This is a genomic window from Pseudoalteromonas sp. TAE56 (genome assembly GCF_000497955.1).
In the GTDB taxonomy this organism is placed as follows: Bacteria; Pseudomonadota; Gammaproteobacteria; order Enterobacterales; family Alteromonadaceae; genus Pseudoalteromonas.
In genome coordinates, this window is sequence record NZ_AUTN01000143.1 from 1 (window position 1) to 57,671 (window position 57,671).

The 57,671-nt window shown below is 39.5% G+C and carries 51 protein-coding genes and 4 pseudogenes; 32 read left to right on the forward strand and 23 right to left on the reverse strand.

The window, feature by feature from the left end; translation table 11 throughout:
* The 5 genes from L656_RS0117305 to ampD all read right to left on the reverse strand — a co-directional run.
* The coding region (locus L656_RS0117305; RefSeq protein WP_024600129.1) for a biotin/lipoyl-containing protein at positions 1 to 805 on the reverse strand (805 nt) is incomplete at its 3' end.
* Positions 806 to 815: 10 nt separating this feature from the next.
* Positions 816 to 3,482 carry a pyruvate dehydrogenase (acetyl-transferring), homodimeric type gene (gene aceE, locus L656_RS0117310; RefSeq protein WP_024600130.1) on the reverse strand — a complete coding sequence of 889 codons (2,667 nt, stop codon included), beginning with the start codon at positions 3,480 to 3,482 and terminating at the stop codon, positions 816 to 818.
* A gap of 90 nt (positions 3,483 to 3,572) precedes the next feature.
* A complete protein-coding gene (gene pdhR / locus L656_RS0117315) occupies positions 3,573 to 4,322 on the reverse strand; it encodes a pyruvate dehydrogenase complex transcriptional repressor PdhR (RefSeq protein ID WP_008170672.1) in 750 nt (249 codons plus the stop codon).
* A gap of 352 nt (positions 4,323 to 4,674) precedes the next feature.
* Positions 4,675 to 5,526, reverse strand: a complete 852-nt coding sequence (gene ampE, locus L656_RS0117320; RefSeq protein ID WP_024600131.1) for a beta-lactamase regulator AmpE — start codon at positions 5,524 to 5,526, stop codon at positions 4,675 to 4,677.
* Positions 5,527 to 5,539: 13 nt separating this feature from the next.
* The gene (ampD, locus tag L656_RS0117325; protein WP_024600132.1) at positions 5,540 to 6,094 is read right to left on the reverse strand and encodes a 1,6-anhydro-N-acetylmuramyl-L-alanine amidase AmpD; all 555 of its coding nucleotides are present in this window, start codon (positions 6,092 to 6,094) and stop codon (positions 5,540 to 5,542) included.
* A gap of 327 nt (positions 6,095 to 6,421) precedes the next feature.
* Here ampD and nadC point away from each other — a divergent pair, with 327 nt between their 5' ends.
* The 8 genes from nadC (at position 6,422) to yacG (ending at position 14,650) form a co-directional block, all read left to right on the forward strand.
* Positions 6,422 to 7,273 carry a carboxylating nicotinate-nucleotide diphosphorylase gene (gene nadC, locus L656_RS0117330; protein WP_024600133.1) on the forward strand — a complete coding sequence of 284 codons (852 nt, stop codon included), beginning with the start codon at positions 6,422 to 6,424 and terminating at the stop codon, positions 7,271 to 7,273.
* 482 nt (positions 7,274 to 7,755) lie between these two features.
* Positions 7,756 to 8,190 carry a pilin gene (locus L656_RS0117335; RefSeq protein ID WP_029750935.1) on the forward strand — a complete coding sequence of 145 codons (435 nt, stop codon included), beginning with the start codon at positions 7,756 to 7,758 and terminating at the stop codon, positions 8,188 to 8,190.
* Positions 8,191 to 8,388: 198 nt separating this feature from the next.
* Entirely contained in the window at positions 8,389 to 9,597 is a 1,209-nt protein-coding gene (locus L656_RS0117340; RefSeq protein ID WP_024600135.1) for an O-antigen ligase family protein, read from the forward strand.
* A gap of 87 nt (positions 9,598 to 9,684) precedes the next feature.
* Positions 9,685 to 10,914, forward strand: coding sequence for a type II secretion system F family protein (locus L656_RS0117345; RefSeq protein ID WP_024600136.1), 1,230 nt, complete (start codon positions 9,685 to 9,687; stop codon positions 10,912 to 10,914).
* A gap of 51 nt (positions 10,915 to 10,965) precedes the next feature.
* Positions 10,966 to 11,859 (forward strand): prepilin peptidase, encoded by an 894-nt coding sequence (locus tag L656_RS0117350; RefSeq protein ID WP_024600137.1) that lies wholly within the window; start codon positions 10,966 to 10,968, stop codon positions 11,857 to 11,859.
* Position 11,860: 1 nt separating this feature from the next.
* The gene (coaE, locus tag L656_RS0117355; RefSeq protein ID WP_024600138.1) at positions 11,861 to 12,502 is read left to right on the forward strand and encodes a dephospho-CoA kinase; all 642 of its coding nucleotides are present in this window, start codon (positions 11,861 to 11,863) and stop codon (positions 12,500 to 12,502) included.
* A gap of 126 nt (positions 12,503 to 12,628) precedes the next feature.
* Complete coding sequence (gene pilB / locus L656_RS0117360; RefSeq protein ID WP_024600139.1) at positions 12,629 to 14,305, forward strand: type IV-A pilus assembly ATPase PilB; 1,677 nt, start codon at positions 12,629 to 12,631, stop codon at positions 14,303 to 14,305.
* A gap of 114 nt (positions 14,306 to 14,419) precedes the next feature.
* Positions 14,420 to 14,650, forward strand: a complete 231-nt coding sequence (yacG, locus tag L656_RS0117365; RefSeq protein WP_024600140.1) for a DNA gyrase inhibitor YacG — start codon at positions 14,420 to 14,422, stop codon at positions 14,648 to 14,650.
* Between the two features lie 74 nt (positions 14,651 to 14,724).
* Here yacG and L656_RS0117370 read toward each other — a convergent pair whose 3' ends face one another.
* Positions 14,725 to 15,213, reverse strand: a complete 489-nt coding sequence (locus L656_RS0117370) for a Spy/CpxP family protein refolding chaperone (protein ID WP_024600141.1) — start codon at positions 15,211 to 15,213, stop codon at positions 14,725 to 14,727.
* Positions 15,214 to 15,390: 177 nt separating this feature from the next.
* Here L656_RS0117370 and L656_RS0117375 point away from each other — a divergent pair, with 177 nt between their 5' ends.
* From L656_RS0117375 to L656_RS0117385, 3 genes and pseudogenes are all read left to right on the forward strand, one after another.
* The gene (locus tag L656_RS0117375) at positions 15,391 to 16,080 is read left to right on the forward strand and encodes a response regulator (protein WP_024600142.1); all 690 of its coding nucleotides are present in this window, start codon (positions 15,391 to 15,393) and stop codon (positions 16,078 to 16,080) included.
* A pseudogene (locus L656_RS01000000122395) lies at positions 16,058 to 17,444 on the forward strand (ATP-binding protein). Before L656_RS0117375 ends, L656_RS01000000122395 begins: the two are co-directional and overlap by 23 nt.
* 3 nt (positions 17,445 to 17,447) lie before the next feature.
* The gene (locus tag L656_RS0117385; protein WP_024600143.1) at positions 17,448 to 18,395 is read left to right on the forward strand and encodes an alpha/beta fold hydrolase; all 948 of its coding nucleotides are present in this window, start codon (positions 17,448 to 17,450) and stop codon (positions 18,393 to 18,395) included.
* On the opposite strand, the pseudogene L656_RS01000000122400 reads toward L656_RS0117385, so the two are convergent.
* Positions 18,355 to 19,151: pseudogene (locus L656_RS01000000122400) on the reverse strand (cation diffusion facilitator family transporter). The gene L656_RS0117385 and the pseudogene L656_RS01000000122400 overlap by 41 nt on opposite strands.
* 177 nt (positions 19,152 to 19,328) lie before the next feature.
* On the opposite strand from L656_RS01000000122400, the gene trmL reads away from it, so the two are divergent.
* Positions 19,329 to 19,793 (forward strand): tRNA (uridine(34)/cytosine(34)/5-carboxymethylaminomethyluridine(34)-2'-O)-methyltransferase TrmL, encoded by a 465-nt coding sequence (trmL, locus tag L656_RS0117395; protein WP_024600144.1) that lies wholly within the window; start codon positions 19,329 to 19,331, stop codon positions 19,791 to 19,793.
* A 68-nt stretch (positions 19,794 to 19,861) separates the two neighbouring features.
* Here the strand turns inward: trmL and gpsA are convergent, their stop codons facing one another.
* The 4 genes from gpsA to L656_RS0117415 are packed head-to-tail and all read right to left on the reverse strand — an operon-like array spanning position 19,862 to position 22,113.
* The gene (gene gpsA, locus L656_RS0117400) at positions 19,862 to 20,869 is read right to left on the reverse strand and encodes an NAD(P)H-dependent glycerol-3-phosphate dehydrogenase (RefSeq protein WP_024600145.1); all 1,008 of its coding nucleotides are present in this window, start codon (positions 20,867 to 20,869) and stop codon (positions 19,862 to 19,864) included.
* A gap of 3 nt (positions 20,870 to 20,872) precedes the next feature.
* Positions 20,873 to 21,358 carry a protein-export chaperone SecB gene (gene secB, locus L656_RS0117405; protein ID WP_024600146.1) on the reverse strand — a complete coding sequence of 162 codons (486 nt, stop codon included), beginning with the start codon at positions 21,356 to 21,358 and terminating at the stop codon, positions 20,873 to 20,875.
* Positions 21,359 to 21,392: 34 nt separating this feature from the next.
* Positions 21,393 to 21,650, reverse strand: coding sequence for a glutaredoxin 3 (gene grxC / locus L656_RS0117410; RefSeq protein WP_024600147.1), 258 nt, complete (start codon positions 21,648 to 21,650; stop codon positions 21,393 to 21,395).
* Positions 21,651 to 21,681: 31 nt separating this feature from the next.
* Positions 21,682 to 22,113 (reverse strand): rhodanese-like domain-containing protein, encoded by a 432-nt coding sequence (locus L656_RS0117415; protein WP_002957784.1) that lies wholly within the window; start codon positions 22,111 to 22,113, stop codon positions 21,682 to 21,684.
* A 546-nt stretch (positions 22,114 to 22,659) separates the two neighbouring features.
* On the opposite strand from L656_RS0117415, the gene gpmM reads away from it, so the two are divergent.
* From gpmM to L656_RS0117435, 4 genes are read left to right on the forward strand one after another with little or no spacing between them, the layout of a single operon-like run.
* Positions 22,660 to 24,204 (forward strand): 2,3-bisphosphoglycerate-independent phosphoglycerate mutase, encoded by a 1,545-nt coding sequence (gene gpmM / locus L656_RS0117420; protein ID WP_024600148.1) that lies wholly within the window; start codon positions 22,660 to 22,662, stop codon positions 24,202 to 24,204.
* A gap of 3 nt (positions 24,205 to 24,207) precedes the next feature.
* Entirely contained in the window at positions 24,208 to 25,347 is a 1,140-nt protein-coding gene (locus L656_RS0117425; RefSeq protein ID WP_024600149.1) for a murein hydrolase activator EnvC family protein, read from the forward strand.
* A 34-nt stretch (positions 25,348 to 25,381) separates the two neighbouring features.
* Positions 25,382 to 26,647: a S41 family peptidase gene (locus tag L656_RS0117430; RefSeq protein WP_024600150.1), complete on the forward strand. Its 1,266-nt coding sequence runs from the start codon at positions 25,382 to 25,384 to the stop codon at positions 26,645 to 26,647.
* Positions 26,648 to 26,697: 50 nt separating this feature from the next.
* Positions 26,698 to 27,459, forward strand: a complete 762-nt coding sequence (locus L656_RS0117435; protein WP_024600151.1) for a divergent polysaccharide deacetylase family protein — start codon at positions 26,698 to 26,700, stop codon at positions 27,457 to 27,459.
* Positions 27,460 to 27,617: 158 nt separating this feature from the next.
* Here L656_RS0117435 and rpoH read toward each other — a convergent pair whose 3' ends face one another.
* From rpoH to ftsY, 4 genes are all read right to left on the reverse strand, one after another.
* Entirely contained in the window at positions 27,618 to 28,481 is an 864-nt protein-coding gene (gene rpoH / locus L656_RS0117440; RefSeq protein WP_024600152.1) for an RNA polymerase sigma factor RpoH, read from the reverse strand.
* A gap of 296 nt (positions 28,482 to 28,777) precedes the next feature.
* Positions 28,778 to 29,764: a permease-like cell division protein FtsX gene (ftsX, locus tag L656_RS0117445; RefSeq protein WP_007582840.1), complete on the reverse strand. Its 987-nt coding sequence runs from the start codon at positions 29,762 to 29,764 to the stop codon at positions 28,778 to 28,780.
* Positions 29,761 to 30,438, reverse strand: coding sequence for a cell division ATP-binding protein FtsE (gene ftsE / locus L656_RS0117450; protein WP_007582842.1), 678 nt, complete (start codon positions 30,436 to 30,438; stop codon positions 29,761 to 29,763). Before ftsE ends, ftsX begins: the two co-directional genes overlap by 4 nt.
* Positions 30,439 to 30,525: 87 nt before the next feature.
* A complete protein-coding gene (gene ftsY / locus L656_RS1000000122860) occupies positions 30,526 to 32,715 on the reverse strand; it encodes a signal recognition particle-docking protein FtsY (protein WP_076915779.1) in 2,190 nt (729 codons plus the stop codon).
* Positions 32,716 to 32,922: 207 nt separating this feature from the next.
* On the opposite strand from ftsY, the gene rsmD reads away from it, so the two are divergent.
* From rsmD to L656_RS0117530, 14 genes and pseudogenes are all read left to right on the forward strand, one after another.
* On the forward strand, positions 32,923 to 33,528 hold the full coding sequence (gene rsmD, locus L656_RS0117460) for a 16S rRNA (guanine(966)-N(2))-methyltransferase RsmD (protein ID WP_024600154.1): 606 nt from the start codon (positions 32,923 to 32,925) through the stop codon (positions 33,526 to 33,528).
* A 145-nt stretch (positions 33,529 to 33,673) separates the two neighbouring features.
* A complete protein-coding gene (rpsU, locus tag L656_RS0117465; protein WP_002957797.1) occupies positions 33,674 to 33,889 on the forward strand; it encodes a 30S ribosomal protein S21 in 216 nt (71 codons plus the stop codon).
* 19 nt (positions 33,890 to 33,908) lie between these two features.
* Positions 33,909 to 34,355 carry a GatB/YqeY domain-containing protein gene (locus tag L656_RS0117470; RefSeq protein WP_007586535.1) on the forward strand — a complete coding sequence of 149 codons (447 nt, stop codon included), beginning with the start codon at positions 33,909 to 33,911 and terminating at the stop codon, positions 34,353 to 34,355.
* Positions 34,356 to 34,599: 244 nt separating this feature from the next.
* Positions 34,600 to 36,351, forward strand: coding sequence for a DNA primase (dnaG, locus tag L656_RS0117475; RefSeq protein ID WP_024600155.1), 1,752 nt, complete (start codon positions 34,600 to 34,602; stop codon positions 36,349 to 36,351).
* Between the two features lie 390 nt (positions 36,352 to 36,741).
* Complete coding sequence (gene rpoD / locus L656_RS0117480; protein WP_024600156.1) at positions 36,742 to 38,592, forward strand: RNA polymerase sigma factor RpoD; 1,851 nt, start codon at positions 36,742 to 36,744, stop codon at positions 38,590 to 38,592.
* A 67-nt stretch (positions 38,593 to 38,659) separates the two neighbouring features.
* Entirely contained in the window at positions 38,660 to 39,541 is an 882-nt protein-coding gene (prmA, locus tag L656_RS0117485; protein WP_024600157.1) for a 50S ribosomal protein L11 methyltransferase, read from the forward strand.
* Between the two features lie 281 nt (positions 39,542 to 39,822).
* Complete coding sequence (gene dusB, locus L656_RS0117495) at positions 39,823 to 40,794, forward strand: tRNA dihydrouridine synthase DusB (protein WP_010553368.1); 972 nt, start codon at positions 39,823 to 39,825, stop codon at positions 40,792 to 40,794.
* A 19-nt stretch (positions 40,795 to 40,813) separates the two neighbouring features.
* The gene (gene fis, locus L656_RS0117500) at positions 40,814 to 41,104 is read left to right on the forward strand and encodes a DNA-binding transcriptional regulator Fis (protein WP_002957804.1); all 291 of its coding nucleotides are present in this window, start codon (positions 40,814 to 40,816) and stop codon (positions 41,102 to 41,104) included.
* A 191-nt stretch (positions 41,105 to 41,295) separates the two neighbouring features.
* Positions 41,296 to 42,877: pseudogene (gene purH / locus L656_RS01000000122405) on the forward strand (bifunctional phosphoribosylaminoimidazolecarboxamide formyltransferase/IMP cyclohydrolase).
* Positions 42,878 to 42,983: 106 nt separating this feature from the next.
* Positions 42,984 to 43,805 carry a class I SAM-dependent methyltransferase gene (locus L656_RS0117510; protein WP_024600158.1) on the forward strand — a complete coding sequence of 274 codons (822 nt, stop codon included), beginning with the start codon at positions 42,984 to 42,986 and terminating at the stop codon, positions 43,803 to 43,805.
* Positions 43,806 to 43,820: 15 nt separating this feature from the next.
* Positions 43,821 to 45,109, forward strand: a pseudogene (gene purD / locus L656_RS01000000122410) (phosphoribosylamine--glycine ligase).
* Between the two features lie 112 nt (positions 45,110 to 45,221).
* Positions 45,222 to 47,762 carry an EAL domain-containing protein gene (locus L656_RS0117520; protein ID WP_024600159.1) on the forward strand — a complete coding sequence of 847 codons (2,541 nt, stop codon included), beginning with the start codon at positions 45,222 to 45,224 and terminating at the stop codon, positions 47,760 to 47,762.
* A 22-nt stretch (positions 47,763 to 47,784) separates the two neighbouring features.
* On the forward strand, positions 47,785 to 48,594 hold the full coding sequence (locus L656_RS0117525) for a DUF2797 domain-containing protein (RefSeq protein WP_024600160.1): 810 nt from the start codon (positions 47,785 to 47,787) through the stop codon (positions 48,592 to 48,594).
* A 6-nt stretch (positions 48,595 to 48,600) separates the two neighbouring features.
* Positions 48,601 to 48,894: a hypothetical protein gene (locus L656_RS0117530; RefSeq protein WP_024600161.1), complete on the forward strand. Its 294-nt coding sequence runs from the start codon at positions 48,601 to 48,603 to the stop codon at positions 48,892 to 48,894.
* Positions 48,895 to 48,907: 13 nt separating this feature from the next.
* Here L656_RS0117530 and L656_RS0117535 read toward each other — a convergent pair whose 3' ends face one another.
* The 6 genes from L656_RS0117535 to L656_RS0117560 all read right to left on the reverse strand — a co-directional run bounded on the left by L656_RS0117535 (position 48,908) and on the right by L656_RS0117560 (position 53,934).
* Positions 48,908 to 49,825, reverse strand: coding sequence for a histone deacetylase family protein (locus tag L656_RS0117535; RefSeq protein ID WP_024600162.1), 918 nt, complete (start codon positions 49,823 to 49,825; stop codon positions 48,908 to 48,910).
* Positions 49,826 to 49,928: 103 nt separating this feature from the next.
* Positions 49,929 to 51,470, reverse strand: a complete 1,542-nt coding sequence (locus L656_RS0117540) for a serine hydrolase (RefSeq protein ID WP_024600163.1) — start codon at positions 51,468 to 51,470, stop codon at positions 49,929 to 49,931.
* Positions 51,471 to 51,477: 7 nt separating this feature from the next.
* The gene (locus L656_RS0117545; RefSeq protein ID WP_024600164.1) at positions 51,478 to 51,981 is read right to left on the reverse strand and encodes a gamma-glutamylcyclotransferase family protein; all 504 of its coding nucleotides are present in this window, start codon (positions 51,979 to 51,981) and stop codon (positions 51,478 to 51,480) included.
* A 26-nt stretch (positions 51,982 to 52,007) separates the two neighbouring features.
* Positions 52,008 to 52,634 carry a LysE family translocator gene (locus L656_RS0117550; RefSeq protein ID WP_024600165.1) on the reverse strand — a complete coding sequence of 209 codons (627 nt, stop codon included), beginning with the start codon at positions 52,632 to 52,634 and terminating at the stop codon, positions 52,008 to 52,010.
* Positions 52,635 to 52,645: 11 nt separating this feature from the next.
* On the reverse strand, positions 52,646 to 53,419 hold the full coding sequence (locus L656_RS0117555) for a hypothetical protein (protein ID WP_024600166.1): 774 nt from the start codon (positions 53,417 to 53,419) through the stop codon (positions 52,646 to 52,648).
* Between the two features lie 29 nt (positions 53,420 to 53,448).
* Positions 53,449 to 53,934: a CreA family protein gene (locus L656_RS0117560; RefSeq protein WP_024600167.1), complete on the reverse strand. Its 486-nt coding sequence runs from the start codon at positions 53,932 to 53,934 to the stop codon at positions 53,449 to 53,451.
* Between the two features lie 207 nt (positions 53,935 to 54,141).
* On the opposite strand from L656_RS0117560, the gene L656_RS0117565 reads away from it, so the two are divergent.
* Entirely contained in the window at positions 54,142 to 54,471 is a 330-nt protein-coding gene (locus L656_RS0117565; RefSeq protein WP_024590599.1) for a 5-carboxymethyl-2-hydroxymuconate Delta-isomerase, read from the forward strand.
* A 491-nt stretch (positions 54,472 to 54,962) separates the two neighbouring features.
* On the opposite strand, the gene L656_RS0117570 is transcribed toward L656_RS0117565, so the two are convergent.
* The gene (locus tag L656_RS0117570) at positions 54,963 to 55,364 is read right to left on the reverse strand and encodes a hypothetical protein (RefSeq protein WP_024600168.1); all 402 of its coding nucleotides are present in this window, start codon (positions 55,362 to 55,364) and stop codon (positions 54,963 to 54,965) included.
* On the reverse strand, positions 55,361 to 55,885 hold the full coding sequence (locus tag L656_RS0117575) for a hypothetical protein (protein WP_024600169.1): 525 nt from the start codon (positions 55,883 to 55,885) through the stop codon (positions 55,361 to 55,363). The genes L656_RS0117570 and L656_RS0117575 overlap by 4 nt, the downstream gene beginning before the upstream one ends.
* A 355-nt stretch (positions 55,886 to 56,240) precedes the next feature.
* Here L656_RS0117575 and L656_RS0117580 point away from each other — a divergent pair, with 355 nt between their 5' ends.
* Positions 56,241 to 57,557, forward strand: a complete 1,317-nt coding sequence (locus tag L656_RS0117580) for a tyrosine-type recombinase/integrase (RefSeq protein WP_024600170.1) — start codon at positions 56,241 to 56,243, stop codon at positions 57,555 to 57,557.
* Positions 57,558 to 57,671: the final 114 nt, after the last annotated feature.

A 57,671-nucleotide genomic window follows, 5' to 3' on the forward strand; every position in this document is an offset into this window, starting at 1 on the left:
CTACTTTAATTTCTTTAACTGTACCTGCAAATGGAGCGGGTACTTCCATTGCAGCTTTGTCGCCTTCAACGTTTAAGATTGATTGATCTTCTGAAACCTCGTCGCCAACGGCAACCATAATTTCAGTTACTTCAACTTCATCGCCACCAATATCAGGTACATTCACTTCTTTAGTACTTGGTGCTGTGTTTACTGTTGAGCTAGCTGCTGGCGCTTCTGCAGGAGCCGACTCTTTAGCCGGTGCTGCAGATTCACTGCCTGCTACTTCAAAAACAAACACTAATGAGCCAGTTTTAACTGTATCGCCAGCGGCGACTTTAATTTCTTTAACTATACCAGCAAATGGAGCAGGTACTTCCATTGCCGCTTTGTCGCCTTCAACGTTTAAGATAGATTGCTCTTCTGAAACGGTATCGCCAACAGCAACCATGATTTCAGTTACTTCAACTTCATCATCGCCAATATCTGGTACGGTTACTTCTTTAGTTGAAGAACCTGTAGAAGCAGCAGGTGCTGCCTCTTCAGATTTAGCTGGAGCAGCGGCTGATGTATCTTCTTCATCAGTGCTTTCACTCTCGCCTTCAAACAAAAATACTAAAGAGCCTGTTGTAACGGTGTCGCCAACGTTTACTTTAATCTCTTTCACTGTACCCGCTTGCGAAGCAGGTATTTCCATTGATGCTTTGTCGCCTTCAACATTTAATAATGATTGGTCAACATCTACTTTGTCGCCAACGCTTACTAAAATTTCGGTTACTTCTACTTCGTCGTCACCAATATCAGGTACTTTAATTTCAATACTCATTGCAAACCTCTTATGCGTACAGTGGGTTAAGTTTGTTAGTGTCGATGTTGAACTTTTTAAGTGCTTCAACAACTACTGACTTCTCAACTTCACCGCGTTTAGCAAGTTCAGATAACGTAGCAACAACAACGTAGCCCGCGTTAACTTCAAAGTGACGACGTAGGTTTTCACGGCTATCAGAACGGCCGTAACCATCTGTGCCTAACACTTTGTAGTTGCTGCTTGGAATGAATGAACGCGCTTGTTCTGCGTAGTTTTTCATGTAATCCGTTGCTGCAACAGTCACAGAGTCGTTTAACACACTTGTGATGAATGCTGTTTTTTGCTCGCCTTCAGGGTTAAGCATGTTGAAACGTTCAACATCTTGACCTTCACGCGTTAATTCGTTGAAAGACGTTACAGAGAACACGTCAGACGCAATGCCATACTCTTCACTTAGAATCGCAGCTGCTTTACGTACTTCAGTCATAATAGTACCTGAGCTTAATAGCTGTACGTTGGCTTTTTTACCTTCGTAACTTTCAAGTTTGTAAATACCTTTACGAATACCTTCTTCAGCGCCTTCTGGCATAGCTGGCTGATGGTAGTTCTCGTTCATAAGCGTTAGGTAGTAGTAAATATTTTCTTGGTCATCACCGTACATACGACGAATACCGTCTTGTACAATAACCGCTACTTCAAACGCGTAAGTTGGGTCATATGAAATACAGTTAGGAACGGTATTAGCAAGAATATGACTGTGACCATCTTCGTGTTGTAAGCCTTCACCATTTAGTGTTGTACGACCCGCAGTAGCACCTAATAAGAAACCACGTGCTTGTTGATCGCCCGCCATCCATGCCATGTCGCCAACGCGTTGGAAACCAAACATTGAGTAGTAAATGTAGAATGGGATCATCGGTAAATCGTTAGTGCTGTATGAAGTTGCAGCAGCAACCCAAGACGACATTGCACCTAACTCATTAATACCTTCTTGGAGCACTTGCCCTGATACAGTTTCTTTATAGTAAGAAACAATATCACGATCCTGTGGTGTATAGTTTTGGCCATGCGGATTGTAAATGCCTATTTGACGGAATAAACCTTCCATACCAAATGTACGCGCTTCATCGGCAATAATTGGTACGATGTTTTTACCAATGCCTTTATCTTTTAATAAGATATTAAGTGCACGAACAAAGCCCATAGTGGTAGAAATATCACGTTTTTGCTCTTCAAGTAGCGGCTTAAATGCTTCTACTTCTGGCAACGCTAATTTTTCACTAAAACGTGGAATACGCTTAGGTGTATAACCTTTAAGTTCATCACGACGAGCATGTAGGTATTTATACTCAGGTGAACCTTCTTCAAGTTCTAAATAAGGAAGCTCTTTTAATTGTTCTTCAGATACTAAATCATCAAGACCAAGGCGTGAACGTAAATGTGCAACATGCGACATGTCCATTTTTTTCACTTGGTGCGCAATGTTTTTACCTTCAGCTGCTTCACCCATGCCGTAACCTTTTACAGTTTTAGCAAGAATTACAGTTGGACGGCCTTTAGTGTCTTCTGCCTTTTTAAATGCAGCAAATAATTTTGATGACTCATGACCACCACGCTTAAGCGCGAAAATTTCGTCATCTGTCATATCAGCAACAAGTGCCGCTGTTTCTGGGTAACGACCAAAGAAGTTTTCACGTACGTACGCGCCATCTTTCGCTTTATATGTTTGGTAATCGCCATCAACAGTTTCGTTCATTAACTGTAGTAATTTACCCGTTGTGTCTTTAGCTAAGAGAATATCCCAACCACTGCCCCACACAAGTTTAATTACGTTCCAGCCAGCGCCTTTAAACAAGCCTTCTAGCTCTTGAATAATTTTACCGTTACCCATAACTGGGCCGTCTAAACGCTGTAAGTTACAGTTAACTAAGTAACAAAGGTTGTCTAGTTTTTCACGTGCAGCAAAAGAAATAGCACCGCGTGATTCTGGCTCATCCATTTCACCGTCACCTAAAAACGCGTATACACGTTGGTTTTTAGTGTCTTTTAAGCCACGACCATCTAAGTATTTTAAGAAGCGAGCTTGGTAAATTGATGAAATAGGACCTAAGCCCATTGATACCGTAGGGAACTGCCAAAATTCAGGCATTAACTTAGGATGTGGGTACGATGGTAAGCCTTCACCATCAACTTCTTGGCGGAAGTTATCTAGCTGTGCAGCCGACAAACGTCCTTCAACAAACGCACGAGCATAAATACCAGGAGAAATATGACCTTGGTAATAAACTAAGTCACCACCGTCCACATCATTTGGCGCTTTAAAGAAGTGGTTAAAACACACTTCATAAAATGCAGCAGATGATTGGTAAGACGCCATATGGCCGCCTAAGTCGAGATCTTTTTTAGATGCACGTAGAACGATCATAATCGCGTTCCAACGTATAATTGAACGAATACGACGCTCAAGATTTACATCACCCGGGTAAGCAGGTTCTTGATCTACAGGAATAGTATTAACGTAGTTCGTGGTAATACCCGTTGGCATATCAACGCCATCTAAACGGGCTTGCTCTAATACTTGCTCAAGTAAAAACTGAGCTCGTTCAACACCTTCTTCGCGCACAACTGATTCAAGAGCTTGTAACCACTCTTGTGTTTCTAGCGCGTCTACGTCAATTTTATTGACTTCAGACATATGGAGGTTTCCTTATGTTTAAAATACGAATATTGTTAATTTAATATCACAGCTACTTAATTTGTGTGTTCAAAGTAGTTATGTACTAACTTAATTTTGTTTAGTGCGTCTTAAACTACGTTCAATTCGCGAATGTTCTTTGCCTGCTTCAAGTAGTGCTTCTTCAATAAACGCTAAGTGCGCATTACTTGCTAAACGGGCTTGTTCTGGATTACCGTCAATAACGGCATCCATTAATAAACGCCTGTGCTCGGCTAACTGACTGCTAATATCTGACTTTTTTAATAAAACAGTTAAATTTTGCAATACATTTTGCTCAAGCAGCGCTTTCATGCCTCTTACTAAATGCAGTAACACCACATTATGCGAAGCTTCTGCCACGCTAAAGTGAAATGCATTAATTGCTTTTGCTTTTTGCTGTAAATCATCATTAACGAGGGCAATTTTATCAAAGCTTTCTTTCACTTTACTAAAATCGTTGCTGGTCCCGCGTAGTGCCGCGTAGTAAGCAGCAATCCCTTCTAATGCATGACGAAATTCAAGTAAATCAAACTGCGACTCAGGGTGTTTACTAATCAAATCAAAAAGTGGATCAGTAAGCCCTTCTTCGAGCTGATTTTTTACAAACGTGCCACCACCTTGGCGACGCGTAACTAAACCTTTCGCTTCTAATTTTTGAATTGCCTCACGCAGTGACGGGCGAGACACTTCAAATTGCTTTGCTAGTTCACGCTCTGGTGGCAACTTTTCACCTGGTGCTAACGAGCCTTCAAGAATCATATTCTCGAGTTGCTGTAAAATAACATCAGATAACTTTGCTGCTTTGATCTTTAAAGACATGAATCAACGTCCGCGTTGTATAAATACCAAGAGCCCATAAAGCGGGGCTTTGAGTAGTATGATTTACCCAAAAGGTAAATTGGTCATACCAAAATTTTTCAATACGGTATCAAAAACCTTATTAGCTGTCAATTTACAGGTAATTTGAGCAATTAAAGTAGCGTAACGCATTTTGAACGAAGATTAAACAATGCGCAATTTACAAAAATTGTTATAACGTTAATAGGATGAAAACAATTGGTCTGACCAGAAGAGATTAGAATATTAGCTCTATTTTATTGTGTTCAAAAATTGCAGGAAGAGATTAAAGCACCTTACCTTGCATAAGGTACTTTATTAAAAAGGTATTAACCTAAGACAGTCCACCAAATAATGTAAGTAGCGCTATAAGTACTAAGTAAAATAATATATTGCGCTTAACAAGCTTAATCATACAAGTGGCTTCGTAGGTACAGCCGTAATAACGCTTTTCAACTTGCTCTGCAGCAAGTGCAGTACATGTTACTACTTCTCGGTTTGGAGATTTAAAGTTAAGTACGTAACGTAACCAACAGCTCGTGCCTTTATTAAAGTTACCTATTACTAAATAACCAAAGCTGGTAATACGTGCAGGTAACCAGTCGAGCCAAAACAATAGTTTATGTATAAGTTTAAAACGCTTAGCAAATATTACTTTATGATCTTCTCGTACTAAATCAGCTAAAGTACGTACCAGTGCATATAAAACCGCACCTGGCGCACCTAAAACAACAAACCAAAAAATAACCGCACAGTAAAATCTAAAGTTTACCCACGCCAATGTTTGCCCAAAGGTTTCACCACTATCGTAGCCTTCAGTACGCTTTTGACCTATTTGCAATGCATATAATGATGCAGCGGTCCCGTCATCTCGCGTTAACGCATTTAAGTACGACTTATATAAAGCACGCTGCTTAGCACAACCAAAGCAAACCAAAAGCACCGCGATATTAATGCCCAACTGCCACAAAACAAAATCAGATAAACAATAAATTAGTGCTATCGCAATCACTGGAAGTAAAAGCCAAATAAAAAAGCCTGGTGCTGAGCTAAATAAGCCCTTATCACCAAGTAATTTATTAGAGCGATTTAAATAACCATTTGCGTAATAACTTATCTGCCAGTAATTAGACCGAGCTCCTAAGCGCTCTAGTATTAATGCAATTATTATAGAAACTAAAATCATGGGAATAACTCTCTTAACTTAGCTGTTCAAGCATATTAAAAAACAATGGCCAATTAAAGCTACTACCAGGATCGGTTTTACGCCCTGGAGCAATATCGCAATGTCCAACAATACGCGAAGGGGTAATTTTTGGATAGCGTTGCATTATAGATTTACTAATAATAGTTAATGTTTTGTACTGTTCTAAAGAATATGGTGCGATGTCGGTACCTTCAAGTTCAATGCCAATGCTAAAGTTATTACAAGCAGATACGTCCTCAAACTCAGATTGGCCTGCATGCCAAGCACGCCTTTCAAAAGGCACGTATTGTATAGCCTCACCGGTGCGCTTTATAAAACAATGGGCTGATACACGTAAATTCTTTAAGTCACTAAAACTTGGATGAGCATTACAGTCAATGCTACCCATAAATAAGTCATCAACGAAAGGTGTACCAAACTGCCCTGCTGGCAATGATATATTGTGAATCACCAATAAAGAAATATCAGCCTCATCAGGGCGCTCATCAAAATGCGAACAAGGCCGCTGCGCTACCGTACTTAAAACACCGTTTAAATCTATTTTCATGATACGTTTATTATATAAATATCAAGAGATACATAGTACTGATGCTAAAGGATTTATTAGAAAAATGATAGTAACAAGCGAGGTATAAAACCTCACATACAAATAATTCAAACCCACCCGTAGGTACGAATTTACGTCCGCCCATGTAACGTAACTTTCGAAATTAAAAGCGAGGTATAAAACCTCACCTACAGATAATACAAACCCACACGTAGATACTAATTTACTATACGCGCTTATCTTTATATTGGCGAAAAGGCAATCGCTTCTCTTTCTTTTATAAACATAGTAAAATTTGCTTAATTTATTAACGCTTATGAGCATCCTATGTCTATTTCGCACTCCCTCATTACTCAACTAGTCACTCTTGCACTTGACGAAGATTTAAATTATCAAACCGCGCAAGAAGGCGATATTACCGCGCAATTGATCCCCAAAAATGAGCAAGCAAGCGCTAAAGTAATCACTCGCGAAGACTGCATTTTTTGCGGAAAAGACATCATCCTTGAAGTATTCAAACAGGTAGACCCAAGCGTTAATGTTAATGTACTTATAAATGATGGCGACGCAGTTAAAGCAAACAGCACATTATTTACCGCTATTGGTTCAGCTCGTTCAATATTAACTGCCGAACGTACTGCACTTAACTTTGTACAAACGTTATCGGGTACAGCCACTACTACTGCGCATTATGTAAAAGAGCTGAGCGGTACAACTACACAGCTACTCGACACACGCAAAACCATACCTGGTTTGCGAGCACTTCAAAAATACGCGGTAAAATGTGGTGGGGGTGCAAACCATCGCATTGGCTTATTTGATGCTTTTTTAATTAAAGAAAATCATATATCGGCTTGTGGCACAATAAACAAAGCCGTAGCTCAAGCTAAACAAAACCACCCAAACAAACCTGTCGAAGTAGAAGTAGAATCACTCCCTGAACTTAAGCAAGCTATTGATGCCGGCGCCGACATAATTATGCTAGACAATTTTAGCGTAGAGCAAATTAAACAAGCCGTAATTTTGGCCAACAAACGCGCCAAACTAGAGGTTTCAGGCAATATGACCCTAGAAACGCTCAAAACTTATTCACAAGCAGGCGTTGATTTCATATCCAGCGGGGCGTTAACAAAAAACTTACAATCAATCGATTTATCGATGCGTTTTGAACAATTTTAAAGCAACAACTGCCAATTAATACCGCTAATCGATTGACAAGTTAAGTAAAAAAGCATTAAATAACCCGAAAGGCTTACTTTGTAACATTTTGTTAAATAAAATCGCTTTTTTATAAGAAGATACGTGCTAAATACCAAAATAAAATGGTAGACTAATTCTGTTGTACTATTTTATTTTAAAAGGTAGTCATAAATAACTAGTGCCTTTAGTTTTTAAAGACATAATTGAAAACTAAAGCAACTAAACTACTTACTTTATGCCTATACTATTTGTTGCTACGACATGTAGTGCTCTTAGTAAACTTTTATAGCTAGTACTAAACATAATGAATTCACATACGGCTTTTGTGTTTCATACTCTAAAGCTAAAGTGTAATAAAATTAATTTTAAGTAAAACTGTAAAGTAAATCAGTTAAATTAAGTGAGGCATTTGCCGCTTAAGTGATTTAAGTTACAAAAATCTATCCTTTAGGAGAGGAAACATGAAAACAATGACTCAAAAACAACAGGGTTTCACCCTAATTGAATTAATGATTGTAGTAGCAATCATCGGTATTCTTGCTGCAGTAGCACTGCCTGCATATTCGAATTACCAAGCATCATCTAAGTTAACTGCTGGTTTAGCTGAGATCTCAGGTGCAAAAACAGAGATGGAAATTCAAGCAAACAGTGGAGATGTTATTGGATCAATAACAGACCTTTCAGCAATAAAAAATGCAACTACTCAAAACTGTAATATCACAGCAAGCCTTGCTAATACAGGCGTGGGTACAATAGCTTGTGCGATACAAAATGCGCCATCTCAAGTAAATAAAGCAGTAGTAACATGGTCACGAGCTGCTAATGGTGTTTGGACTTGTGCAACTACTTTAGCTGATGATAAAACTCTAGCTCCGAAAAGCTGTCCACAATCTTAATCATTTATTGATTACTAAAAGCGCCTAATTTGGCGCTTTTTTAATGCGTAAGAATCAGCATTCATGAATATAATAAATATAATAAAACCATCGCTTATCAGCTTGTTTTTTCTGTGTACGTTAATACCTTTAATACCCATATTTTCCTACGATTACCATAATCACCAACGCATAATTCAAATAGCTTTGTTACTTATTATGAGCCTTATAGCGCTTACAGCTTTTTTAAGTAATAAAGAGCCTACTTTTAAGCTGGCACTAAACAAAAAAAATGGAATATTATTTTCGGTTTTTATCTTTTGTGGTTATTTATCTGCATTAATGAGTGCAGAGCAAAGTTTTAGCTTACTTTACACATTTCATATAAGTCTACTTATTTTAACTATGTGTTATGTAGGTACTATAAATAATAAAAAATCTATTTTATTTATTATTTATGCATTACTGATAACTCATACAAGCCTCATTTTAATATGCCTACTTAATATAATTTTTACGCTATCTGAACAACAGCCCTTAAACCCCTACATAATCTACTCCGGTTTTATTAACATTCGTTTTTTTAACCAAGTACAGGTATTTATTCTTCCCTTTTTGGTGCTACTCCTAAAGTTTAAAAGTATTCAGCGTGTTGTATTTATTATTTTGTTTTTAAACTTATTGCTTATATTTATTGGGCAAGCTCGTGGGGCTTTACTCTCATTTTTAGCTTTCTCTATTTTTGCTCTTGCTTTAAAAACCACATTAAAAAAACAAGTTTTTATCGGGTTACTCTGCTTTGTTTTAAGTTGTATTACTTTTTATGTTTTGGATTCATTAAATAGAGGAGGTGCTGAAATACTACGCACATCCTCCTCAGGCCGTATCGACCTATGGTTTAATACTCTTTCGGGCCTATCTTTAAAGCATTTATTTATAGGTAATGGTCCTGGAGTGTTTGAAATGTCACTTGGCAGCTCAGCTCCTTTTAGCCATCCTCATAATTCGTTAATTGAAATTTTAAATGAGTGGGGCTTAATCGCCCTTATGTGTATTTTACCAGTTTTTTTTACAACCTTTAAAAAAGCTATAGCACATTTAAAAAAGTATAAAAAAGATATCATTACTGAAAGCCTCTTTTATTCTTTTGCTATAGGAATTACATATTCACTATTTTCTGGTGTGCATGTAATGCCGGTTTCGCAAACACTCTTATTTATAATGTGGGGATTGCTACTTGGAAGAATTAATAAAAAAAGCAACAAAAGCATTCCCATAAATAAGTACTTAAAAGCTTTAATAGCCATTTTATTTATTTTTGCATGGTACCTTTACTTACAAAAAGCGATAAGTATTTATAATAATATTGACCCAGATAAGGGCTATATTTACGGACCTAGGTTTTGGTCCGTTGGGCAACGATTTTAAAGCGCCCAACTTTTCTACCAAGAATCATTAGTTTAAGTTATGCTTATAATAGTGAAGTTTTAAACCAAATTCAGCTGGGTACTCTTAATGGCAAAAAAACAACAAGATAAAGGCCTCGATACTTTTCAGTGGGTAGGTGTAAGTGCACGAGGGAAAAAACTTGAAGGCGAGCTTACAGGTAATAGTATTGCATTAGTAAAGGCTCAGCTTCGCAAGCAAGGTATTACGCCCTCAAAAGTCAAACGTAAAGCAAAACCGTTATTTGGCATTCAGAGCGTTCAAAAAATAACGCCAAAAGATATCGCACTAGTTACTCGCCAAATTGCCACTATGCTAATGGCGGGCGTTCCGCTAATACAATCAATTGAAATGATTGGCAGCGGTTCGACTAATAAAAGCATCGGTAAATTAATGGAGACTATTGCTGATGAAGTAAAAGCGGGTCAGCCATTATCTACAGCGCTTAGAAAACACCCTCGCTATTTTGATGATTTATATTGCGACCTAGTAGCATCGGGCGAACAATCAGGTGCGCTTGATAGAATATTTGATCGTGTCGCTATTTATAAAGAAAAGTCTGAAGCACTAAAGTCAAAAATAAAAAAAGCAATGTTTTACCCTATTTCGGTACTGGTGATTGCAGGTATTGTTACCTCAATACTATTAATATTTGTAGTACCGCAGTTTCAAGAAATTTTTGCTGGTTTTGGAGCTGAACTTCCCGCTTTTACATTATTCGTAATTGGTATATCTAACTTTATGCAAGCATATTGGTGGATGATTCTTATTGGGATGCTTGCTTTTGGATACGCATTTAAAGAAGCAAAATTAAGAAGTTTAAAACTCAGAGATGCAACCGACCGAGCAATACTAAAACTGCCTGTTATTGGCATGATTTTAAATAAAGCTGCAGTTGCTCGCTATGCACGAACTCTTTCGACCACTTTTGCTGCTGGTGTGCCGCTGGTTGATGCGCTTGACTCTGCCGCGGGAGCTTCCGGCAATGCAGTATATCGTTATGCTATTTTAGATATAAAAGTTGAGGTAAGCTCTGGTAATCAGATGAACTGGGCAATGCGTAACTCAAAAATATTCCCTGATATGGTAATACAAATGGTTGCGATTGGTGAAGAATCTGGCTCACTAGACGGCATGCTTGCTAAAGTAGCGACTATTTACGAGCAAGAAGTTGATGATGCAGTAGATGGGTTATCAAGCCTGCTTGAGCCACTTATTATGGCTGTACTAGGTGTACTTGTTGGTGGTTTGATTGTTGCAATGTACTTGCCTATTTTCCAACTAGGCGCTGTTGTTTAATTTTTATTTAACTTTTTATCTTAATACGCTATTTAATTATTTGGTCGTTATATGCAAAGTATTATTGAAGTAATGCAAAGCCAACTATGGTTTTATTTAACCACCGTTGGCTTAATTAGTTTATGTATTGGTAGCTTTTTAAATGTAGTTATTTATCGCTTACCGTTGATGATGCAACGTGAGTGGCAAAGCGAATGCAGACTACTGTTAGAAGATGAACTTACAGCTAATAAATCTAAACAAGCCAATATCAATGAGCCTTTTAACTTAGTAAAACCCAATTCTACCTGCCCTAAATGTAAAACTGCCATTAAGCCTTGGCAGAATATTCCTATTATTAGTTGGTTAATGCTTAAAGGTAAATGCGCAAGTTGTAGTAACCCTATTTCGGCTCGATACCCTGCTGTAGAATTAATTACTGCCCTATTAAGTTTAGTTGTTGCCTATAGTTTTGGTGCGACCGAGCAAGCCCTTTTATATATTTTTGTAACGTGGATATTGGTAGCACTAACCTTTATTGATATTGACCATATGTTACTGCCAGATCAACTTACACTTCCGCTTGTTTGGCTTGCCCTTATTGCCTCTGTAATGGGTTACACAATTACACCTACTGATGCCATTATTGGTGCTGCTTGCGGTTATTTAAGCTTATGGAGCGTGTTTTGGTTATTTAAGTTATTAACCGGTAAAGAAGGCATGGGCTATGGCGATTTTAAATTGCTTGCTGTATTTGGTGCTTTACTGGGCTGGCAGTCATTACTTACTATTATTCTGCTTTCGAGCGTAGTGGGTGCCATTATAGGTATTGCGCTGTTGAGCATACAAGGTAAAGACAAAGCGACCCCTATCCCTTTTGGGCCTTATTTAGCGATAGCTGGCTGGATTGCAATGCTTTGGGGCAACCAAATTCAAGGCGCTTATTTTAATTTAATTGGTTATTAAAATGAGTGAACAAATAACTAAAGTAAATAGCTGGGTATTAGGTTTAACAGGTGGTATTGGCTGTGGTAAAACAGCCGTAAGCAATATGTTTGAAGAACTTGGTATTACAATAGTTGATGCCGATATAATTGCGCGTGAAGTAGTACTCCCAAATAGCAAAGGGCTAAAAGCGATTACCCAACACTTTGGTGAGGATATTTTATTGCCTGATGGCACATTAAATAGAGCAGAGCTGCGTGCAAAAATATTTACTAACAACAATGAAAAAGAATGGCTTAATGCGTTACTGCACCCTCTTATACGGATAAAAATACTTAAAGATTTAAATAATGCAACTAGCCCTTATGTTGTTTTAGTAGCGCCTTTATTGTTTGAAAACAACCTTGATAAATATTGCGCCCACACCCTACTTATTGACGTACCAACCTCTGTACAGATAGCGCGTACAGCAAAACGCGACAGCACAAGTATTGAGCAAGTTAAAAGTATTATTGCCTCGCAAATGTCACGTGCCGATAAGCAGCAAAAAGCGGATGATATTTTAAATAATGACCGAAGTTTAAACCTAGTGCATATAGAACTTGTTGATCTTCATAAAAAGTACCTACAATATGCATTACACAACAAAACTAACTCACATTAACACTGTCCTAACTCACACAAACTCGTATTTTAGTTAGTAAAATCACAACAAAGAATGAAAGGTGATGTAATCACCTTCTTTTTTCTGATAAATTGCTAACTATTGAAGGAATAAAACAGGTGCGCAATGAATATTAACTCACCGTTATTGAGAAAATTTATAACCCTTGGCCGCATAGATGCCGACACGGTTAAAAACAAACAAAATGAATTTGCCTCAACAGCTGAGCTTATTTCTAAATGTGGAAAAATCGATAGTAAAGATTTAGCTGAACAATGTATTGATTTGTTTCGCGTACCTTATTTTGATTTAAAAGACTTTGACCCAACAAAAATCCCGGCAGATCTCGTAAAAGAAAAACTCATACGTAAACATCACATTTTGCCGCTTGTTCAAAAAGATCGAAAAGTTTATATAGCCGCATCAGACCCAACAGATTACGGCGCATTCGAAAACTTTGAATTTAGTACCGGTCTCTCATGTGAAATTGTTGTTGTTGATTATATTCAACTCGATAACAAAATTGAGCAGTTGCTAGATGCCACTGGTAGCTTAAATCTAACTGATGACGAGTTTCAGGAATTTGCTGATTTAGACTCAGAAAGCCAAAGAGATACAGCACCACAAGATGACGATAAAGATGATGCGCCTATCATCGTTTACATCAACAAAATTTTAATGGATGCCATTAAAAAAGGCGCCTCTGATTTACACTTTGAACCGTATGAGCACAAGTACCGTATTCGTTTTCGTATTGACGGCATTTTGCATGAAGTGGCAAGCCCACCTAATACATTAGCAACCAAGCTTTCTGCGCGTATTAAGGTTATGTCGCGACTCGATATTGCCGAAAAACGCAAACCACAAGATGGTCGTATAAAACTAAAAATTACTGAACGCAAAAGTATCGACTTTCGTGTAAGTACCATGCCTACCTTGTGGGGTGAAAAAATAGTAATGCGTATCCTTGATTCATCAAGCGCTATGTTAGGCATTGATGTATTAGGCTATGAGCCTGAGCAGAAAAAGCTCTACATGGATGCACTTGCCCAGCCTCAAGGGATGATATTGGTAACAGGGCCAACGGGTTCTGGTAAAACAGTATCGCTATACACAGGTTTAAATATATTAAATCAGCCAGAGCGCAATATTAGTACTGCGGAAGATCCGGTTGAGATTAACCTTGAAGGTGTAAACCAAGTACAAATTAATATTAAAGCCGATATGACTTTTGCCAACGCACTGCGTGCATTTTTACGTCAAGATCCTGATGTAGTTATGGTAGGTGAAATACGTGACTTAGAAACCGCAGAAATATCAATAAAAGCGGCGCAAACAGGTCACTTGGTTTTATCAACATTGCATACAAACTCAGCACCAGAAACAATCACCCGTTTATTAAATATGGGTGTGCCCGCTTATAACGTAGCAAGCTCAATAAGCTTAATTATAGCCCAGCGTTTAGCACGTCGTTTGTGCCCCAAGTGTAAAACGCCGGAACAACTTCCGAGTGAAGAACTGACTCGCCAGGGGTTTAGTGCCGATCAAATTGAAGAAATGACATTATATACGCCTAAAGGGTGTGATAGCTGTACCGATGGTTATAAAGGGCGTGTGGGTATTTACGAAGTAATGCAAATTACCCCTGAAATTGCCCAAATTATTATGCGCGGTGGTAACTCGCTTGAAATAGCAGATGTATCACTTAAAGCCGGATTTAATAATTTACGTTTATCGGGTTTACGCAAAGCAGCCGATGGTCTTACATCCCTTGCTGAAATTAATCGCGTGACTAATTTTTAAAGGTCCATAGTAAAAGTGACAAGGTTCTGAAAACTAAACTCAGAGCCTTACTTATACCTAGAGACTCATATCTAAGTAATGTAAAATGCAGAAAAAGATTGTAAAGAGTAAATTATGCCTACTGTTGTAAACTGCCCGTCCTGCAAAACTAAAGTTGAATGGTCAGAGCAAAGCCCATTTCGCCCTTTTTGCTCCAAGCGCTGTCAGCTAATTGATTTGGGTGAATGGTCGTTTGAAAATAATAAAATTTCTGCGCCAATCACCTCAGCAGAAGAGTTTAGCCAAGACATGATTGAAGATATTGAAGCTATGCTGGCTAAAAATGAAGATGACTTTTTTAAGTAAACGCTGAATTTTTCATTTAAAAGCACAAAAGCCAGCGCGATGCTGGCTTTTTAGTGTTCAATATAATTGAACGATTAGTCTTTTTGCTTACGATGCTTTTTATTCATACGCTTTTGTATTTTAGCAAACTTCTCTTTTTGCTCAGCGTTAAGAACTTGCATTACTTGGTGCTGCGTTTTTAGTTTGATTAAACCAAATTGCTCACCTTTTTCGCGGCGTTCGCTTAATAGCTCTTTAGCTGCATTTTCGTCAAATGTTGCCGCCGAAAGTAACGCATCCATTTTTGCTTTGTGCGTTTCACGCATTGCTTTACGGGCTTCTTTATCGTCGCCGCGTAATGCTTTCATTTGTGTTTTTTGTGCTTCAAAAATAGCTTTTAGCTTAGTTTGCTGTTCATCTGTTAGGCTTAATTTTTCAACGCCGCGATCAGAAAGTAAAAAACGAGCTTGAGAATGGCCTTGCTTATGCCCGTCGCCTTTAGCTAATACGCTACCAGCGCCAAGAGTTGCTGTTGCTAAGCCACAAATAAGTACTAATTTTGATAGTGTGCTTACTTTAGTCATAATCATTACCTTAATATTGAATTGGTTGGTTGAGCGATTGTGGCTGCTAAGCCAGTGAGTTAACTATACCTAACTCAACGCAAAGTAACGCAAAGCAGTGTAAAGGTTGTGTAAAGATTCACCTTTGCACTATTTAGCGGGTAAAATAACGCTATAAACAACTCTAAGGGTTTGTAAATGAAACTATTAATGATTGATGACGATACGGGCCTTTGTGAGCTATTAAGTGAATATTTAACTGCTCAAGGCTTTGAAATACAAAGCGTACACGACGGTGAGCAGGGCCTTAAACTAGCACAAGCAAACGACTACGCACTTATACTGCTTGATGTAATGCTACCAACGCTTGATGGCTTTGAAGTACTCAAACAACTTAGGCAAACAAAGCTCACCCCTGTAATAATGCTTACTGCAAAAGGTGAAGACTTTGACCGTATTTTTGGTTTAGAGCTAGGCGCTGACGATTATATTCCAAAGCCTTTTAATCATCGTGAATTACTAGCCCGCGTAAAAGCGATAACACGCCGTATAGAGCACATTAATAGCTTAAATGCAGCTACAACGAGTAAGTTACTCGTTAATGGTATTACTGTTAACCTTGCAGCGCGAGAGGCCTCAATAGACAGCTCTACACTAACCCTTACCGGTACAGAGTACGAAATACTCACGCTATTGTGTAAAAATGCAGGCGAAGTTGTTAGTAAAGAGCAAATTAGCGAAGAAGTGCTAGGCAGGCGTTTAGCTTCTTTTGATCGCTCCATTGATATGCATGTAAGTAATATCCGTAAAAAAATTGCGGAGCATATTCCAGGCGAGCGAATTAAAACAATGCGAGGTACAGGTTATGTCTTTATCCAAGGCGAATAAAAGCACTTACTTTGCTTGGTTAAAGCACCCTGGGCACTACCTATTTTTTAAAATATTTATTTGGTTTTGGTTAACTATAATCGGCACCGTAGCAGCGCTTATATTTTTAAGTAATATTACCGCTATTAATGCGGTATCTAACGAGCCACTTTATGGGCCGATGAAAAAAAACCTGATATATACCGCTAAAAGCATTGAGCGATCTGCTGTTAAACATAAGCGCACCCTAAGCGAAGTATTAGTTCACCCTCGCCTATCAAAGCGTAAACTTTTATATTTAAGCGCAGCACAATCCGATGACTCACTTAGTAATAAAGAAGTGCCAGAGAGCATCGACTTAAGTTTATTAAACTTTACTCAAAACATGTCACCGCAAATTATTTTCACTGAAAAATACCAAGCCTTCGGCCCTGTTAATATAAAAGTGCCTGAAGGGAGTTTTTATCTTTATGAAATAGATATTAACCATCAACCGCCGCTAATAATGCGCTTTAAGCTAATGCCTAATTGGATGAAAATAGTCATCGCAATTGTTGCATCTCTCATTTTAAGTTTTGTATTTAGCCGTAACTTAATAGCCCCTATAAATAGCCTTAAAAAAGCAGCTATTAAATTATCTGCGGGTAACTTAAGTGCAAGGGCCGATATTTCTGTAAACCGTAAAGATGAACTCGGAATACTTGGGCGAGATTTTAACAGCATGGCTAATCAGTTAGAGCTTTTAATTAGCTCACAAAAACGCTTATTAGCCGACATATCACATGAATTACGATCGCCTCTTACACGTTTAAAAATGGCTACNTAGCCAATCGTATTTATTACGCATAGAAAAAGAAGCAAACCAGCTCGATAAAATGATTGCAGACGTGCTGCAAGTTTCTCGCTTAGAAGCAAAAAGCCAAGCGCTTTCACTGCAAAAACAATCATTACAAATAATTGTAGATCACGTTATTAACGATGCGCAGTTTGAAGCAAAACAAAATAATAAGCAGCTAAATATAGTGGGCGCTGTAGACGTAAATATTAATTGCGACGAAAGCCTTATTGCCAGCGCACTTGAAAACCTATTACGCAACGCTATTAAATACGCAAATAATACTATTAGCATTACTCTAAAGCATGCTGATGCCATTTATATAGAAATATGTGATGATGGCTCTGGTGTGCCAAATGAGCAACTGGGCAAGCTTTGCGAGCCCTTTTTTAGGCAATCAGATGCGCGCGACCGCGTAAGTGGTGGCACGGGTTTAGGTCTCGCGATTGCTAAAAATGCTATTACTGCGCATGGCGGCAGTTTAGTATTATCAAATAAAGAACAAGGTGGTTTGTGTGCTAATATAACCTTGCCATTAATAAAAGAGTAAAGCATGTTTTATAGTAGTGAGCGTGAGCTTAAAAGTAATCAAATAACAATTAATAACTTTTATAAAAACACGCTAATTAAAGCTTATTTAGATACGCCTAACGGGCAATTATTTTATGCTTATGCCATACCTGATAAAGCTAAAACTGCCATTGTAATAAGCTCGGGACGCCTTGAAGGGTTAGATAAATATAAAGAGCTGTTATGGGAGCTTTATAATAATAATTTTGCCATATTCATAGTCGACCACCAAGGACAAGGCCGCTCTTATCGCCATCTACTAAATAAGCATAAAGGCCATGTTAATGAATTTAAAGATTACAGTGCCGATCTAAACTTATTTAATACACAAATTGTCGATACTTATTGGCCGGGTAAAAAAGTATTAGTGAGTCATTCAATGGGCGGCGCTATTGCTTTTGATTACCTTGCGCATTTTGAACACAATTTTAGTGGCGCGTTTTTATCAGCGCCTATGCTTGATATTTACACAAAAAACACACCAAAACCTTTAGCTAAATTGATAGCCAGTACCGCGACCCTTTTGGGCCAAAAAGACAACTACGCACTAGGTCAAACCGATTATACACCGGATGAATTTGCTACAAATGTATTAACCAGTAGTCCAGTGCGTTACGAGCTATTTAGGCAAACATATCAAGAAGAGCCATTACTACAGCTCGGCGGTGTTACTTACGGCTGGCTAAATGCGACGTTTGCATTTATAACTTCTGTGGATAACTTGAGCGTGACTATTCCACTTTATATTGCCAGTGCGCAAAACGACGAAGTGGTTGATAACAATGCCCAATACAAATTAGCAAACAGACATGCAAATACAGTGCTTAAAAGCTTTGAAGGCGCTAAACACGAGCTGTTTTTTGAACGTGATGAAATACGCCAGCCATTGCTTAAGAGCTTGTATCAGTTTTGTGAGTCGGTGACGGCTTAACAAGTACCGACAAAGGGTCGAGGTGGATCAGTATATCTACCTCAGACTCAAAGCGTTCGCTAAGCATTGCCTCTACTTCATCAGCCACATTGTGCGCGCGAATCAAACTTAAATGGTCATCAAGCTCTAAGTGCATTTGGATAAACTTAACTTTCCCGCCTTGGCGCGTACGAATATCATGCACACCATATACATCTGCATGGGCTCTGGCTATATCAAATATGCTTTGTTTTTCATCGTCTGGCAGTTCTTTATCCATTAAATGATCGGCACTATCGCGAGCAATATCCCAGCTGTTATAAAGTAAGTAACCCGCTACACCTATCGCAAAAACAGGATCGGCATACAACACGCCATAATAAGCTAACAAAATAGCTAATAGCACAGCGGCATTTAATATTAAATCACCTTTGTAATGTACTGAGTCGGCTTTTATAGCAATTGAATCGGTATACTTAACCACCTTGTTTTGTACAAATACAATGACCAGCGTACACGCAATAGCAAAAATACTTACCCACACACCTAATAAAGAATGGCTTAACTGTATAGGGTTAAATAATCGCTCAATACCATGAAAAGCAAGTAGGCAACCTGAGCCCGCAATAAAAGCGGCTTGCCCAAGTCCAGCAAGTGCTTCGGCTTTACCGTGCCCAAACCTATGGTCATCATCTGCTGGGCGCAGTGCATAACCTAACACTAAAAAACTCATGGCGGNCCAGAAGCCAGCCACGCCCATGTTTTTGCGCCAATCATTAAACTAACCATTACCATGGTAACAATGCTGGAAGTTTTAACCCAAAATTCGTAGCTACGATTATGCACGTTTTAATCCGATAATTAGGAGTACTCAATAGTGTGAGTATATCATTTTTTTGAAGGGTTTCGTGTATACTGAAAATCGTTAAACTACAGATTATTTAAAGGTTCACTATGCTGGATATTGTTTTATACCAACCTGAAATACCGCCAAACACTGGTAATATTATTCGCCTATGTGCCAATACCGGCTATGCACTACATTTAATTGAGCCGTTAGGTTTTGAATGGGACGACAAACGAGTAAAGCGTGCGGGCCTTGATTACCACGAATTTAGCCATGTTCAACGCCATGCTTCTTTTGAAGATTATCTTGAGAAGTGCAAGCCTAAAAAAGTATATGCATGTACAACCAAAGGTAGCCAATTCCATCATGAAGCTAACTACGAAGCCGGCGACTGCTTAGTATTTGGACCTGAAACCCGCGGTCTACCTGATGATATGATCCAAGCACTGCCAAAAGAGCAACGTGTACGCATTCCTATGCAAGCCAATAGCCGCAGCATGAACTTATCAAACGCAGTAGCCGTGTTTGTTTACGAGTCGTGGCGCCAGTTGGGCTTTCCTAACGCACAATAAACACCTTGTACCAAACAACAAAAAACCGACGTAACGTCGGTTTTTTAGTTTTATAAACGCTTATAAAGTTATTCAGAACGTTGCTCTCGACCTAACAGCGCCATTGCAGCTTCTTTCATATCTTTATTTTCATAAAGCACTTTATAAATTTGCTCGGTAATCGGCATTTCTACACCGCTACGTTGTGCTAATAAATACACTTCTTTGGTATTTCTAAAGCCTTCAACTACTTGACCAATTGACTCAATAGCAGCATCGACGCTTTCGCCTTTACCCAGCGCTAAACCAAATCGACGATTACGTGATTGGTTATCTGTACACGTTAGTATTAAATCGCCAAGGCCTGCCATTCCCATAAAGGTTTCTGGCTTAGCACCAAGAGCGCAACCTAAACGAGTAAGCTCTGCAAGGCCTCGGGTTATAAGCGCGGTACGCGCATTAGCGCCAAAACCAACACCGTCCGAAATACCGGCACCAATGGCAATTACATTCTTAACCGCACCACCGAGCTGTATACCAATAAAATCATCATTGTTATACACACGGAATGAGCGACCACAATGAAGTAAATCAGCGAGTTGCTGAGCAAATTCAGGTGACGTAGAAGACACAGAAATAGCTGTAGGTGAACCCATCGCCATTTCTTTTGCAAACGTAGGACCCGACAGTACTGCAAGTGGAATATCATCACCTAATTCTTGCAAAGCAACTTCTTGTAATAAACGGCCTGTATTAGGCTCAAGGCCTTTTGTGGCCCAAGCAACTTTAGCGCCTTCTTGCAGTGCAGGTTTTATCTGGGCAAGTGTGTCGCCAAAAGCATGACTTGGCACAACAACAAGTACAATAGCGCTGCTAGCAACGGCATGTTGTAAGTTAGCGTCAAGAGTCAGAGTGTCTGGGAAAGGAGCATCAGGTAAGTAACGTTGATTTTTCCGCTCAGCTGCAAGCGTGGCAACGTCGTCGCTATTTCGTCCCCAAAGTGTCACGTTGTGACCATTTCGGGCTAAACAAATAGCAAGGGCGGTGCCGTAAGACCCCGCCCCTAATACAGTAACAGCTGTAGTTGCTGTACTCATAGGTTATGCGTCTGCTGTAACCTGGTCAGCTTGCGCAGTACGTTGTTGCATGTATTGTGCAAACAATGCGTCAAAATTAACTGGCGCAAGGTTAAGCTGTGGGAAAGTACCACGGTTAACAAGGTTTGAAACAGCTTCGCGTGCATATGGGAACAACACGTTAGGACAAAATGCACCAAGCATATGTGCAAGCTGCACTTCTTCAACTTCAGCAATAGTAAAAATACCCGCTTGTTGAATTTCACATAAGAACGCAGTTTCTTCACCAATAGACGCAGTTACTGTTAGCGCTAAAACAACTTCAAATACACCTTCGTCCAGCTTGTTTGAACGTGTATCTAGGTCTAGCTTAACTTCTGGCGTCCACTCTTTTTGAAAAATAGCCGGAGAATTTGGCGTTTCAAACGATACATCTTTAGTGTAAATACGTTGAATAGTAAATTGTGCGCCGTCTTGTGCAGCGGCCGCGTTTTGATTTTCTTCGTTCATTGTTATTCCTAACTTGTTCGTTATTATAATTAAATTAAGCGTTTAACTTAGCGTCAAGTTTACCTTGCGCTTCAATAGCCATCATGTCGTCGCAGCCACCGATATGTTCATCATTAATAAAAATTTGCGGTACTGTGCTTGCGCCACCGGCTTTAGCAATCATTTCAGCGCGTAGTTCAGGCTGTACACCAATATCATAATTAGTGTATTCAACGCCTTTGCTATTTAAAAGCGAAAGAGCACGCTGACAAAATGGACAATACGCCTTGGTGTATAAAACAACATTACTCATAATAAATCCTCTATCGGCCTAGCTAAACTGATTAGCGACCTGTTGTAGTTGGTAAGCTGGCAGATTGCCACGCACCCATGCCACCTGCTAATAAGTAAACTCGTTCAAAACCAGCTTTACTCATAGCGGCTGCAGTACCTTGGGCAGTCATACCTGTAGTACATACAACTATAATGGGTTTAGTCTTGTACTTTTCAAGGCTTGAAAAGTCAGATTTTTTCGCATTCTCTGGGCTCAAATGCTCAGCACCAGAAATACGCCCTGCATTAAACTCTTTTTGCGCACGTATATCGATTACTTGACCGTCATCACGGTTAATAAGTAACGTAAGCTGCTGAGGATTTATTTGACGAACAGCTGAAAGCTTACTCTTTATCCAGCCACTAACAATAAGGAAAACAATACCAACCCAAGCAAGGCTTAAAATGGGATGATTTGTAATAAATTCAATATATTGATCCATTCTACTTCCACTATGAAATTATGTTTTAAACCTAGGGCGTGTTGGCCTTTGTAGATTGAAATTTGTTCAATCTAGGGGCGATTAAATCGCGGCGCAAGATTTGTAACCTAGTGGGCTAAGTAAAAACCGAGCAACAAAGAGGTAATAGTCCCTAGAAAGAACCCAACGGGCAGCGTATGTTTGGTATTTATGCTACGTTATCGCCTATTTATGGGGAGTAACCACACTTCATAGGCTCTGCCTTGCCTAAAAACCAAACATACTGCTGCAAATTCAACCACCAAAGTGCAACACGCCCTAATATTTTAAGGATTTTGTACTTTAGCCACGCAAGTATACCCAAACCAACCTAAAATGCGAGTTTAGGAGCACTTAGAGACGTTTAAAAAACGATAAAGTCCCCCATATATAGTAGTAAGTGAAAAAATTTAATATCTTGTTTTCAATGCTGATCCTAGCTTAAAAACACGGTATGCTAAAACCACGCTAATAAACCTTTTTAGGTGCACAGTATCCATCAACAGATACTAATTTTCAGGAGCTATTATGACAGAGCATAAAAAACCACTGGTATTAATGATTTTAGACGGTTGGGGACACCGCGAAGATACGCAAAGTAACGCCATTCTTGCAGCTAACACACCGGTATTAGACAATTTATGGGCCACTCGCCCACACACATTAATATCAGCTTCGGGTTTAGATGTAGGTCTTCCTGATGGTCAAATGGGTAACTCAGAAGTTGGCCATGTAAATTTAGGTGCTGGTCGCATTGTTTATCAAGATTTCACCCGTATCACAAAAGCTATTAACGATGGCGAATTTGATTCAACGCCAGCCTTAGTTGAAAATATAGATAAAGCCGTAAAAGCAGGTAAAGCAGTCCACATAATGGGTCTTTTAAGCCCAGGTGGCGTACATAGCCATGAAGACCATATAGTTGCTAGCATAAAACTTGCTGCAAAACGTGGCGCTAAAGAAGTTTACTTTCACGGCTTTTTAGATGGCCGCGATACACCTCCACGTAGTGCTAAAGCGTCAATCGAACGTATTGAAAAGTTATTTAGCGAACTTAAATGCGGTCGTTTAGCGTCACTTGTTGGCCGTTACTACGCAATGGACAGAGACAATCGTTGGAACCGCGTAGAAAAAGCTTACAACGTAATTGCATTAGCTGAAGGTGACTTTAATTTTGATAACGGCGTAGAGGCACTTAACGCAGCTTACGAGCGCGACGAAAACGACGAATTTGTTGCCGCTACAACTATTACACCAACAGGCGCCGCTCCTGCTTCAATAAACGATGGCGACACGTTAATTTTTGCCAACTTTAGAGCAGACAGAGCCCGCGAAATTACTCGCGCTTTTGTTGAGCCTGATTTTGATGGATTCGCAAGAAAAAGAACGCCAGAGCTTAGCGCATTTGTAATGATGACAGAATACGCAGCTGATATAGATGCACCTATTGCCTTTGGTTCAACACCGTTAGTAAACGTACTTGGTGAGTGGTTTGAAAAAAATAACAAAACACAACTTCGCATTTCAGAAACCGAAAAGTACGCACACGTTACATTTTTCTTTAGTGGTGGACGTGAAAGCGAATTTGAAGGCGAAACACGCGAGCTAATTCCTTCGCCGCAGGTAGCAACCTACGACCTACAGCCTGAAATGAACTCAGAAATGCTAACCGATAAACTCGTAGAAGCAATTAAAAGCGGTAAATACGATGCTATTATTTGTAACTACCCTAACGGCGATATGGTTGGTCACTCAGGTGTATTTGAAGCTGCTGTTAAAGCCTGTGAAGCTGTAGATAGCTGTATCGGACGTGTTGTTGATGCACTTGAAGAGTTTGGTGGTGAAGCACTAATAACAGCTGATCATGGTAATGCCGAGCAAATGGCTGATCTTAAAACTGGCCAAGCGCATACTGCCCACACTAGTGAACCTGTACATTTTATTTATGTTGGTCGCGATGCAGAGCCTATGCAAGGTAAGGCATTAAGCGATGTAGCCCCTACAATGCTTCACTTAATGGGCATGGAGCAACCAAGCGAAATGACTGGTACGCCTATCATGATGTTGAAATAACACATGAATAGACGTATTAACCGGTTAATTAAGTGCGGTTTAATACTAACTTCATTAGTGACTGCATCTGCAGTTGCTAATGAAGATCGTACTAAAAAAGACTTATCAGAAGTTCAAAATGCACTTGAGCAAAGCCAAGCTGAATATAACGCGCAAAGAAAAAAAATAGCGTCACTACAAAAAAACCTCAAAAGCCATGAACTCGATATAGCTAAAAATGCTAAAGCACTTAACATGGCAGAGCAATCAGTAAAAGAAACTAAAACACAGCAAAAAGAGTTGCAAAATAAAGCCGATGAGCTCGATAAAAAGCATGCACAATTTCAGAAAGTTTTAGCCGCGCAGCTCAAAAGCGCTTATATGGCCGGTGGCGACGATTACTCTAAAATGCTGTTAAACCAAGAAGACACTGCTAAATTTGAGCGCACACTTAGTTATTACAACTACTTAAATAAAGCTCGTATTGAACAAATTGAAGATCTAAAAGACCTTCAACAGCAAATAGTACAAAACCAAAAAGAGCTTGTTAAAACACAAGAAAAACTAGAACTTTTATTTGATGAGCAAAAAAGACGCCAAACCGCTTTAGTTAATGCACAAAGTGAACGCCAAGCAAATCTTAAAAACTTACAAGCTCAGCTCAACAGCACTAAAAGCTCAATAAATTATTTAAAAGAAAACCAACAAACTTTGGTAGCAACGATTGAAGAACTAGAAAAAGAAAAAACACAAAAAATTGAATTACTGGGCCTAAATAAAAATAAAGGTAAATTAGACTGGCCGAGCAAAGGCAAGTTAGAGCACACTTTTGGCCAACGTAAACATGGTGGTATTGATTGGAAAGGCGTATTAATTGGTGCAAAAGAAGGCACTAATATTAATAGCGTACATAATGGTCAAGTTGTATTTGCCGATTGGCTAAAAGGCTATGGTTGGGTAATTGTTGTAGATCATGGTGAGGGCTTTATGAGCCTATATGGCCACGCTCAAACATTGCTAAGAGATGTAGGCGACATGGTACGCGAAGGTGAAACACTTGCTTTAGTTGGCCAAAGCGGCGGACAAGCTAGTTCTGGTCTATACTTTGAAATACGCCACAAAGGACGCGCAGTAAATCCTATCAAATGGTGCAAACGCATTTAATTAAATTAATCGCTGCACCGCTCTGGAGCAGCTGATGACAACTAAAAAAACTGTAGTAACTACCATTGTTCAAAAAAATACAGGCTTTTATATAAGTCTATATTTACTCGTATTACTAACCTTAATTGCCTTTACTAGTAATGTACTAGCAAGCTCGATTAAAGATCTTAAAAGACAACAAATAGACGAAATACTCTTTAACATTCATGCCTACTACGTTGAAGATCTCACCTTACAAAATAGCCACCACATTAAATATAATAACCAGCAATTTGAGCGTTTATATTCAAAGCTCGACTCTTACTCTAAGTACTTAAATGAGCACGAACTAACCTCATTATTTGATAACACAAATGGCCGCTACACAGGTATTGGTATTGAGGTTAAAAATATCGACGAGAATATGACTATTGTTAATGTGGTTAATAACTCTCCCGCAAAAGCGGCGGGGATTTTACCAGACGATATTATTGTAAGTGTAAACAACCACGCAGTCCAAAATCGTACAATCGATGAAGTAGCAACACTAATAAGAAACAGTAAATTTTCAAATATAGACCTAATTATAAATCGTGATAACAATAAAAACCCACTCACGTTTCATGTAGCACGCCGCCAAATAAACCTCGAAAGCGTAACAAGCGAACTTCTAGATTTTGGTACTGGTTATATAGCTATAAATAATTTTTCTAACCACACATTACATGAGGTTGCTCTGCAAGTTGCTGCCCTGCAAAGCCACTTTGGTTACCCACTTAAAGGCTTAGTAATTGATTTACGCGATAACCCTGGGGGTACATTACAAAGCGCAGTGGCGGTATCAGACCTATTTTTACAAAGTGGCACTATAGTCACAACTAAAGGACGTTTTTACGATGCCAACCAAGCATTTTATGCAAAGCGTGGAGACATTCTAAAAAATGCCCCCATTGTTGTGCTTATAAACGAAAATTCAGCCTCTGCAGCCGAAATACTTGCAGCAGCACTCAAAGATAATAAACGAGCAACTGTTGTAGGCAGTCAATCTTTTGGAAAGGGTTCTGTGCAATCACTCATTCCGTTAGGTGATGGCAACACTGCATTAAAGCTCACCACAGCAAAATACTTTACGCCATTAGGTAAATCGATTGATGGAATAGGAATAACCCCAGATGTGGCGGTTAATCAAACAAACCTTTCACAAAGTAATAAAGCCGTTATAATAAAAAATGAACACACTAACAGTAACGCGCAATTACTTACTGGTAACTTAGCCGATTTACAATTAGTTAAAGCAAAACAATTACTCAGCATGCAATAGCTTGTATAAGCTGTATAAACAAAGCTAAAAAGATAATAAAAACTATAAACGTGAAAATAATAAAATGGCTAATATTAGCTATTTGTTTTAGCTCAGCAACAATTAGCGCCAAACAAATAGCGATAGTGATAGACGATATAGGCTATCATCAACGGGACTTAGAGTTCCTTTCCTTACCAGGGCAATTGTCGTATTCAATTTTGCCTCATACCCCTTATTCGCAAATTTTTGCAACGCTTGCCAGTCAATCAAATAAAGAGTTATTACTCCATGTGCCGATGCAAGCACTTAACGGTAAAGAACTAGGGCCTGGCGCGCTTACTTTAAATATGAATAAAGAGCAGCTTCAGCAAACTCTTGGAACAGCTCTCGCTAGTTTACCGCAAGTTAAAGGCGTTAATAACCACATGGGCTCAGCGCTTACGCAAAAAAGCCAAGCTATGAAATGGACAATGGAAGTACTTAAAAAGCGCCATTTATATTTTTTAGATAGCCGTACAACCGACTTAAGCCAAGCACAAAATGCTGCTAACTTTTTAGGTGTTGCTAATATTAGTCGCCAAGTGTTCTTAGACAATATAACTACACCAGAACAACTCCAGCTGAGGCTTGAAGAATTAAAACAACTCGCCACAACCCAGAGTTTTGCCATTGCAATTGCACACCCCTACCCTGAAACCATTGATTTCTTACGTGAAGCGTTACCCCAGTTAATAGAGCAAGGCTTTGAACTCGTGCCGGTTTCGCAGCTGGTTGAACGTAAATACATTCAGTTAGCGCAGGCTGAGGGAAAAGAGATTAGTGCTAGGTAATATAGCTTTCATACACGAATTACAAACTAACCATTCAATATGCATATTACTTGAAAGGATATTTTATCGTTGGGTTTCGCTTCGCTCAAACCAACGCGAAAGCAAAAAGCCCCGCATTCTCATGCAGGGCTTTTCAAATTTTGCTGCTAGAGCGGTGTTTAGCTCATAGCGCTTTGTAACTTTTTCATCGCTGTTTTTTCAAGCTGTCGCACACGTTCAGCAGATACACTGTACTTTTGTGCAAGCTCTTGAAGAGTCGCTTTATCATCCGACAACCAACGTGCGCTAACAATATCTTGTGAACGCTCGTCTAGTGTTTTAAGTGCACTAAATAAACGAGTATGCGCTTGCTCTTTCCACTGTTGTTGTTCAACGTCGTCAGCTAAGTCAGCTGCACCATCTGTTAAATACTGTACTGGAGAGTAAGTGCTAGTTGGTGCGTCGTCGTTATCATCGCCAGTTAGGTCAAAGCCCATGTCTTGGCCGCTCATACGCGATTCCATTTCACGTACTTCTTTTTCACTCACACCTAGCTCGCTAGCAACGGTGCTTACCTCAGCTTGATTAAACCAACCTAAACGCTTTTTGTTTTTACGAAGATTGAAAAACAATTTACGTTGCGCTTTAGTGGTTGCAACTTTAACTATGCGCCAGTTTTTAAGCACAAACTCGTGAATCTCGGCTTTAATCCAATGCACTGCAAACGATACTAAACGTACACCCACTGTAGGATCGAAACGTTTAACCGCTTTCATCAGGCCTATATTACCTTCTTGAATAAGGTCAGCTTGTGGCAAGCCGTATCCCGAGTAGCTTTTAGCAATATGTGCTACAAAGCGTAAATGCGACATAATGAGTTGCTTGGCAGCACTAAGATCGCCTTCATCCTGAAGCCTTTTAGCAAGTTCTTGCTCTTGTTCAACTTTAAGCATAGGGATAGTGCTTACCGCTTGAAGGTAACCGTCCATGCTTGCGCTTTGTTGTCCGACTGTAAGTGCCATTGCGTATAAATCTTTACTCATTTTTCACCTCGGTGATAAACATTTGAAACTATCTTAGCACTCTTTCTTTAAGAGTGCTAACCCCAATTTAAAACTTTTTAAAAGTATAAATCAAGCAGTTTTTTAGTATGGGTTTAGTCTACTACAAGCGACTGAATAAGTGATGAATTGAGGGATTGCAGCGGGTTAACTTCGCTGTATCACCTTATTTACAACTCATTACTTTATGGGAGGATAGTACACAAATATGACAGTTTTAATAACAGGAGGTACAACCCAGTCCGATACCATACGCACATCGAACTGAGTTGGTTCACTTATACTTTATCGGGTTCTATTTCTTTAATATATCGATTTACAGAAAGGTAAGAGCCTACAAATCCTAAGCTTGTTGCAAGTAACACTAAAAAGCCAAGCTCGTTAAGCGATAATCCAATTAACGAAAAGCTTGTTTGGTATACCCCTGCTACACTGCTCACAGCGCTTGAAAGCCACCACATCATTAGTCCTACGCATATAAAGGCAAACAAACCACCTATTACACCATACCAAATGCCCGTCCATAAAAATGGGGCATGTATAAAGGTGTTAGTTGCGCCAACTAGCTTCATGACTTGTATTTCTTCTTTTTTATCCATGATCGACAAACGAATAGTGTTACCAATAATAAGCGTCACTGAGGTAAGCAGTAATAATGCGATGGTTATTACGCTTTCTTTCAGTAAATCTAGTAATGCATTTAAACGCTCTAACCACGCTATATCGAGCTTACCAAAATCAACTTCACGTTCACTTTCTAATTTAGTTAACAGTACTTTAGCAGCATTTGGGTGTCTGTGACGTTTTGTTGGCGTAACCAGTACCACATCTGGTAATGGGTTCTTATCTAAATATTCTAAGGCCTGTCCAAATCCAGATACGTCTTTAAACTCAGTAAGTGCTTTTTGTTTTGAAATAAACTCAACACTTTCAACCTCTGGATATAACGCTAAGCGCTTTACTAATGTTTGCGTTTCTTGCTCGTTCATACTTTCTTTTACAAACAACGATATTTCACTCGCTTCTTCAAAACCACTACTTACTTGCTGTACGTTTTTAACGACAAGATAAAGTGTTGCAGGTAACGTTAGGCTCAAACCAAGTACAGCAATAGTCATCATAGACGCAAGCGGCGTACGCCACATTTCACCTAAGCTATGAACACCTTGGCGAAAAATATTAATAATGAAAAAATAACCGCCAGCTAATACTGATTTTTTTTGCTTGTCGTTACTATTTTGACGACTTTTAAAAAGTAAACTCATAGTGCTCCCTCAGCGAGCGGATCTTGAAGCATACGACCATCTTTTAAGGTTAGACTGCGGTACTTCATACGTGCAACCAAACCTAAGTCATGCGTAGCTATAAGAACAGTGGTGCCGTGTTTATTGAAGTCTTCAAACAGCTTTAGTATTTCCATTGAAAGCTCAGGATCAAGGTTACCTGTAGGTTCATCGGCTAACAAAATTGGTGGGGAGTTCACTATTGCTCTGGCAATACCAACACGTTGCTGCTCGCCTCCAGAGAGCATCGACGGATGACATTTTATTTTGTCTATCAGGCCTACTTTATCAAGCGCACCATGAACACGTTTAGCTATTTGCTTATGGTGAGTACCCTCAATAATAAGAGGCAGCGCCACGTTATCAAAAATAGTATAGCGCTCTAGTAAACGGTGGTTTTGAAAAATAATACCAATATCACGGCGAGCATAAGGAATTTGACGCGAGTTTACTTTATTTAAATCAACACCGTTGATAAATACACTGCCTGCCGATGGACGTTCCATTAAGCTAATTAACTTAAGCAACGTACTTTTACCCGCACCACTGTGACCGGTTAAAAAGGCAAGTTCACCCGGTTTAACATGAAAATTAACTTTTTCGAGGGCGCGGTGCCCTCCAGGATAAGTCTTACTTACTTGCTGAAAATTTATCATCTTTTTATTATGCCAATTCAATTAATTTACTAATAAAATTGGTATTCCTCGCAATTAAAAAGGGAGCAAGCTCCCTTTTTTGGTAAATTAAACGTCGTCCTCATCTTGGCTAAATAACGCATCAATAAAGTCATCGCTTTTAAAAGCGCGTAAATCATCAATACCTTCACCAACACCAATGTAACGAATTGGAATATTAAACTTATCTGCAACCGCAAAAATAACACCACCTTTTGCAGTTCCATCTAGTTTTGAAAGCGTAATACCAGTTAAACCAACGCATTGATTAAATAAGTTCACTTGGCTAATTGCATTTTGACCTGTACCAGCATCAATGGTTAGCATGACTTCGTGCGGCGCATCGGGATCAATTTTTTTCATTACGCGAGCTATTTTTTCAAGCTCTTGCATTAAGTTATCTTTATTTTGCAGGCGCCCTGCTGTATCAGCAATTAACACATCTATATTACGGGCTTTTGCAGCTTGGAATGCATCAAAGACAACCGACGCACTATCTGCACCTGTATGTTGGGCAATAACAGGAATGCTGTTACGTTCGCCCCAAACCTGAAGTTGCTCAACTGCAGCCGCTCTAAACGTATCACCAGCGGCCAGCATAACCGACTTACCTTCGTTTTGAAATTGCTTAGCCATCTTACCTATAGTCGTTGTTTTACCAACGCCATTTACACCCACCATTAAAATAACAAACGGCTTTTTATCTTCGGTAATTACTAAAGGCTGTTCAGCTGTTTTTAGCATCGCAGCCATTTCTTGTTTCATTAACTCATAAAGCGCATCACCATCTTTTAACTGCTTACGGTTCGCAGCATCAGTCAGGCTATCAATCAACTTCATGGTAGTGTCAACGCCTAAATCGGCGGTGAGCAGCTGCGTTTCAAGATCTTCAAATAATTCGTCATCTATTTTTTTACCACTAAAAATAGACGCAAAACCAGAACCTATATTAACGCGAGTTTTTAACAAGCCCTTTTTAAGACGAGAGAAAAACCCTTCTTTTTTCGGCTTTTCTGCTTTTTTAGCTTCTTCAATTGCAAGTTCTGCTGTAATACGTTCTTGTTCTAAACGCTCATTTTCTGCTTCTTCTGCAGTAATACGCTCTTGCTCTAAGCGTTCGTTTTCTGCTTGTTCAGCAGCAATACGCTCTTGCTCTAAACGTTCATTCTCTGCTTTTTCCGCAGCCAATCGCTCTTGCTCTAAACGCTCATTCTCTGCTTTTTCCGCAGCCAATCGCTCTTGCTCTAAACGCTCATTCTCTGCTTTTTCTAAAGCAATGCGCTCTTGCTCTAAACGTTCATTTTCTGCTTTTTCAGCAGCAATTCGTTCTTGTTCTAAACGTTCATTTTCTGCTTTTTCTAAAGCAATGCGCTCTTGCTCTAAACGCTCATTCTCTGCTTTTTCTAAAGCAATGCGCTCTTGCTCTAAACGCTCGTTTTCTGCTTTTTCTAAAGCAATGCGCTCTTGCTCTAAACGTTCATTTTCTGCTTTTTCAGCAGTAATGCGTTCTTGTTCCAAACGTTCATTTTCAACTTTTTCAGCAGCAATGCGCTCTTGCTCTAAACGCATTTGCGCTTCTTGTTCTGCTAAACGTTTTGCTTGTTCTTGTCTTTGTGCTTCAGCATCCGCTTGTTCTTTTGCTAGTAACTCAGCATTCGCTTGCTCTATTGCAAGCTTTTCAGCCTTTACAGCTTCATCCTTTTTTTCAAGGCGTATTTGCTCTAGTCGCTCAGCCTCTACTTTTTCTGCAGCCAATCGCTCTTGCTCTAACAGCATCTGCGTTTCTTGATCGGCTAAACGTTGTGCATGTTCTTGTCTTTGCGCTTCTGCATCAGCTTGTTGTTTTGCAAGTAATTCAGCATTGGCCTGCTCAATTGCAACCTTTTCTGCGTTTTCAGCACGCTCTTGCTCTAAACGTTTTGCTTCAATTTGTTCAGAAGCAATACGCTCCTGCTCTAAGCGCTCTGTTTCGGCCTCTGCTTTTAAACGTTCAGCTTGCTCCTGTGCTAGCTTTTCTTGCTCTAGACGTTTCGCTTCAATTTGTTCAGCAGCAATACGCTCCTGCTCTAAGCGCTCTGTTTCGGCTTCTGCTTGTAAACGTTCAGTTTCAGCCTGCTGTGCAAGCTTTTCTTGCTCTAGCTTCTGCGCTTCTTCTTGCGCTAATGCTTGTTGTTTATCAGCGGCTGCTTTTTGCTCTGCTTCTTTTTTATCTGACTTGCCAAAACCGAGCCACGACATGAATTTACTTTTTTTTGTCATACTTGCTAATAACCACTTATAAAAATCTGATAAACTAAAATTTGAAATAGCTTGGCAATGCCCAGCAATAGTTGCTAATAAATACAACCATTCAAAACGTAAGTGTTCAATAGTAACACTTTTAATACGGTTGAAAAATGAAGCTACGCGTAATCACGCATAATATTATCTGAGCTAGATACCATATACCATTTTTTAGTGAGCTAAATGAGAAAAAAAACAACGCAAAATAAAGCTACTAACAAGCCCAGTGATGGCTTTATTAGAGTGATTAGTGGCCAATTTCGAGGCCGAAAACTCCCTGTTAAAAATGTAGAAGGCTTAAGACCTACTACCGATCGAATTAAAGAAACTGTATTTAATTGGCTAATGCAAGATACGCGTGACACAAATGTACTTGATTGTTTTGCAGGTTCTGGTGGGTTAGGATTTGAAGCGCTATCTCGATTTGCCAAAAACGCCACATTTATCGAGCTCGACTCGTCAGCTGCCAAGCAATTAGAACTAAACATTAGCACTTTAAAGCTCGACAACGCATACGTTAAACATACTAATTCACTCTCCTTTTTAGAGCAAAAAAACACAAACGAAGCGTTTAATCTTGTATTTGTTGACCCACCATTTCGTAAAGATTTAGCGCAAACGACCTGTGATTTATTAGAAAAAAACCAATGGTTAAGCGATGATGCATTAATTTATGTTGAAGTCGAAACAGAGTTAACCACCTTTAACAACCCAAGCAACTGGTTGTTAATTAAAGAAAAAAAGGCAGGCCAAGTGTTTTGCAAACTCTACCAGCGCCAAGTAAATTAATACTGTTTTACATGATGCGTTTCTGTTAATATTGTCCTTTACATGTGGTGTTGCTTCGGATTACAATACCGCACCATTTTTGAACCACTTGATCAATGTTTGATCAACTTGAGCAACGCTCATAATTTAGGTAGGTGAATTTTTAATGCCAGTAATTAAAGTAAGAGAGAACGAACCGTTTGACGTAGCACTTCGTCGCTTCAAGCGTTCATGTGAAAAAGCAGGAATCCTTTCAGAAGTTCGTCGTCGCGAGCACTATGAAAAACCAACAGCTGAGCGTAAGCGTAAAAAAGCTGCTGCAGTAAAACGTCACATGAAAAAACTTTCTCGTGATAACGCACGTCGCGTTAAATTATACTAATATATTAGGTCTTGTATAAATGAGCCTTTTAATAACGCTAAAAGATGCGCAAAAAGATGCGATGAGAGCTAAAGACAAACAACGTCTTAACCCTATTCGTATGGTACTTGCTGCAATCAAGCAACGTGAAATTGACGAGCGCATAGAACTAGACGACGCAGGTATTACCTCCGTTATAGTGAAGCTTGTTAAACAACGTCGTGACTCTTACACTCAGTACAAAGATGCTGGGCGTGATGATTTAGCTGATATTGAAGCCAATGAAATAGTAGCACTTGAAACTTTCTTACCTCAAAAATTGAGTGAAGAAGAAATCATTGCTCTCATTGATGCGGCTATTGCTGATACTAACGCAGCAGGTATGCAAGACATGGGTAAAGTAATGGGTATAATCAAAAGCAAAGCCGAAGGTCGTGCCGATATGGGCAAAATCTCTGGTTTAATTAAGCAACGATTAACTGCCTAATACTCCCACATACATTAAAGTATGATTGAAGTGAACCGAGCCTTGCGCTCGGTTTCTTTGTTTTTAACTTTAATAAAAAGTACACCTATTAGGTTACTTTAAAATGAAATTTTTTATAGCTTCTCTATTTATTTTGCTATCATTTTGGTAAGTTAAAGCACGCTATATTTTGCATCAAGCAAGTATAAAAAAGTAAATTTCATATTCGTTATTCTTCTTATTATTTCAGGACTGTATTTTACTAATGGCTGGAAAGATCCCACGTAACTTTATAGACGATTTACTTGCCAGAACCGATATTGTCGACCTGATAGACTCAAAAGTAGGTCTAAAAAAAGCAGGTAAGGATTATCAAGCTTGCTGCCCATTTCATAACGAAAAATCGCCCTCATTTACCGTATCGCAAGACAAACAGTTTTATCATTGCTTTGGTTGTGGTGCTAATGGTAATGCAATTTCGTTTGTAATGGAGTATGAAAAGCTTGAGTTTGTAGATGCTATTGAAGAAATAGCAAGCATGCTTAACTTAGAAGTACCTCGAGAACAAGGCACAAACTCAGCACCAGAACGTACTGCTGCACAAAAGCGCTCTGATTACGATTTAATGCTTCATACTGCGCGCTTTTATCAACACCAATTAAAACACCACAGTAATTCTGCTGCCGTTATTGAATATGTAAAAGGCCGTGGTTTAAGTGGTGAAACAGTTAAAAAGTTCATGATTGGCTACGCTCCCAGCGAGTGGGATGGATTATGCCTTCAACTTGGCCGTAATAAAGAACAAAAAGAGCAGTTGGTTGAATTAAAACTAGCTTCAGAAAAAACACCAGGCAGACAATTTGATTTTTTCCGCGACCGATTAATGTTTCCTATTCGCGATAAACGCGGACGCGTTATTGCATTTGGTGGGCGTGTAATGCAAGCTGACCAAGGGCCCAAATATTTAAACTCGCCAGAGACCCGAATTTTTCATAAAGGCTTTGAGCTTTATGGGCTTTATGAAGCAAAGCAAGCCCATAAAAAACTTGAGCATGTAATGGTTGTTGAAGGTTATATGGATGTTGTTGCCCTAGCCGAACAAGGAATTGAATACGCTGTAGCATCTTTGGGCACAGCAACAACAAGCGAGCACATGCATACTCTGTTTAGAACAACAGATAAAGTAATCTGTTGTTACGATGGTGACAGAGCTGGCCGTGATGCAGCCTGGAGAGCGCTTGAAAACGCACTTCCTTATTTAAATGATGGTAAAGCACTGCAATTTGCGTTTTTACCTGATGGCGAAGACCCTGACTCTCTTGTACAAAAAGTGGGGAAGGAGCAATTCGAATTACGCCTAAGCCAAGCGGATGACTTTACTAAAGTATTGTTTAATAAATTAAGCCAAGAAGTAGATTTAACACTCGACTCAGGGAAAGCTAAATTACTCAGTGCAGCACTTCCATTAATTGAAAAAATCCCAAGTGAATTTTATCAAGAAAACATTCTTGAACAATTAGGGCGTTTAATCGGAAGAACACGTGAGCAATTAAATAACCGTTTAAAAACGCCAAAGCAACAGCATTCTATTGAACGTAAATTTAAAATAACACCGATGCGACAAGCGATAGGTATTTTAATTCAACATCCTAATTTAGCTAAAAATGTGCCGTACTTACCTGAACTCGCACAAATGAATATTGCTGGTATAGGGCTGTTGTTACGTTTACAAGAACAAGCTTTAGAGAAAAAAAATGTTACCACTGCACAATTGCTCGAATTTTTTAGAGGAACTGAAGATTATGAGCCATTAATCAAGCTTGCAACGTGGCAACACGACATAAATGAAGAACGTTTAGAAACGGTTTTTAAAAATACTTTCAAGTTTATTGAAGATCAGTGTTTAAATTATCGACTCGAGACCCTATTAATAAAGGACAAGACTCAAGGCCTTAGTAGCGATGAAAGACTTGAGTGTCATTTGTTAATGACAGCGTTAAAAGCGACTAACAGTTAGGGTCTGTTTATCTTTCGAGGTTAAGTTTACAGCAGTGTGTTTGGTATTTAGACAAGACAGAGCCTATGTAGTGTGATTATTCCACATAAATAGGCGATAACGCAGCATAAATGCCAAACACGCGCTGCCCTTTGGGTTCGACCCAAGGGAGGTTTACTCGTTGTTGCTCGGTTTTTACTTAGCCCACTAGGTTACAAACCTCGCGCCGCGATTAAACCACCCTTGGATAGAATAAACTTTAATCCTGAAAGACCAACAGACCCTAGTCAAAATTGATTTAAACTGTTATACTGTGCTATTCACTGCGTCACATTATTCTAGTTGGCTTTAATGCAAACTACATGATGGCGCCTGTTGTATCAACTTATCAGAGTGGAAGAAAAAATCTCTATGGATCCAACTCCTCAGTCACAATTAAAACTTCTGATTCAAAAAGGTAAAGAGCAAGGCTACTTAACTTTTGCAGAAGTAAATGATCACCTTCCACAAGACATTATAGACTCAGATCAAGTAGAAGATATCATAAGCATGATTAATGATATGGGTATTAAGGTTAGCGAAAATGCGCCTGATGCTGATGAATTAATGATGCAAGAAACAACGACAGACGAAGACGCAGCTGAAGCTNCTGCCGCTGCAGCCCTTGCGACTGTAGAAAAAGAAATCGGCCGTACAACGGATCCGGTTCGCATGTACATGCGTGAAATGGGTACTGTTGAACTTCTTACACGTGAAGGCGAAATTGTAATCGCTAAACGTATCGAAGAAGGCATTAACCAAGTACAGATTTCTGTTGCAGAGTACCCTGAAGCAATCACTTACCTGCTAGAGCAGTGGGATAAGTTTGAAGCTGAAGAAATGCGTTTAAGCGATATCATCGTTGGATTTATCGATCCTAATGAAGATACAGCGCCAATTTCAGCAACTAACATCGGTTCAGAATTAAGTGCTAAGCAACTTGATGACGATAAAGATGACAAAGATGATGCTGATAGCGATGACGAAGATGAAGAAGAAGTAGACACAGGGCCAGATCCTGAAGAAGCGCGCATTCATTTTGAAAATTTACGTGATTTATACAATAAAGCACGTGATACGTTTGAAGCTAAAGGTCGTTCGCATCCTGAATCACAAGCCGCCATTTTTGAAATTGGTGAGCTTTTCAGAACCTTTAAATTAATACCTAAACAGTTTGACCGCATGGTAAATAACATGCGTGAAATGATGGATCGTGTTCGCGTTCAAGAACGTCTAATCATGAAACAAGCTGTACAAATTGCTAAATTACCGAAGAAAACATTCGTTAAGCATTTTGCTAACAACGAAACTGACGCTTCATGGGTAGATTTAGAAATTTCAGGTAACGAAAAGTATTCAGCTAAACTTGAAGAAGTTAAGCCAGAAATCATTCGTAGCATTAATAAATTATCTGTTATTGAACAAACAACAGGTTTAAGCATTGAGCGTATTAAAGACATTAACCGTCGAATGAGCATTGGTGAAGCGAAAGCACGCCGTGCGAAAAAAGAAATGGTTGAAGCTAACTTACGTCTTGTAATCTCAATTGCTAAAAAATACACAAACCGTGGCTTACAATTCTTGGATTTAATTCAAGAAGGTAACATTGGTCTGATGAAAGCGGTTGATAAATTTGAATATCGCCGTGGTTATAAGTTCTCTACTTATGCTACATGGTGGATACGTCAAGCAATCACTCGCTCTATTGCTGACCAAGCAAGAACAATCCGTATTCCAGTACATATGATTGAAACGATTAATAAACTTAACCGTATTTCTCGTCAAATGTTACAAGAAATGGGTCGTGAGCCAAATCCAGAAGAATTAGCAGAACGCATGATGATGCCTGAGGATAAAATCCGTAAGGTACTTAAGATTGCTAAAGAGCCAATTTCAATGGAAACACCAATCGGTGATGATGAAGATTCTCACTTAGGTGACTTTATCGAAGATACAACTATTGATTCGCCAATTGATTCGGCAACAATGGAGTCTCTTCGTGGCGCAACTAACGATGTACTTGCAGGCCTAACAGCCCGAGAAGCTAAAGTACTGCGTATGCGTTTTGGTATTGATATGAATACCGACCACACCTTAGAAGAAGTAGGTAAACAGTTTGACGTAACACGTGAACGTATTCGTCAAATAGAAGCGAAAGCGCTGCGTAAATTACGCCACCCTTCTCGCTCAGATTTACTGAAAAGCTTTTTAGACGCTAAATAATTTAGCGCTACTGTATAAACTAAAAAGGCCGCTATAGCGGCCTTTTTTCTATTTGAAGGAAATAATCATGGCTTGGATCCAAATTCGTATTAACGCCAATGCTGCAACAGCAGATGCAGTAAGTGACCTATTAATGGAAGCGGGTAGTGCTTCAGTAACCTTTATTGACGCAAAAGACACCCCTATTTACGAACCCAAAATTGGCACCGTTGTATTCTGGGCTGATACAACAGTAATTGGCTTGTTTGAAGCTAATCACGATATGAATGCAGTTGTTGCGTTATTGAAACGCCATGATGAGCTAAAAGACAATTTAGTATACAAAATAGAGCAACTTGAGGATAAGGACTGGGAACGTGAATGGATGGATAACTTCCACCCGATTCAATTTGGTGAAAGACTATGGATTTGCCCAAGCTGGCGCGATATTCCAGACCCTACTGCGGTAAATGTACTACTTGACCCTGGCCTTGCTTTTGGCACCGGCACACATGCAACAACGGCCTTATGTCTTAAGTGGTTAGAAAGCCAAGACCTAACAGGTAAAACGGTTGTTGATTTTGGTTGTGGCTCAGGCATTTTAGGTATCGCAGCTATAAAACTAGGCGCTGAGCGCATGATTGGGATTGATATTGACCCTCAAGCACTCGAAGCAAGCTTAGATAACGCTAACCGAAATGGTGTTGCAGACAAACTTGAAGTGTACCTGCCAGAAAACCAACCTGAATTTACTGCCGATATAGTAGTTGCTAATATTTTAGCCCAGCCACTTCGCGAATTGCACAGTGTAATTTTAGGCTTATTAAAGCCAGGTGGTAAAATTGCCATGTCGGGCATTTTAGAAGAGCAAGCGCAATCAGTTGCTGACATTTATGCACCGTTTATTGAACTAGATGACATTGCCGTTGAAGGTGATTGGACTCGAGTTAGTGGCACTAAAAAAGCGTAATAAACTGCACAATCAAATTTAGAGCATTAGCTCAAAACCTGCATGTAAAGCCTGTATTTAACAGGCTTTACTATTTTTTTACATATTAAAAGTTTTCTGATTATTATGTAAAAAATAAAACTTGTATGATTTTCAAACAAATCAACCTACTTGTCATGTGGTTATCAAATGTCAATACGAAAAGGGCAAAAAAAAGTTACTTTTGTTCAATTTATAGCCTTTGATTTTTGTGAAAAAAACCGTAAACTTAGCGCCCCTTGAAAAGAGGCCTATTGAATATAGTGCGTATCGGTAAATACCAACTTGAGAATAATGTAATTGTCGCGCCAATGGCTGGCATTACAGACAGACCATTTAGACAACTTTGCCGTCGTTTAGGCGCAGGGCTAGCTGTTTCTGAAATGCTATCGTCTAATCCTAAGGTTTGGAAAACGGAAAAGTCGATGAACCGTATGGATCACAGCGGTGAATCGGGTATACGCGCGGTGCAAATTGCAGGAGCAGATCCTGAGCTTATGGCGCAGGCCGCACAATTCAATGTTGCTAACGGTGCACAGATCATAGATATCAATATGGGGTGCCCAGCAAAAAAAGTGAACAAGAAACTCGCAGGCTCTGCCTTATTACAGTTTCCTGAACTTGTGGAAGAGATTATTGATGCAGTCGTTAATGCTGTTGATATACCTGTGACACTTAAAATCCGTACAGGATGGGATCCGGATAACCGTAATGGTGTAGAGATTGCGAGAATAGCTGAACGTTATGGCATTGCATCACTTGCTGTACATGGGCGTACGCGCGCATGTATGTACAAAGGTGATGCTGAGTACGCCACGATTAGGGATATAAAACGTTCAGTGTCGATTCCTGTTGTTGCCAATGGTGATATTACATCACCAGAAAAAGCAAAACAGGTTTTAGACTATACGGGTGCAGATGCCATTATGATTGGCCGAGCCGCCCAAGGTCGCCCTTGGATATTTAGGGAGATAGACCACTATTTGCGAACTGGGGAACATTTACAGCCGCCTGCTATTGCAGAGGTGCGCAGTATTTTAATGGAGCATTTAACAAACCTCCATCTGTTTTACGGTGAGCCAATGGGAGCGCGAATTGCTCGCAAACATGTATCTTGGTATTTGCAAACCCATGACAGTGATGGTCAGTTTAGGCGAGTATTTAATGCGCTCGACAACCCACAGGCACAGGTCGTCGCATTAGAGCAATACTTTAAAACACTAGCAGCTAACTAAGAAAGAAAGAGACTTAATAATGTTCGAACAAAACGTGACTTCTCCATTTATCACTAACCCTCATGTTCAGTCACACGAGAAACCGCAGCCATTGCGTGATGCAGTAAAAAAAGCTGTTCACCACTATTTAAAGCAGCTTAACGGTCAAGATGTGCAAGACGTTTACGACCTTGTTCTTTCAGAGCTAGAAGCGCCATTACTTGAAGAAGTGATGACATATACACGTGGTAACCAAACTCGTGCAGCAATTTTACTAGGTATCAACCGTGGTACTTTACGTAAAAAGCTTAAAAAATACGGCATGAACTAATATGCTGGCTGTGATTTACCACAGCTAATTATTAAAAAAGCACCCTAGGGTGCTTTTTTTATGCCCGTAATTTAATAGCCGAGTTGCAAAATGCTCACCCTCATTAGCGCTTTATAAGTCGTTTTTTGAGTTGTAATCAGTTAAAATGCCCGCTTCTAAGCTAGCTCATTAACTGAGGAAATCAAACTACAATGGATACTCATCGTCCCATTCGTCGCGCACTATTAAGTGTGTCTGATAAAACCGGTATTGTTGAATTTGCCCGTGCACTTGAAGCGCAAGGCGTTGATATATTATCAACTGGCGGCACATGTAAACTACTTGCTGATAATGGCATAAAAGTGACTGAAGTATCAGATCACACAGGCCACCCTGAAATCATGGATGGTCGTGTAAAAACACTTCACCCAAAAATTCACGGCGGCATATTAGCCCGTCGCGGACAAGATGAAAGCGTAATGGCAGATAACAACATTTCTGCTATCGACATAGTTGTAGTTAACTTATACCCCTTTGCGAATACAGTCGCTCAAGAAAACTGCAGCCTTGAAGATGCCATTGAAAATATTGATATTGGCGGCCCNGGTTCGTGCTGCCGCTAAAAACCACAAAGACGTAACAATCGTGGTAAACGCGAGCGACTACGACCGTGTTATTAGCGAAATGCAAAACAACAATGGTTCAACAACGTACAAAACACGTTTTGATTTAGCGATTGCCGCTTACGAGCATACTGCACAATACGATGGCATGATTGCTAACTACTTCGGTAAAATGGTTCCTGATTACACCGAGGAAGCTGCTGTAGAGACTAAATTCCCACGTACTATCAATATGCAGTTCACTAAAAAGCAAGATATGCGCTACGGTGAAAACTCACATCAAGATGCTGCTTTTTATGTTGAAAGCGACATTGCTGAAGCATCAGTTGCAACAGCAACTCAATTGCAAGGTAAGGCCCTTTCGTTTAACAACATTGCAGATACCGATGCAGCACTTGAATGTGTTAAAGAATTTGACGTACCTGCGTGCGTAATTGTAAAGCACGCTAACCCGTGTGGTGTTTCAATTGGGGGCAACATCCTTGAAGCATACGAGCGCGCTTTTAAAACAGACCCTACATCAGCATTTGGTGGCATTATTGCCTTTAACCGAGAGCTAGATGCAGCAACTGCACAAGCAATTGTTGACCGTCAGTTTGTTGAAGTAATTATTGCACCTAGTATTTCGGGCGACGCTGCAAAAATTGTTGAAGCTAAAAAGAACGTTCGTTTATTAGAATGTGGACAGTGGACAGGTAAAGCCGCTGGCCAAGATATTAAACGCGTTAATGGCGGTATTTTAGTTCAAGACCGCGATTTAGGCATGGTAACGCAAGGCGACTTAAAAGTTGTTTCTAAACGTCAACCTACAGAGCAAGAACTTAAAGATTTACTATTTTGCTGGAAAGTAGCTAAGTTTGTTAAATCAAACGCGATTGTTTATGCCCGTGACGGTATGACCATTGGTGTAGGTGCTGGCCAAATGAGCCGCGTATACTCAGCTAAAATTGCAGGCATAAAAGCAGCAGATGAAAACCTTGAAGTTAAAGGTTCAGTTATGGCGTCTGATGCGTTCTTCCCATTCCGTGATGGAATTGACGCTGCAGCAACCGCTGGCATTACTGCGGTAATTCAGCCTGGTGGCTCAATGCGTGATGAAGAAGTGATTGCAGCTGCTGATGAAGCTGGCATGGCAATGGTGCTTACTGGTATGCGCCATTTCCGCCACTAATCACACAAAGGGTTAAACGTTGGTTTAACCCTTTTTGTTTGCTATAAATTCACGTATTCTGATTATTCAATAACCTATTTAAAATTATAATGTGAAGGAACAAACAATGAAATTTGCGCTAAAATCGCTACTTGTAGCCACACTAACGATGACATCGACTATGGCGCTTAGCCATAACCACGAATCGAGCCTAGAGCATGCACTTCAATCAAGCGAACGTAGCGCTAAAAACAGCGTTCGTGACGAATATCGTCACCCGGCTCAAACACTGGCATTTTTTGGCTTTAAACCAACTATGACAGTTGTTGAAATTGCGCCAGGCGGTGGTTGGTATAGTGAAATTTTAGCGCCAGCACTAAAGGAGCAAGGCACTTATTATGCCGCGCATTTTCCTGCTGATTCATCAGTTGGCTACTACCAACGCTCTCTTGCAGGCTTTGAACAAAAAGTAGCTGAAGATAAGCGCTTTAGTAGCGTTAAAATTACTGAGTTTGCACCTGTAACACATTTAGATATTGCGCCAGCTGGCAGTGCCGATATGGTTTTAACATTCCGTAATGTGCATAACTGGTACATGGGTAAAGATAAAAGCGGTGCATTAAGTGCATTCCAAGCTTTTTACAAAGCCCTTAAACCAGGTGGTACATTAGGTTTAGTTGAACACCGTTTAGCTGAAGAACGTGCTGACGAAGATCAAAAAACATCAGGTTATATGAAGCAGAGCTACGTAGTAGACCTTGCTAAACAAGCTGGGTTTGAATTAGTGGCAAGCAGTGAAATAAATGCAAACCCAAAAGATACAGCCGATCACCCTAAAGGTGTATGGACGCTACCACCAAGCTTAAGACTCGGCGAACAAGATGCTGACAAATACAAAGCCATTGGTGAAAGCGACCGCATGACGCTGAAATTTAAGAAACCGCTTTAAATAGGAATTTTCGCCATGAATGTTTTAGTCATTGGCAGCGGCGGCCGCGAACACGCACTTGCGTTTAAAGCCGCTCAAAACACCAAAGTAAATACTGTATTTGTAGCCCCTGGTAATGCAGGTACTGCACTTGAACCAAAACTTGAAAACGTAGCAATAAACGTTGACGACTTAGAGGGTTTACTTAGTTTTGCACAGCAAAATAAGGTAGAGCTTACTATTGTAGGTCCAGAAATACCGTTAGTACTGGGTGTTGTTGATAAGTTTCGTGAACATAACATGGCTATTTTTGGCCCAACGGCAGGCGCAGCCCAGCTTGAAGGCTCTAAATCGTTTACTAAAGATTTTTTAGCACGCCACAATATTCCATCAGGCGATTATCAAACGTTTGAACAGATTGACCCTGCCCTTGCTTATTTAAAAGAAAAAGGCGCGCCAATTGTTATAAAAGCAGATGGTTTAGCTGCAGGTAAAGGCGTAATTGTAGCAATGACGGAAGCNAAGCCGATGCCGAAGATGCTATTCGCGATATGCTTGCGGGTAATGCTTTTGGCGATGCGGGAAGTCGTGTTGTTATCGAAGAGTTTTTAGACGGTGAAGAAGCGTCTTTCATTGTAATGGTTGATGGCAAAAACGTATTACCATTTGCTACCAGTCAGGACCATAAACGCGCTTACAATGGCGATGCTGGTCCTAACACGGGTGGCATGGGTGCATACTCACCTGCGCCAGTTGTTACTGATGAAATCCACCAGCGTATTATGAACGAAGTGATCACCCCTACGGTAGAAGGCATGGCAAGCGAAGGCCATCCGTACACCGGCTTTTTATACGCAGGTTTGATGATTGACGAAACAGGTACCCCTAAAGTAATTGAGTACAACTGTCGCTTTGGCGACCCTGAGACTCAACCAATGATGCTACGTTTACAATCAGACCTAGTTGAATTGATTGAAGCTGCTAACCGTGTAGAACTTGATAAAACAACGATTAAGTTTGACCCACGCGCAGCCGTTGGTGTTGTACTTGCAGCTAAAGGTTACCCTGGTGATTATCCTAAAGGTGACGCAATTTCGGGGCTACAAGTTGATTACCCTGCGGGTGAAAAAGTGTTTCATGCGGGTACTAAGCAAAGTGGCAATGACGTTGTAACCGCAGGCGGTCGCGTATTATGCGCAACAGCACTTGGTAATACCGTTACGCAAGCGCAGCAGCGCGCCTATGAGCTTGTTAAACAAATTAGCTGGGATGGTATGGAATATCGTACTGATATTGCTTACCGTGCTATTGCACGCGAGCAATAGCTTGTAATACCTATTCATTGGTATAACCAATTAATTTAACTAAAAAAGCGCAGTTTCCCTGCGCTTTTTTAGTGCTACACTAATTAAAAGGTTTTTTGAAAGTACACAAACGTTGGAACTAAGAACTTTACGTTATCATGCAATTGCTGTTGCCATACTGATCTTTATATTTTTTATAATCAGTACATTGGCATCAAACCTTGTCGTGCCTACACGATATACAATTGATAAAACGGCTCCAATGTACCTCGATTACGCCTACTACATTGACGAAACTAAAACTAAAACATTCGATACCATTATTAACCAACCTGAATTACTTACTCATCAACCATTTTCAGATGTTCCATGGAGTTTTAGCCAGCAAAACTATTGGTTGTTTCTTGATTTAGAAAATAAAAGCCTTAACAAGCAAAATGTTGTGGCACATTTTGACAACCCTATGGTCGATCACCTTACGGTTTATCGCCTCGACAAAAATAACAAACTAATTGAAACATACAAACTCGGCGATAAGGAAGAAGCCCTCTCTTTGTTTGAATACAGCGTACCGCATATTCGTTTTTTAGTAGAAAGAAAGTCGTCACAGCGCCTAGTAATGAAAATAGACACAATCGGCATAAGTAAAACACCTGTAAACTTATACCGTGATAAAGAGTTTATTGACTTAGTGCGCTCTCAAACTGGGATCTGGGGTATTTTTGTAGGCGTGCTATTGATGGCTGCGCTTTATAACTTGGTGCTTTATTTTGGCATAAAAGACCGTGTTTATTTAATTTATATTGGCTACATCGTCAGCGCTATTACGCTAATGGGGGCTGTATTAGGTTTTGGTTTTTATATATGGCCTAATCACTGGCAGCTCCTTATAAACGAACAAGTCGTATTTAGTAATTATGGTGTCGCTTTTTTCACCCTTTCTTTTTGCATCATGTTTTTGCGCTACCATAAGGATAAATGCTGGCGCTACAAAATGAGCATCGCCCTACTTTGGCTTATGTTTATTCTTGCTGTATGTAGCTTGTTTATTCCCGAGAACATAGCGGCTCCTATATTTTTTGGTGTGATGGCACTACTTTATATTACCTGTATTATTTTAATATATAACAAGTTACGTAGTGGTTTTAGGTGGGCTAAGTTTTATGTTTTTTCATGGATACCACTAATAATTGGTGCGGTAATTCAACCTATGGAACTTACTGGAGTTTTACCGTATACCTTTACAACTCGCCATGCCTTTTTAGTTGCGATTCTGTGTGAAGTTATTTTAATGGCAATGGCATTAGCAGACCGAGTAAGGTATCAGCGAGAGCGTGCGCTTTACCATGCCACGCACACACAACAAACAAGGTTACTTAATAGCTCTAAGCTAAAACAAGCATTTATGGCACTACAAAGTCAAAACCGCTCAACAACTTTATGCCTAATAAAAATACGTCACTTTAATTCGCTCAATACTATTATTACCTCTTCTCAGGGCTACACACTCATAAAGCATGTAGCCAAAGAGCTTGAATTAGAACTAAGCCATGAACGCGAATTTACAAACCTCGAAACAGATTTAAATACCAGCCCACGCTTAGCCGATTTGAGTAGTGGCGTATTTGCCTGTATTTCTACTAAAACACAAAACCAAGAAATGCTAGAAACATTATTAACAAAAATAATCAGTAGCCTGCCAAAACAATATGAAATTAAAGGACTAAACCTGCAGCTTAGCTACAGCATAGGTATTAGTAGTGCAGGTAAAAGTAACGATTTTGAATATTGGTTAAAACGTGGTTATTTAGCGCTTAAAAAAGCAAAAAGTAGCGCTAATCAAGTTGGGTCATCGTCAAACACAAATAACCTGATGATGGATGTTGCTTTAGCTGCTAAGTTGCAAAAAGCCATCCAAACCAATCAACTAGCGCTTTACTATCAACCTCAAATTAATTTATTCAGTAACCAAGTAAGTGGCGCAGAAGCTTTATTACGTTGGCCCGATCCAACTTACAGCAACTTATCAATTGAAGAATTAATAATACTTGCTGAGCACACAGGTATTATTAACGAGCTAACACTGTGGGTAATAGAGCAAGCCTGTAAAGACATAGTCAAGCTTATAAAAAATGGTTATATCGAGCACACAATTAGCGTAAATTTAAGTGCTAAAAATCTAACTATAAATAACTTAGCCGAAAAAGTAGAAAACATTTTAATTAAATACCAAGTGCCGGCACAGTTACTTAAATTTGAACTTACCGAATCCGCATTCGTAGATAGCCAAGATGCGCTTATAAAGCTAGTTGATGAGTTAACAGCATTAGGCATTAAAGTGGTACTGGATGACTTTGGAACTGGCTACGCGTCACTTAGCTACTTAGTTAATTATCACTTTAGTGAACTTAAAATAGATAAGTCATTTGTTTTTGATTTACCTAATAACCCAACTCACCAAGTTATTGTACAAACAGCCATTGATATGGCGCATAACCTTAATTTATCAATAACAATTGAGGGGGTAGAAACCCAAGAAATTCATCACTTACTCAAAGATATGAACGCTGACTACGCCCAAGGTTATTTATATGCAAAAGCACTGCCTTACACCGACTATTTACACTTCTTAAAAAGCCAATATAGCTTAAAAATGTTAGACTCCTCTTTTTAACATCTTTAGGGGCCAAGTAAAGATGCAAGGCACACTGCGTAAACTAAAATCGAGCTTAACCGAACCAGTACAATATCACTTACCAGTAGGTGAGCACTTAGTAGACTTAAATGCATTTATAGGTAAGGAGCTTACGCTTACCTTTAGTGGCACTATTTTATGTTCTAACTGCGGTAAAAAAACCAAAAAAAGCTATTCTCAAGGTCACTGCTTTGTATGTATGCGCAAGCTTGCTAGTTGCGATATGTGTATTATGAAACCAGAAACCTGCCACTATGACCAAGGTACTTGCCGAGAGCCAGAATGGGGCGAAGCAAACTGCATGATCCCACACTATGTATATCTCGCTAACACCTCTGGGTTAAAAGTAGGTATTACCCGCCACACACAAATACCGACTCGTTGGGTTGATCAAGGCGCAACTCAAGCATTGCCTATTTTTAAAGTGCAAACTCGCCTGCAATCAGGTTTAGTGGAAGTTGCATTGGCTGAATTTATTGCCGACAAAACTAATTGGCGCAATATGTTAAAAGGTCAAAACGAAGCAATTGACTTAAAAGCAGCTGCAGCCGAACTGATCCCACAAATTAGTGAGAAGCTAAATGAGCTAAGTGAATTATTTGGTGCAACAGCAATAGAACAACTTGATGAAGATGTGGTTGATTTAGACTTCCCAGTAACCGAGTATCCTACAAAAATCAGCTCATTTAACTTTGACAAAGACCCTGTAGTAAGTGGTATTTTACAAGGTATTAAAGGCCAATACTTAATTTTTGAAAAAGGCGTTATTAATATTCGTAAATTTACATCTTACGAAGTAACAGTAGGCTAACGAGCTATGTTAAACAGCTACCCACAGTTATTGGTTATTTATAATGAGCTTGAGATAGCCCATAACCAACAAGAGCAACAAGAATGCTTACACAGCGTTACGCAAAGTGAGCTAAGCGATGTGCGAGTACTTAATAAGCAAGGTGACTTCCTTAATTTACAAGGCACTGCTTGCCCTAAATTGAATGGCGAGCAGCTAGCACAGCTTGTTACAGCTTACTTATTAAATGAAGGGCAATGCTGCCTTGGTAAAATCAAAACCCTAAGTGCGGCGCAGGCGTTTGATTTACTAGGGTTATAAACTCCCTTTTTATTTAAAGTTCAGTAAGTACTTTTATATGCGCTACAGCACTGCGACCTAAAGCTGATAGCGCATAGCCCCCCTCTAAATACGAAATAACCCCTTTGCAACCGCCCTCTTTAGCAACACCACATAGTTGCTCGGTAAGCCAAATGTAGTCATCCTCTACAAACTTTAAGCTTGCCATATCATCTTCTAGATGAGCATCAAACCCTGCACTTATAAAAAGTAATTCAGGCTTAAACGCTTTTAATTTTGGTAACCATTGCCCAGTAAACACCTCTTTTAGGTCGTCGCCATTGCTAGCAATTGGCAGAGGTGAATTAACAATATGACTATTATTTTTAACCGCTGTATTAGGATAAAACGGATACTGAAATAACGAACAAAGCAGTACGTTTTCGTCATCAATAAAAATGTCTTGTGTGCCATTACCGTGGTGTACATCAAAGTCAGCAATCGCAATACGTTTAACTCCTTTGCTTTGGGCGTACTTAACAGCAATGGCTAAGTTATTAAATACACAAAATCCGGATGACGAATCTTTATTAGCATGATGCCCTGGCGGGCGCACAGAACAAAAAGCGGCATCGAGTTTATCAGCAAGTATTTCATCAACAGCTAAAACCCCCGCACCTACTGCACGCTCAATCGCTTTAAACGAATCTGGGCATAGCCAAGTATCGCCATCTAAATTAGCAAGCCCTTCGGTTGGTATCGTGGCTTCTACGTGTTTAACTAAAGATTCATCGTGAGCAAGTAAATAATGCTCACGCTCGGCTTTAGGGGCTTGAAGGTGGGTTAAGCCAACATCTACACCGCTGGCTAATAATCTGTCGGTAATTGCATCTAAGCGCTCTGGACACTCAGGATGGTCGTCTATCATTTTATGCTTACGGCAATGAGGATGAGAAATAACAGCGGTACGCATAAAAAGTCCCTTACAAGGTGTAAAAACTTAATATAACAAAGCCACCGACGGGTGGCTTTGCGACTTTGGTTTATATCAACATTTTAAATATCAAAGCTATTAGCTACTTTGCTTTTAAATGCAGGTTTCTAAAATCAAAGCTAAAGTCGGTAACCGCTGTTGATACTGCACGCATTTTAGCGCTATTTACACGGTTTTGTGAGCTCATTTCAAAACGAATAAACGCATCCGCTTCAAGTAGCTTTTCATCCCACTTAACAATAAATGTATTACCAGTGTAATGCTCAAGTGTGCCTTTTAAGCGCTTGGTATGCGTAAAATCAATATGCAATTTACTATCAAGTTGCTCAATAATCACATCGCCATACCAATCATCATGTAATGTACCGGTGTAATTAATGTTTGGTAATTGCGGTTGGTAGTCAGCCGGTGCTTCTGGTTTTGCATTAGCGTACGCGCGTTGTTTGCCTTCAAAATGACTTTTAGCTAAATCCTCTACCCAGTCTTTATCTTCAAGCTCAAGCGCATCTTCAAGAACTTCATGGGTTACCGCCGAAAGCGCACCAAAAGCTTGTTGATTAGATAAAATTACAATACCGAGCCTTTTCTCCGGTAATAAAGTAACTTGCGATACCATTCCTAAAATACCACCACCGTGACCTAGCTTTTTAAAGCCGTGATAGTCTTCAATGCTCCAACCTAACCCATAACCTCTAAACTGCTGATGATACGATTCAAACGCGCTTTTAGACGCCATAGACGTAATATGTGGGTGCCACATTTGCGCTTGTTGCTTTTCGCTAAATAGCTGCTTGCCGTTTGGCATTTTACCGCCTGCTAATTGCGTACGAAGCCACTGGCTCATGTCGCTTACACTTGAAGCAATTGCACCTGCACCTCTAAAATCTTCTAGGTAGTTCACAAAAAATGGATGAAGCGTGCCATCCATAGGAATATGACCGGTTGCCCAGTTTTTATTACTTTTTGGAATACGCGAAAATCCCGCACGCGAGTTGTCCATGTGTAGCGGCTGCAATATGTTTTTTTCGATATAATCGTTCCAGCTGATACCCGACACACGTGCAACCACCTCACCAGCGGTAACAAACATCAAGTTGTTATAAGCATACTTACTACGAAAACTGCTCGCTGGTTTTAAATACTGTAATCCCGCTAAAATTTCATCAACTGACTTATCGGTACTTGGCCAAATCATTAAATCGCCCTGCCCAAGCCCTAGCCCACTGCGGTGGCTTAATAAATCACGAATACGCATTTCGCGTGTTACGTATGAGTCGTATAATCTAAATTCTGGTAAATGATCAATGACGCGGTCATCCCAGCTTAATTTACCTTCATCAACCAACTTTGCCAGTGCCGCAGTAGTGAATGCTTTGGTGTTTGAAGCAATACCAAATAAAGTGTCTTTGTTTACTTTTTTGTTGGTATCGAGATTAGTTACACCAAAGCCTTTAGCAAATATCACTTTATCGTTTTCAACAATGGCGACTGCCATACCGGGTACGTCAAAACGTGCCATTGAGGCTTTAATAACATCGTCAATTTTGTTGGTATCAACTTGTGCCCAGCTACTAAACGTAGTGCCCGCTAATAGTGCAATTGCGGCAAGTTTGGTTAATTTCATATCAATCCTATTTTATTATTTTTTGATGAACTGCAAATTCAATTGCTGCGCGTTCTTGATTGGTATCGCTTTTTTGTGCGCGATTTAATATCGCATCACTGTATTCTTTTGGTACGCCCGCTTCAAGTGATCCGCGATGAACGTGTTTTATGTACCAATCGTATGGGAGTACGTCGCTGTCGTGGGTATTAGCTATATAACAATGTGCAGTTACACTCTCACCCGTTAAAAGCGTTGGGGCTATATCTACGCAGTCGTAACCTACGCCCTCAATACTATCTAAAATAACTTTTTCATCTTCATTAAGCTCATAAATAACGCCGTAAACCAGCGCGTCTTCTTTATCGCTTGGGCAAATACTGCACTTGCCTGAGCCATCTTTAAATAGCATATCAAAAGTTAGCTCATAACCTTTAAGTACCGCTGTTCCTACACGCTTTACATTCGGTAAGCGCGCTAGCAAACGATTAGATGACATATTAGAGCCAAACGAAAAATTATATAACGGCATTTTACCTCCTACACTTTTTAAATAAGTTAAATAACAACACGTACTGCAAGGGCAATTAAAATAACGCCAATTCCACGGTCAAACCAATAACCGCGTTGTTGGAAAAAAAACCTTACATTATTTCTAGAAAGTATCATTGAAAGCATTGAAAACCACGCCCACGTAGCCAATGCCATGTATACGCCGTAGCCGACCTGTATACTAGTAGGTGTGGTTGGGCTAATCACGAGTGTAAATAACGACATAAAAAATAACGTGGCTTTTGGGTTTAATGCATTTGTGAAAAAGCCGCGCCTAAAAGCAAGCCAAACAGGTTCTTCGACTACCGTTTTTATTTCTACATTGTCTTGATTACTTGTTGGTGGTTTTGCCGCTCTAAGCGCCTGCACACCTAAATAAGCTAAATAGGCACCAGCCACATATTTAAGCGCCATAAATAAGCTAGGTGACTGCGTTAAAATAAGCGCAACACCTAAAACACAATAGGCAATGTGCAATAAAATAGCAGCGCCAACACCGGCACTTGTCCAGAGTGCATTGCGTCTACCTTGTTGCACACTCTGTTTGAGTACAACAGCAAAGTCAGGCCCAGGGCTTGCTACTGCAAAAAAATGAGCAATAACAATCAGTAAAAATTCATCTAAGTATTCCACGCAGGTCCTTGCTAGTTTGGCGAATAAGCTAATAACAGCGGGTTAGCCGAGTTACTTACCAATGCTTTAATTTCTTTTTGTGCTTTTTTAAACTGACCACGTAAATGCGGCTTTAAGTGTTTTTTAGACACCTTATCGTTTTTAAAGTAACTAATCAGGGCATGCATAAATACCGTATGCGTTTCACTTAACTTAGCTTCACGGTTAGCGTATGGGTTATAGCAAGAGCCACAACCGCCTTTAAACTGATACACAGTGTTGCTCATCATCACGCCAAACCCTAAAAAACAGGCAAGTGCATCTGCAGCTTGTGGTAAATACTCCCTACCACCTGGCGGTAGCACCCCAACGTGATGAATAAGTATGGTCGCCAATGTACCCGCATAACTTGCCACTAAATCTTGTGGCTGATTAATCTGATTAGGATTAAAGGAGATACTGACCTTATGGCTTGGCGGCACAATTAAATGGCTGCCTTTGCCACGTATTTCATCACTAAATTCAAAGTGCGGAAAAACTTGCGGTTGTAACTGCTGAGGTGCAACTAATTGAATAGGCCATGCATTCATACCCGCGTAATTAGTAACGCGGGTAAAGACATTACTCGCCATTTCCTCAATGCTCGATACCGAATCGGGGAAAAACGAGGCCGTTGGCAGTATTATTTGAGTGTGCTTTGTAAAAAATTCAGCATCAAAGTTTTCTACAGCCCAAATAAATGTATCAATAAGCCATTGCTGCTCTTGATCTTCCAATAAAGGTGCCGATTTAAATAAAGCTAACATAAGGTGCTCTTATAAGTTTTAGTGCTAGTTTAGTTTTTTTGTGTAAGCGCCCAATCCCACGCTTGAGTATTGTATAGCGGCACTGTTGATAGTGCATGGTGGTGGCTACCACTGGATTCTTTAGTTGAATACGATAAATACAATAAGGTACGGTTTTCAGCATCGTAAATTCGGCGCACTTTTAGTGATTTAAATAATATACTTTTAGATGATTTAAATATCACCTCACCTGATTTACTGCGGTCTATTTTTTGTAGTTGCTGCGCTGTAATAGGCCCCGTTTGACGACACGCTATAGACATATCTGACGGGTCAGAAAAGTCCAAATTAGCCTCTATATGACTAATATGACAAGTAACGCCTTCGAGGATTGGATCTTGCTGCGAATTAACTACAACATCTTTAGTTGTAAATAACCCAAGACTTACCGACGCAACATCATCAGAGCAAGCACTTAATGCAACAACCGCACCTGCAAGTAAAACTAAACGTTTAAATTTTTGTGGTAATTTCATACTTATCCTTAATTAATATATAAGTAACTTAGCACCTACGTTACTAAGCGAAGGTTCACCTGTATGTTTTTATACTAACATCAAAAATAAATACGACTAAATTAGTTTAAAGTAAAGATTTTAGATAGCTCAGGGTTTAGCGAACCCTGTTGTATTTGATACAATTAACTCTCGCTCATGCAGTAACTCATAATAGGAAACGCCTAAATGCCGCACATTATTATTGAACACTCAGAAGACCTCCCTGTATTACCACAAGTTCTCGTAGAAAAAATTCACAATACCGCCTTTGAAAGCGATTTATTTGAGTTAGAAACCATAAAAACGCGCGCTATTGCTTATCAGCAATATCAACTAGGCGCAGGAAAATCTGGGTTTATACATATTGCGGTACATATATTAGCGGGACGCTCAATTGAGCAAAAGCAAATGCTAAGCGAACTGCTACTTTCGTGCTTAAAAACATATTGCAGAGCATCAGACAGCCTAAGTGTAAATATTTACGATATTGAGCATGAAATATACCGTAAAAATTAGTTAACTCTTGTAGTTTTGAGCAATAGAAGTAAGCACTAATAACAAAAAAGCCCCAATAGGGGCTTTTTTGTATTAAATACTTGCTCACAGCTGTTTATAAAAAACTTCTGATGAGTTACGAACGCCAGTAGATAACATTACTAATAAATAAAAAGAATGCTCAAAACACACTGTGAAAGAACAAGGTCGCTTAGAGCAACCTATGACAGTGCCTGGTAGGGAAATTAACTATTTGCAACGCTATGATACTGACAGAGGCCATAAATGTTCACTTTCAAAAGCATCTAATCGCGTTCTGCTCTTTACTAACAGCACTCATAGACTTAGATATAGTTACGCATAAGGAAGGATGACTGAGCTACAAAATTAGGACTTAGCAGATCGCTAGCTCTTAAAATTTTACCACAAGAGCTAGACTACTTTAGAGCTGAAATTACCGAAACCTGTTTAAAGTAATTATCAACATCAAATTACTTTTGAGATAACTCTATTTATCTACCGGATCTCTCTGATACTAATTTTTGTAACCAATAACCATCATGCTTTTCAAAAATATTAAGCCCTTCTTTGGTCTTGACTAAAACATTATTACCAACAGTAGTATAATAAAGTGGGTTTGGATCAATCGATATTAATGCATGTACAATTCCTATCAAATCATCCGAAAGGTGCTTTTCTAAAACGCTAACATCTTTGATACCAATAGTTATGTAGTCATATAGCTGTTTAGCAGTTATCTCAGACTTTAATTTATGCACAGAGGCATCTGCGACCCCCACACAATTTGTATAAAAATCCAATCCAAGCATAGTTTGTTTGTTTTCACATAACGATAAGTCTGAAAATTGTGCAAAACATGTGCTGGGTAGTAATAAAATTAATAATTTTTTCATCGGTCCACCTGATAACGCTCTTCAATATTCCAACTTCTCCAATCGGCAAATAATTTTTCAAACTGTTTTGGGGTTTGAGCAAAGCCATCTTCGATCGCTTGAATATCCCACATAGTTTTAATCTGAATACCAGTACTTAATGCATTTAAAACAGCAGCTGTTTTAAATGCTGGTATACCTGTCTTCACCTCAAGAGCCTCACCGGCAGCGTCTGCGGTAGCTTCGGCCATAAAAGCAGTTTTAGATAAATCTGAGGTTGGATCTGCAGCAGATAATATTTTAGGTATGGCCTTTTCAGCTATTAACTTAGTTAAATCTTTATACAGAGCGGTTTTTATTAGGTTACATCGCTGACGACTGTTAACAATGAAGCTATATTGCCGTTTAGATAATTTTGCGCCTGATAGCATATCAGCGCTTGTTGCAATCGCAACACACCCCATGACAGTTGTTGTATCTGCGTTTCTAATTTTTTCGCGCAAAACACCGATATTTCGTTCGATCATAATTTTATTTGACATAACGTTCCCTCGTTCAGTAAAAATAAAAGGGTACATCAATTTTTTATTACTTTCCACATTTGAATTATTTTATCTTTTTCCATTTAAAAAAAGGAGCACAGAGTAATTTCGGTTAGTAGATATTTACTTGGAAAGTTTGTAAAAGTGGTGGCCCCTCCCAGACTCGAACTGGGGACCTAACGATTATGAGTTGCAAAACAAGGACTTACTACGAGTTACTTTTTGATATAACTATTTACTAATTTTCATAGCTATATCATAGGGTTATTGAATAAAACCTACCTCTGATGCATAAATCATTATGTATTTCAAAACGTTAAATTTTACGTTCAAAGTAGCACAGAGGTAGCACGATATGTCAGACACCAAATTTCGCTTCACAGAATTATCGCTTGAAAAGATAGAACCAAACGGTAAACGCACTCGCTATTATGACAATCTATTGTCAGGACTCATTTTAGATGTGAGCGTAGCAGGTAAGAAGTCATTTAGAGTTTATAAAAAGATACCAGGAAGAGAAACCCCTATTAATGTCACCCTTGGGTACTTTCCATCAATTACACTTGATGATGCAAGGCGAATGGCTAAAAAAGTAATGGCAGATATTGCTGAGGGTATAAACCCAAACGATCTTAAGCGCCAATTTAGAGCCGCTTCTATTACTCTGAAAGAAGCCTTTGAGTCATATATTAAATCTAGAGATCTTAAGCCTATAACTGAAAGAGGTTATAAGCAAAAAATGGACTGCTATCTACCAGATTGGCATAACAAGCGCCTAGCCGATATTAATCAAACCATGATTTTGAAGCGCCAGCGAGAAATAACCTCAAGAAGCCCTGCTCAGGCAAATTATACCATGCGCCTAATGCGTGCTTTATTTAACTTTGCTAAAGCTGAATACAAGTCTTCAGAAGGTCGCTCATTATTTCCAGAAAACCCTGTAGATGCACTTTCTGAAAAACGAAGCTGGAATAATGTAAAGCGTAAAACAACAAGACTGCGTCGTTCACAACTAAAACCATTCATAGACGCATTATATGAAGTTAGAAATGAAGCTGCTAAATATCGTCAAAATAGTCGTGTCGGCTTTTGTGATTATCTGGAGTTTTTAACCTTTTCAGGCCTGAGAAGGTCTGAGCTACTGCAACTTCCATGGTCACAAGTACACCTTGAAGATAGGATATTCATTTTAGAGGATACAAAAAATGGCTTGGACGTAGAGTTCCCCATTACAGATCGATTAGCTGAGATATTTAATCGACGAAAAGAATACAAAGTATCTGACTATGTGTTTGGTACAAATAGTAAAAAAGGCTATCTGACTGATCCTAAAAAAACGTTAAAACATGTATGCCAAATTGCAGGAGTAAAAATCACTTCACATGATTTACGCCGCACATTTACATCAATGGCTGAGAGTAGCGGAGTGTCGGGATACCTCCTGAAACGCCTTCTAAACCATATTACAGACAAAAGTGATGTAACTGCAGGCTATTTAATCTTAACCGCTGAGGAGCTTAAAGAGCCAGCAGAAAAAATAACAGAAACGATAGCCAAATATGCGGGGCTTATCAGCCCCAGTTACAACTTGGGATTAACAGATATTAAGCTGCAGCTAGAGAGTTTAAGCAAGGAGCAAAAAATAGAATTAGTAAGTACGTTATTAAGATGATGCCTGCGAACTGCTCTGCTTGAATTATAATTTGCAGCTTCATAAAAGCTGCAAATAGATATTAAATTACTTTCTAGATACCTGCTTAATTTAGCAACTATCGATACGAGTACG

Bases quoted from the DNA above. Each gene is read 5' to 3' on its own strand.
- rpsU (WP_002957797.1), top strand. From the start codon at position 33,674: ATGCCAGTAATTAAAGTAAGAGAGAACGAACCGTTTGACGTAGCACTT.
- L656_RS0117555 (WP_024600166.1), bottom strand. From the start codon at position 53,419: ATGTTAGCTTTATTTAAATCGGCACCTTTATTGGAAGATCAAGAGCAG.
- L656_RS0117430 (WP_024600150.1), top strand. From the start codon at position 25,382: ATGACAACTAAAAAAACTGTAGTAACTACCATTGTTCAAAAAAATACA.
- ampD (WP_024600132.1), bottom strand. From the start codon at position 6,094: ATGAAAATAGATTTAAACGGTGTTTTAAGTACGGTAGCGCAGCGGCCT.
- L656_RS0117350 (WP_024600137.1), top strand. From the start codon at position 10,966: ATGCAAAGTATTATTGAAGTAATGCAAAGCCAACTATGGTTTTATTTA.
- yacG (WP_024600140.1), top strand. From the start codon at position 14,420: ATGCCTACTGTTGTAAACTGCCCGTCCTGCAAAACTAAAGTTGAATGG.
- L656_RS0117570 (WP_024600168.1), bottom strand. From the start codon at position 55,364: ATGAAAAAATTATTAATTTTATTACTACCCAGCACATGTTTTGCACAA.
- secB (WP_024600146.1), bottom strand. From the start codon at position 21,358: ATGAACGAAGAAAATCAAAACGCGGCCGCTGCACAAGACGGCGCACAA.
- gpsA (WP_024600145.1), bottom strand. From the start codon at position 20,869: ATGAGTACAGCAACTACAGCTGTTACTGTATTAGGGGCGGGGTCTTAC.
- fis (WP_002957804.1), top strand. From the start codon at position 40,814: ATGTTCGAACAAAACGTGACTTCTCCATTTATCACTAACCCTCATGTT.
- L656_RS0117340 (WP_024600135.1), top strand. From the start codon at position 8,389: ATGAGCCTTATAGCGCTTACAGCTTTTTTAAGTAATAAAGAGCCTACT.
- L656_RS0117345 (WP_024600136.1), top strand. From the start codon at position 9,685: ATGGCAAAAAAACAACAAGATAAAGGCCTCGATACTTTTCAGTGGGTA.
- L656_RS0117375 (WP_024600142.1), top strand. From the start codon at position 15,391: ATGAAACTATTAATGATTGATGACGATACGGGCCTTTGTGAGCTATTA.
- L656_RS0117470 (WP_007586535.1), top strand. From the start codon at position 33,909: ATGAGCCTTTTAATAACGCTAAAAGATGCGCAAAAAGATGCGATGAGA.
- ampE (WP_024600131.1), bottom strand. From the start codon at position 5,526: ATGATTTTAGTTTCTATAATAATTGCATTAATACTAGAGCGCTTAGGA.
- L656_RS0117575 (WP_024600169.1), bottom strand. From the start codon at position 55,885: ATGTCAAATAAAATTATGATCGAACGAAATATCGGTGTTTTGCGCGAA.
- L656_RS0117540 (WP_024600163.1), bottom strand. From the start codon at position 51,470: ATGAAATTAACCAAACTTGCCGCAATTGCACTATTAGCGGGCACTACG.
- ftsX (WP_007582840.1), bottom strand. From the start codon at position 29,764: ATGAGTTTACTTTTTAAAAGTCGTCAAAATAGTAACGACAAGCAAAAA.
- gpmM (WP_024600148.1), top strand. From the start codon at position 22,660: ATGACAGAGCATAAAAAACCACTGGTATTAATGATTTTAGACGGTTGG.
- pilB (WP_024600139.1), top strand. From the start codon at position 12,629: ATGAATATTAACTCACCGTTATTGAGAAAATTTATAACCCTTGGCCGC.
- L656_RS0117530 (WP_024600161.1), top strand. From the start codon at position 48,601: ATGTTAAACAGCTACCCACAGTTATTGGTTATTTATAATGAGCTTGAG.
- ftsE (WP_007582842.1), bottom strand. From the start codon at position 30,438: ATGATAAATTTTCAGCAAGTAAGTAAGACTTATCCTGGAGGGCACCGC.
- L656_RS0117510 (WP_024600158.1), top strand. From the start codon at position 42,984: ATGAAATTTGCGCTAAAATCGCTACTTGTAGCCACACTAACGATGACA.
- L656_RS0117545 (WP_024600164.1), bottom strand. From the start codon at position 51,981: ATGCCGTTATATAATTTTTCGTTTGGCTCTAATATGTCATCTAATCGT.
- L656_RS0117580 (WP_024600170.1), top strand. From the start codon at position 56,241: ATGTCAGACACCAAATTTCGCTTCACAGAATTATCGCTTGAAAAGATA.
- L656_RS0117535 (WP_024600162.1), bottom strand. From the start codon at position 49,825: ATGCGTACCGCTGTTATTTCTCATCCTCATTGCCGTAAGCATAAAATG.
- L656_RS0117425 (WP_024600149.1), top strand. From the start codon at position 24,208: ATGAATAGACGTATTAACCGGTTAATTAAGTGCGGTTTAATACTAACT.
- rpoH (WP_024600152.1), bottom strand. From the start codon at position 28,481: ATGAGTAAAGATTTATACGCAATGGCACTTACAGTCGGACAACAAAGC.
- coaE (WP_024600138.1), top strand. From the start codon at position 11,861: ATGAGTGAACAAATAACTAAAGTAAATAGCTGGGTATTAGGTTTAACA.
- rsmD (WP_024600154.1), top strand. From the start codon at position 32,923: ATGAGAAAAAAAACAACGCAAAATAAAGCTACTAACAAGCCCAGTGAT.
- L656_RS0117415 (WP_002957784.1), bottom strand. From the start codon at position 22,113: ATGGATCAATATATTGAATTTATTACAAATCATCCCATTTTAAGCCTT.
- ftsY (WP_076915779.1), bottom strand. From the start codon at position 32,715: ATGACAAAAAAAAGTAAATTCATGTCGTGGCTCGGTTTTGGCAAGTCA.
- nadC (WP_024600133.1), top strand. From the start codon at position 6,422: ATGTCTATTTCGCACTCCCTCATTACTCAACTAGTCACTCTTGCACTT.
- prmA (WP_024600157.1), top strand. From the start codon at position 38,660: ATGGCTTGGATCCAAATTCGTATTAACGCCAATGCTGCAACAGCAGAT.
- L656_RS0117565 (WP_024590599.1), top strand. From the start codon at position 54,142: ATGCCGCACATTATTATTGAACACTCAGAAGACCTCCCTGTATTACCA.
- aceE (WP_024600130.1), bottom strand. From the start codon at position 3,482: ATGTCTGAAGTCAATAAAATTGACGTAGACGCGCTAGAAACACAAGAG.
- L656_RS0117525 (WP_024600160.1), top strand. From the start codon at position 47,785: ATGCAAGGCACACTGCGTAAACTAAAATCGAGCTTAACCGAACCAGTA.
- dnaG (WP_024600155.1), top strand. From the start codon at position 34,600: ATGGCTGGAAAGATCCCACGTAACTTTATAGACGATTTACTTGCCAGA.
- grxC (WP_024600147.1), bottom strand. From the start codon at position 21,650: ATGAGTAATGTTGTTTTATACACCAAGGCGTATTGTCCATTTTGTCAG.
- pdhR (WP_008170672.1), bottom strand. From the start codon at position 4,322: ATGTCTTTAAAGATCAAAGCAGCAAAGTTATCTGATGTTATTTTACAG.
- L656_RS0117385 (WP_024600143.1), top strand. From the start codon at position 17,448: ATGTTTTATAGTAGTGAGCGTGAGCTTAAAAGTAATCAAATAACAATT.
- L656_RS0117370 (WP_024600141.1), bottom strand. From the start codon at position 15,213: ATGACTAAAGTAAGCACACTATCAAAATTAGTACTTATTTGTGGCTTA.
- L656_RS0117335 (WP_029750935.1), top strand. From the start codon at position 7,756: ATGAAAACAATGACTCAAAAACAACAGGGTTTCACCCTAATTGAATTA.
- L656_RS0117560 (WP_024600167.1), bottom strand. From the start codon at position 53,934: ATGAAATTACCACAAAAATTTAAACGTTTAGTTTTACTTGCAGGTGCG.
- trmL (WP_024600144.1), top strand. From the start codon at position 19,329: ATGCTGGATATTGTTTTATACCAACCTGAAATACCGCCAAACACTGGT.